General features: G+C 67.5%; 56 protein-coding genes, 1 tRNA gene and 1 pseudogene (2 of these 58 cut by a window edge). 13 read left to right on the top strand and 45 right to left on the bottom strand.

What is annotated here, in order from left to right:
* Both glgB and N4G63_RS03305 read right to left on the bottom strand, forming a co-directional pair.
* Positions 1 to 1,430 carry the 5' portion of a 1,4-alpha-glucan branching protein GlgB gene (gene glgB, locus N4G63_RS03310; RefSeq protein WP_314599338.1) on the bottom strand. It extends 832 nt beyond the left edge of the window, so only the first 1,430 of its 2,262 coding nucleotides appear in the window; the start codon lies at positions 1,428 to 1,430; the stop codon falls past the left edge of the window.
* Positions 1,431 to 1,557: 127 nt separating this feature from the next.
* Positions 1,558 to 4,023, bottom strand: a complete 2,466-nt coding sequence (locus N4G63_RS03305; protein ID WP_260788791.1) for a glycogen/starch/alpha-glucan phosphorylase — start codon at positions 4,021 to 4,023, stop codon at positions 1,558 to 1,560.
* A 283-nt stretch (positions 4,024 to 4,306) separates the two neighbouring features.
* Between N4G63_RS03305 and N4G63_RS03300 the strand changes: the two genes are divergently transcribed.
* The 6 genes from N4G63_RS03300 to N4G63_RS03275 all read left to right on the top strand — a co-directional run bounded on the left by N4G63_RS03300 (position 4,307) and on the right by N4G63_RS03275 (position 13,585).
* Entirely contained in the window at positions 4,307 to 5,452 is a 1,146-nt protein-coding gene (locus N4G63_RS03300) for an ABC transporter ATP-binding protein (protein ID WP_260788792.1), read from the top strand.
* A gap of 128 nt (positions 5,453 to 5,580) precedes the next feature.
* Positions 5,581 to 6,732 (top strand): maltose/maltodextrin ABC transporter substrate-binding protein MalE, encoded by a 1,152-nt coding sequence (malE, locus tag N4G63_RS03295; RefSeq protein ID WP_260788793.1) that lies wholly within the window; start codon positions 5,581 to 5,583, stop codon positions 6,730 to 6,732.
* 73 nt (positions 6,733 to 6,805) lie between these two features.
* Positions 6,806 to 8,356, top strand: a complete 1,551-nt coding sequence (malF, locus tag N4G63_RS03290) for a maltose ABC transporter permease MalF (RefSeq protein ID WP_260788794.1) — start codon at positions 6,806 to 6,808, stop codon at positions 8,354 to 8,356.
* Positions 8,357 to 8,361: 5 nt separating this feature from the next.
* Positions 8,362 to 9,252: a maltose ABC transporter permease MalG gene (malG, locus tag N4G63_RS03285; protein WP_260788795.1), complete on the top strand. Its 891-nt coding sequence runs from the start codon at positions 8,362 to 8,364 to the stop codon at positions 9,250 to 9,252.
* An 8-nt stretch (positions 9,253 to 9,260) separates the two neighbouring features.
* The gene (locus tag N4G63_RS03280) at positions 9,261 to 10,883 is read left to right on the top strand and encodes an alpha-amylase family glycosyl hydrolase (RefSeq protein WP_260788796.1); all 1,623 of its coding nucleotides are present in this window, start codon (positions 9,261 to 9,263) and stop codon (positions 10,881 to 10,883) included.
* Positions 10,880 to 13,585, top strand: coding sequence for a glycoside hydrolase family 13 protein (locus N4G63_RS03275; RefSeq protein WP_260788797.1), 2,706 nt, complete (start codon positions 10,880 to 10,882; stop codon positions 13,583 to 13,585). The genes N4G63_RS03280 and N4G63_RS03275 overlap by 4 nt, the downstream gene beginning before the upstream one ends.
* A 22-nt stretch (positions 13,586 to 13,607) precedes the next feature.
* On the opposite strand, the gene N4G63_RS03270 is transcribed toward N4G63_RS03275, so the two are convergent.
* The 4 genes from N4G63_RS03270 to glk all read right to left on the bottom strand — a co-directional run bounded on the left by N4G63_RS03270 (position 13,608) and on the right by glk (position 20,511).
* A complete protein-coding gene (locus tag N4G63_RS03270) occupies positions 13,608 to 14,474 on the bottom strand; it encodes a DUF6675 family protein (protein WP_260788798.1) in 867 nt (288 codons plus the stop codon).
* Between the two features lie 55 nt (positions 14,475 to 14,529).
* Complete coding sequence (locus tag N4G63_RS03265) at positions 14,530 to 16,035, bottom strand: tryptophan halogenase family protein (protein WP_314599337.1); 1,506 nt, start codon at positions 16,033 to 16,035, stop codon at positions 14,530 to 14,532.
* 106 nt (positions 16,036 to 16,141) lie between these two features.
* Entirely contained in the window at positions 16,142 to 18,880 is a 2,739-nt protein-coding gene (locus N4G63_RS03260; protein WP_260788800.1) for a TonB-dependent receptor, read from the bottom strand.
* 572 nt (positions 18,881 to 19,452) lie between these two features.
* Positions 19,453 to 20,511 carry a glucokinase gene (glk, locus tag N4G63_RS03255; protein ID WP_260788801.1) on the bottom strand — a complete coding sequence of 353 codons (1,059 nt, stop codon included), beginning with the start codon at positions 20,509 to 20,511 and terminating at the stop codon, positions 19,453 to 19,455.
* 460 nt (positions 20,512 to 20,971) lie between these two features.
* Between glk and N4G63_RS03250 the strand changes: the two genes are divergently transcribed.
* Positions 20,972 to 22,882, top strand: a complete 1,911-nt coding sequence (locus tag N4G63_RS03250) for a glucokinase (protein ID WP_260788802.1) — start codon at positions 20,972 to 20,974, stop codon at positions 22,880 to 22,882.
* A gap of 64 nt (positions 22,883 to 22,946) precedes the next feature.
* On the opposite strand, the gene N4G63_RS03245 is transcribed toward N4G63_RS03250, so the two are convergent.
* Genes N4G63_RS03245 through cspE form a run of 3 tightly spaced genes read right to left on the bottom strand, consistent with a single transcriptional unit; the run spans position 22,947 to position 24,993 of the window.
* Complete coding sequence (locus tag N4G63_RS03245) at positions 22,947 to 23,696, bottom strand: haloacid dehalogenase type II (protein ID WP_443111996.1); 750 nt, start codon at positions 23,694 to 23,696, stop codon at positions 22,947 to 22,949.
* 47 nt (positions 23,697 to 23,743) lie between these two features.
* The gene (locus tag N4G63_RS03240; protein WP_260788804.1) at positions 23,744 to 24,724 is read right to left on the bottom strand and encodes a trypsin-like peptidase domain-containing protein; all 981 of its coding nucleotides are present in this window, start codon (positions 24,722 to 24,724) and stop codon (positions 23,744 to 23,746) included.
* Between the two features lie 59 nt (positions 24,725 to 24,783).
* Positions 24,784 to 24,993, bottom strand: coding sequence for a transcription antiterminator/RNA stability regulator CspE (gene cspE / locus N4G63_RS03235; RefSeq protein WP_260788805.1), 210 nt, complete (start codon positions 24,991 to 24,993; stop codon positions 24,784 to 24,786).
* 338 nt (positions 24,994 to 25,331) lie between these two features.
* On the opposite strand from cspE, the gene tnpA reads away from it, so the two are divergent.
* The 5 genes and pseudogenes from tnpA to N4G63_RS03205 all read left to right on the top strand — a co-directional run bounded on the left by tnpA (position 25,332) and on the right by N4G63_RS03205 (position 28,263).
* Positions 25,332 to 25,697, top strand: a complete 366-nt coding sequence (tnpA, locus tag N4G63_RS03230) for an IS66-like element accessory protein TnpA (RefSeq protein ID WP_260787983.1) — start codon at positions 25,332 to 25,334, stop codon at positions 25,695 to 25,697.
* Positions 25,694 to 26,038 carry an IS66 family insertion sequence element accessory protein TnpB gene (gene tnpB / locus N4G63_RS03225; protein ID WP_260787984.1) on the top strand — a complete coding sequence of 115 codons (345 nt, stop codon included), beginning with the start codon at positions 25,694 to 25,696 and terminating at the stop codon, positions 26,036 to 26,038. The genes tnpA and tnpB overlap by 4 nt, the downstream gene beginning before the upstream one ends.
* Positions 26,039 to 26,110: 72 nt before the next feature.
* A pseudogene (gene tnpC / locus N4G63_RS28270) lies at positions 26,111 to 27,624 on the top strand (IS66 family transposase); the annotation flags it as partial.
* Complete coding sequence (locus N4G63_RS03210) at positions 27,610 to 27,744, top strand: transposase domain-containing protein (RefSeq protein ID WP_314599725.1); 135 nt, start codon at positions 27,610 to 27,612, stop codon at positions 27,742 to 27,744. The pseudogene tnpC and the gene N4G63_RS03210, both read left to right, overlap by 15 nt.
* 15 nt (positions 27,745 to 27,759) lie before the next feature.
* Positions 27,760 to 28,263, top strand: a complete 504-nt coding sequence (locus tag N4G63_RS03205) for a hypothetical protein (protein ID WP_260787986.1) — start codon at positions 27,760 to 27,762, stop codon at positions 28,261 to 28,263.
* A gap of 285 nt (positions 28,264 to 28,548) precedes the next feature.
* Here the strand turns inward: N4G63_RS03205 and N4G63_RS03200 are convergent.
* The 35 genes from N4G63_RS03200 to rpsL all read right to left on the bottom strand — a co-directional run bounded on the left by N4G63_RS03200 (position 28,549) and on the right by rpsL (position 50,535).
* Positions 28,549 to 28,625, bottom strand: a tRNA-Met gene (locus N4G63_RS03200).
* Between the two features lie 54 nt (positions 28,626 to 28,679).
* Positions 28,680 to 30,470, bottom strand: a complete 1,791-nt coding sequence (dsbD, locus tag N4G63_RS03195) for a protein-disulfide reductase DsbD (protein WP_314599724.1) — start codon at positions 30,468 to 30,470, stop codon at positions 28,680 to 28,682.
* 254 nt (positions 30,471 to 30,724) lie between these two features.
* Complete coding sequence (gene rplQ / locus N4G63_RS03190) at positions 30,725 to 31,123, bottom strand: 50S ribosomal protein L17 (protein WP_260788807.1); 399 nt, start codon at positions 31,121 to 31,123, stop codon at positions 30,725 to 30,727.
* Between the two features lie 98 nt (positions 31,124 to 31,221).
* Positions 31,222 to 32,223: a DNA-directed RNA polymerase subunit alpha gene (locus tag N4G63_RS03185; protein WP_260788808.1), complete on the bottom strand. Its 1,002-nt coding sequence runs from the start codon at positions 32,221 to 32,223 to the stop codon at positions 31,222 to 31,224.
* Between the two features lie 152 nt (positions 32,224 to 32,375).
* Positions 32,376 to 32,996, bottom strand: coding sequence for a 30S ribosomal protein S4 (rpsD, locus tag N4G63_RS03180; protein ID WP_260788809.1), 621 nt, complete (start codon positions 32,994 to 32,996; stop codon positions 32,376 to 32,378).
* A gap of 202 nt (positions 32,997 to 33,198) precedes the next feature.
* Positions 33,199 to 33,603, bottom strand: a complete 405-nt coding sequence (rpsK, locus tag N4G63_RS03175; RefSeq protein WP_260788810.1) for a 30S ribosomal protein S11 — start codon at positions 33,601 to 33,603, stop codon at positions 33,199 to 33,201.
* A 36-nt stretch (positions 33,604 to 33,639) separates the two neighbouring features.
* Positions 33,640 to 34,005, bottom strand: coding sequence for a 30S ribosomal protein S13 (gene rpsM / locus N4G63_RS03170; protein ID WP_314599335.1), 366 nt, complete (start codon positions 34,003 to 34,005; stop codon positions 33,640 to 33,642).
* Between the two features lie 53 nt (positions 34,006 to 34,058).
* Positions 34,059 to 34,172, bottom strand: a complete 114-nt coding sequence (rpmJ, locus tag N4G63_RS03165; RefSeq protein ID WP_035036301.1) for a 50S ribosomal protein L36 — start codon at positions 34,170 to 34,172, stop codon at positions 34,059 to 34,061.
* A 93-nt stretch (positions 34,173 to 34,265) separates the two neighbouring features.
* Complete coding sequence (secY, locus tag N4G63_RS03160; RefSeq protein WP_260788811.1) at positions 34,266 to 35,576, bottom strand: preprotein translocase subunit SecY; 1,311 nt, start codon at positions 35,574 to 35,576, stop codon at positions 34,266 to 34,268.
* 26 nt (positions 35,577 to 35,602) lie between these two features.
* Positions 35,603 to 36,034 carry a 50S ribosomal protein L15 gene (rplO, locus tag N4G63_RS03155; RefSeq protein ID WP_260788812.1) on the bottom strand — a complete coding sequence of 144 codons (432 nt, stop codon included), beginning with the start codon at positions 36,032 to 36,034 and terminating at the stop codon, positions 35,603 to 35,605.
* A 27-nt stretch (positions 36,035 to 36,061) separates the two neighbouring features.
* A complete protein-coding gene (gene rpmD / locus N4G63_RS03150) occupies positions 36,062 to 36,244 on the bottom strand; it encodes a 50S ribosomal protein L30 (RefSeq protein ID WP_260788813.1) in 183 nt (60 codons plus the stop codon).
* A 22-nt stretch (positions 36,245 to 36,266) separates the two neighbouring features.
* Positions 36,267 to 36,785 carry a 30S ribosomal protein S5 gene (gene rpsE / locus N4G63_RS03145; protein ID WP_260788814.1) on the bottom strand — a complete coding sequence of 173 codons (519 nt, stop codon included), beginning with the start codon at positions 36,783 to 36,785 and terminating at the stop codon, positions 36,267 to 36,269.
* 22 nt (positions 36,786 to 36,807) lie between these two features.
* Complete coding sequence (rplR, locus tag N4G63_RS03140; protein ID WP_260788815.1) at positions 36,808 to 37,170, bottom strand: 50S ribosomal protein L18; 363 nt, start codon at positions 37,168 to 37,170, stop codon at positions 36,808 to 36,810.
* A 10-nt stretch (positions 37,171 to 37,180) separates the two neighbouring features.
* A complete protein-coding gene (gene rplF / locus N4G63_RS03135) occupies positions 37,181 to 37,714 on the bottom strand; it encodes a 50S ribosomal protein L6 (protein ID WP_260788816.1) in 534 nt (177 codons plus the stop codon).
* Between the two features lie 20 nt (positions 37,715 to 37,734).
* Complete coding sequence (gene rpsH / locus N4G63_RS03130) at positions 37,735 to 38,130, bottom strand: 30S ribosomal protein S8 (protein WP_260788817.1); 396 nt, start codon at positions 38,128 to 38,130, stop codon at positions 37,735 to 37,737.
* Positions 38,131 to 38,157: 27 nt separating this feature from the next.
* Positions 38,158 to 38,463: a 30S ribosomal protein S14 gene (gene rpsN / locus N4G63_RS03125; RefSeq protein WP_260788818.1), complete on the bottom strand. Its 306-nt coding sequence runs from the start codon at positions 38,461 to 38,463 to the stop codon at positions 38,158 to 38,160.
* An 8-nt stretch (positions 38,464 to 38,471) separates the two neighbouring features.
* Positions 38,472 to 39,011, bottom strand: coding sequence for a 50S ribosomal protein L5 (rplE, locus tag N4G63_RS03120; RefSeq protein WP_260788819.1), 540 nt, complete (start codon positions 39,009 to 39,011; stop codon positions 38,472 to 38,474).
* Positions 39,012 to 39,022: 11 nt separating this feature from the next.
* Positions 39,023 to 39,340, bottom strand: coding sequence for a 50S ribosomal protein L24 (gene rplX / locus N4G63_RS03115; protein ID WP_260788820.1), 318 nt, complete (start codon positions 39,338 to 39,340; stop codon positions 39,023 to 39,025).
* A 26-nt stretch (positions 39,341 to 39,366) separates the two neighbouring features.
* On the bottom strand, positions 39,367 to 39,735 hold the full coding sequence (gene rplN, locus N4G63_RS03110; protein ID WP_260788821.1) for a 50S ribosomal protein L14: 369 nt from the start codon (positions 39,733 to 39,735) through the stop codon (positions 39,367 to 39,369).
* Positions 39,736 to 39,949: 214 nt separating this feature from the next.
* The gene (locus N4G63_RS03105) at positions 39,950 to 40,465 is read right to left on the bottom strand and encodes a peroxiredoxin (RefSeq protein WP_314599334.1); all 516 of its coding nucleotides are present in this window, start codon (positions 40,463 to 40,465) and stop codon (positions 39,950 to 39,952) included.
* Between the two features lie 120 nt (positions 40,466 to 40,585).
* Positions 40,586 to 40,864, bottom strand: coding sequence for a 30S ribosomal protein S17 (gene rpsQ, locus N4G63_RS03100; RefSeq protein WP_260788823.1), 279 nt, complete (start codon positions 40,862 to 40,864; stop codon positions 40,586 to 40,588).
* Positions 40,861 to 41,064 (bottom strand): 50S ribosomal protein L29, encoded by a 204-nt coding sequence (gene rpmC / locus N4G63_RS03095; RefSeq protein WP_260788824.1) that lies wholly within the window; start codon positions 41,062 to 41,064, stop codon positions 40,861 to 40,863. Before rpmC ends, rpsQ begins: the two co-directional genes overlap by 4 nt.
* A 14-nt stretch (positions 41,065 to 41,078) precedes the next feature.
* Positions 41,079 to 41,495 carry a 50S ribosomal protein L16 gene (rplP, locus tag N4G63_RS03090; RefSeq protein ID WP_260788825.1) on the bottom strand — a complete coding sequence of 139 codons (417 nt, stop codon included), beginning with the start codon at positions 41,493 to 41,495 and terminating at the stop codon, positions 41,079 to 41,081.
* A gap of 12 nt (positions 41,496 to 41,507) precedes the next feature.
* Complete coding sequence (gene rpsC, locus N4G63_RS03085) at positions 41,508 to 42,350, bottom strand: 30S ribosomal protein S3 (RefSeq protein ID WP_260788826.1); 843 nt, start codon at positions 42,348 to 42,350, stop codon at positions 41,508 to 41,510.
* Positions 42,351 to 42,367: 17 nt separating this feature from the next.
* Positions 42,368 to 42,697 (bottom strand): 50S ribosomal protein L22, encoded by a 330-nt coding sequence (rplV, locus tag N4G63_RS03080; RefSeq protein WP_314599333.1) that lies wholly within the window; start codon positions 42,695 to 42,697, stop codon positions 42,368 to 42,370.
* Between the two features lie 12 nt (positions 42,698 to 42,709).
* The gene (gene rpsS, locus N4G63_RS03075) at positions 42,710 to 42,985 is read right to left on the bottom strand and encodes a 30S ribosomal protein S19 (RefSeq protein WP_314599332.1); all 276 of its coding nucleotides are present in this window, start codon (positions 42,983 to 42,985) and stop codon (positions 42,710 to 42,712) included.
* A gap of 12 nt (positions 42,986 to 42,997) precedes the next feature.
* Positions 42,998 to 43,822: a 50S ribosomal protein L2 gene (rplB, locus tag N4G63_RS03070; protein ID WP_260788829.1), complete on the bottom strand. Its 825-nt coding sequence runs from the start codon at positions 43,820 to 43,822 to the stop codon at positions 42,998 to 43,000.
* 3 nt (positions 43,823 to 43,825) lie between these two features.
* Positions 43,826 to 44,140, bottom strand: a complete 315-nt coding sequence (gene rplW / locus N4G63_RS03065; protein WP_260788830.1) for a 50S ribosomal protein L23 — start codon at positions 44,138 to 44,140, stop codon at positions 43,826 to 43,828.
* Positions 44,137 to 44,757 (bottom strand): 50S ribosomal protein L4, encoded by a 621-nt coding sequence (rplD, locus tag N4G63_RS03060; RefSeq protein ID WP_260788831.1) that lies wholly within the window; start codon positions 44,755 to 44,757, stop codon positions 44,137 to 44,139. Before rplD ends, rplW begins: the two co-directional genes overlap by 4 nt.
* Entirely contained in the window at positions 44,757 to 45,434 is a 678-nt protein-coding gene (gene rplC / locus N4G63_RS03055) for a 50S ribosomal protein L3 (protein WP_260788832.1), read from the bottom strand. The genes rplD and rplC overlap by 1 nt, the downstream gene beginning before the upstream one ends.
* Positions 45,435 to 45,678: 244 nt before the next feature.
* The gene (gene rpsJ / locus N4G63_RS03050) at positions 45,679 to 45,990 is read right to left on the bottom strand and encodes a 30S ribosomal protein S10 (protein ID WP_260788833.1); all 312 of its coding nucleotides are present in this window, start codon (positions 45,988 to 45,990) and stop codon (positions 45,679 to 45,681) included.
* Between the two features lie 9 nt (positions 45,991 to 45,999).
* The gene (gene tuf / locus N4G63_RS03045; protein ID WP_260788834.1) at positions 46,000 to 47,190 is read right to left on the bottom strand and encodes an elongation factor Tu; all 1,191 of its coding nucleotides are present in this window, start codon (positions 47,188 to 47,190) and stop codon (positions 46,000 to 46,002) included.
* Between the two features lie 120 nt (positions 47,191 to 47,310).
* The gene (gene fusA, locus N4G63_RS03040; protein ID WP_260788835.1) at positions 47,311 to 49,413 is read right to left on the bottom strand and encodes an elongation factor G; all 2,103 of its coding nucleotides are present in this window, start codon (positions 49,411 to 49,413) and stop codon (positions 47,311 to 47,313) included.
* Positions 49,414 to 49,489: 76 nt separating this feature from the next.
* Positions 49,490 to 49,960 (bottom strand): 30S ribosomal protein S7, encoded by a 471-nt coding sequence (gene rpsG, locus N4G63_RS03035; protein ID WP_260788836.1) that lies wholly within the window; start codon positions 49,958 to 49,960, stop codon positions 49,490 to 49,492.
* Positions 49,961 to 50,160: 200 nt separating this feature from the next.
* Positions 50,161 to 50,535, bottom strand: coding sequence for a 30S ribosomal protein S12 (rpsL, locus tag N4G63_RS03030; protein ID WP_089416226.1), 375 nt, complete (start codon positions 50,533 to 50,535; stop codon positions 50,161 to 50,163).
* 315 nt (positions 50,536 to 50,850) lie between these two features.
* On the opposite strand from rpsL, the gene N4G63_RS03025 reads away from it, so the two are divergent.
* Positions 50,851 to 51,306, top strand: coding sequence for a PIN domain-containing protein (locus N4G63_RS03025; protein ID WP_260788837.1), 456 nt, complete (start codon positions 50,851 to 50,853; stop codon positions 51,304 to 51,306).
* A 91-nt stretch (positions 51,307 to 51,397) separates the two neighbouring features.
* Here the strand turns inward: N4G63_RS03025 and rpoC are convergent, their stop codons facing one another.
* Positions 51,398 to 55,384, bottom strand: partial view of a DNA-directed RNA polymerase subunit beta' gene (rpoC, locus tag N4G63_RS03020; RefSeq protein WP_314599331.1) — the 3' portion only. Its footprint extends 249 nt past the window's final position; 3,987 of the gene's 4,236 nt are visible here — the last part of the coding sequence; its start codon lies beyond the right edge, outside the window — the gene reads right to left on this strand; its stop codon occupies positions 51,398 to 51,400.

Raw genomic sequence — 55,384 nt, 5'->3', positions numbered from 1 at the left:
GTGATGGCGCCGGGGCATTCGGCGCCGATGACCTCGTTGGTGCGCTTCAGGAAGGCGATGGCCTCGAGGTTCTCGCGCCCGCCCTGGGCATTGGGAATCCACTGCCCTGCGGGGCGCGAGTAGTCGCGGTAGAGCATCGAGGCCACGGCGTCGACGCGCAGGCCATCCACGCCGCAGCGCTCGATCCAGTACAGCGCCGAGCCGACCAGGAAGTTGCGCACCTCGTGGCGGCCGAAGTTGTAGATCAGCGTGTTCCAGTCGCGGTGGAAACCTTCGCGCGGGTCGGCGTACTCGTACAGCGCGCTGCCGTCGAACTGGGCCAGGCCATGGGCATCGGACGGAAAGTGCGCCGGCACCCAGTCCAGCAGCACGCCCACGCCCTGCGCATGGCAGGCGGCGACAAAGCGCATGAAGCCCTCGGGGTCGCCGCTGCGGGCGCCGTCATCGGTGGGCGCGGTAAAGCGGGCGCTGGTGGCATACAGGCCCAGGGTCTGGTAACCCCAGCTGCCGTCGAACGGGTGCTCGCTGATCGGCAGCAGCTCGATGTGGGTGAAGCCCAGGCCGGCGGCATAGGCCGGCAGCGCGGCGGCCAGGTCGTCCCAGCTGTGAAAGCGGCCATCGGGATGGCGCCGCCACGAGCCCAGGTGCACCTCGTACACCGCCATCGGCGCATCGCGCCGGTTGGCCTCGGCGCGGCCGGCCGGCAGCGCGCGGCGCGGCGGCAGCGGCGCGGCCACCACGCTGGCGGTGGCCGGGCGCAGCTGGCTGGCGCGGGCGTAGGGGTCGGCCTTGAGCGGCAGCACGGCGCCACCATCGCCCATGTCGCGCGTGCGGATCTCGAACTTGTACAGGTCGCCCGGCGCCACGCCGGGAATGAACAGCTCCCACACGCCCGACGGGCCGCGCCCGCGCATCGGGTGGCGGCGGCCGTCCCAGCCATTGAAGCTGCCCACCACGCTGACCCGCGCCGCATTGGGCGCCCACACCGCGAACTGCGTGCCGGCGATGGCCTGCACGCCCTCGCCCAGGGTTTGCGGATGCGCGCCCAGCACCTCGAACGGCCGCAGGTGCGAGCCCTCGCCCAGGTAGTGCAGATCCTGCTCGCCGATCAGCGGGCCGCAGCGGTAGGCATCGCCCAGCAGGCTGCTGCTGCCATCGGCCCAGGTGATGTCGAGCCGGTAGTCGAAGGCATTGACGCGGCGCGGCACCGGGGCCTCGAACAGGCCGCTGGCCTGGCCTTGGGCATCCAGCCGCGGCGGCAGATCCACCACGGCGCGGCCGGTGGCCGTGTCGCGCAGGGTCACGGCCCGCGCACCGGGCAGGAAGGCGCGCGCCCACAGCGCCTTGCCCACCGCGTGCAGGCCCAGCACGGCAAAGGGGTCGGGGTGCCGCGCCTCGCGCAGCGCGGCCAGATCGTCGTCGCTCAGCATGGGGGTTGAGTGTGCGCCAGCCGGATGACATGCGGCGATCTAACCCAGCGGCCGCCGCGGAACCGGCTTTGCCGGGCCGCTGGCGGCGCCCCCCGGGGGGAGGCGCCGCAGGCGCTTCGGGGGGGACTCAAATGACCGCCCAGACGCGGTCGCGGTACTCGCCGATGGTGCGGTCGACGCTGAAGAAACCCATGCCGGCGATGTTGCGCAGCGCGCGCTCGGCCCAGGCGGCGGGCTGGGCGTACAGCGCATCCACCTCGAGCTGCGTGGCCAGGTAGCTGCCAAAGTCGGCCAGCAGCAGGTACGGATCACGCGTCAGCAGGGTGTGCACCAGGCCCTTGTAGCGGTCGTGGTCGTGGTGCGAGAAGGCGCCGCCGGCAATCGCGTCGAGCACGCCCTTGAGCTGCCGGTTTTCTTCGTAGTGCAGGCGCGGGTCGTAGCCGGCGGCCTTGACCTGTGCCACCTGCTCGGTGCGCAGGCCGAACACGAACATGTTGTCTTCGCCCATGCCTTGCGCCATCTCGATGTTGGCGCCGTCCCAGGTGCCGATGGTGCAGGCGCCGTTGAGCGCGAACTTCATGTTGCCGGTGCCGCTGGCCTCGGTGCCGGCGGTGCTGATCTGCTCGCTCAGGTCGGCCGCCGGGATGATGATCTCGGCCAGGCTGACGCCGTAGTTGGGCAGGAACACGAGCTTCAAGCGGTCGCCCACGCGCGGATCGCTGTTGACCACCCGCGCCACGTCGTGGATCAGCTGGATGATCTGCTTGGCCGCCACGTAGGCCGAGGCGGCCTTGCCGGCAAAGATCACCGTGCGCGGCTGCCAGCCCTGGCCATCGGGGCCCTCGGGATGGGCCACGATGGCCTGGTAGCGCGCCACCACATGCAGCAGGTTCAGCAGCTGGCGCTTGTACTCGTGGATGCGCTTGATCTGCACATCGAACAGGCTGTCGGGGTTTACCGCCAGGCCCAGCTCGCGGCGGATGTACTCGGTCAGGCGCAGCTTGTTGGCGCGCTTGGTCTTGAGGAAGTCCTGGCCCAGCTTCTTGCCGGCGGCCTTGGCGGCCAGCTTGCCCAGCTGGCCCAGATCGGCGCGCCAGCCCTCGCCCACGGTCTTGTCGAGCAGGGCCGTGAGGCCGGGGTTGGCCTGGGCCAGCCACCGCCGCGGCGTGACGCCGTTGGTGACATTGGTGAAGCGCTCGGGCCACAGCGCGGCAAAGTCGGCAAACAGGGTCTGCACCATCAGCTCGGAATGCAGCGCCGACACGCCGTTGACGGTGTGCGAGGCCACCACCGCCAGCGTGGCCATGCGCACACGGCGCTCGCCCTGCTCGTCGATCAGCGACATGCGCGAGACACGCGCCTCGTCGTGCGGGAAGCGCGCGCGCACCTCGGCCAGGAAGCGGGCGTTGATCTCGTAGACGATTTCCAGGTGCCGCGGCAGCAGGCGCTCGAACAGCGGCATGGCCCAGGTTTCCAGCGCCTCGGGCATCAGCGTGTGGTTGGTGTAGCTGGTGGCCTGGCGGGTGATGGCCCAGGCTTCGTCCCAGCCCAGGCCGTGTTCATCGAGCAGCAGGCGCATCAACTCGGCCGGGGCCAGGGCCGGGTGGGTGTCGTTCAGGTGCACCGCGTTGCAGCGGCCGAAGCTGTGGATGTCGTCGCGGGCCTCGCGCAGGTGGCGCGCCAGCATGTCCTGCACCGAGGCGCTGACCAGAAAGAACTCCTGGCGCAGCCGCAGCTCGCGGCCGGCCGGCGTGCTGTCGTCGGGGTACAGCACCCAGTTCAGGCGTTCGCTCTCCAGCAGATGGGCGGCGGCGGCCAGGTGCTCGCCGCGGCAGAAGGCGGCAAAGTCGATGGAATGCGAGGGCTGGGCGTTCCACTGGCGCAGCGTGCTCACGCGCTCGGTGGCGTGGCCGGGCACGATGAAGTCGTAGGCCTGGGCCAGGATGATCTCGGCCGGCACCCAGCGGCGCAGGCCGCCCTCGGCCACCACCATGCCGCCAAAGCCCACCGGGTAGCGCAGCTCGGGGCGCAGCAGCTCCCACGGGTTGCCGTTGCGCAGCCACTCGTCGGGCAGCTCGATCTGGCGGCCGTCCTGGATCAGCTGCGCGAACATGCCGTGCTCGTAGCGCAGGCCGTAGCCAAAGCTGGGCAGGCCCAGCGAGGCAAAGGCATCGAGAAAACACGCCGCCAGCCGGCCCAGGCCGCCGTTGCCCAACGCGGCATCGGGCTCGTGCTCGATCAGCGCCTGCAGCGAGGGCGCAGCCTTGCCGAGGGTGGCGCTCAACTGGCCGTCCAGCCCCAGCGCGGCCAGCGCGTTGTGCATGGCGCGGCCCATCAGAAATTCCATCGACAGGTAGTGCACCCGCTTGGCCTTGGCGCCGCGCTGGGCATCGGCCGCCTGGGTGGCGGCCCAGCGCTCGGCCAGCAGCGTGCGGGCGGCTTCGGCCGCGGCGGCCGAGGTGGCGCTGTCGCGCTCGGCATCGCTGCGCTGGGCCAGCGCACGGCGGTACAGGCGCTGGAACTCGGCCGCCAGGCCGGCGGCCTGGGAGGCAGCCGCATCGGCAGACGCAGCAGAGGACAGGGTCTTGGGCATGGGCACCACTCCTTGGGGACGGAAAGTATCGCCACTGGCGGCCTGTTTGTGTAGTTATCCTACATCGGGATTCCCCGAGGTTGGTCTTGAAAATCGCTAAGTGCTTGTTTTTTCAAGTGTTCGGCATTTGGCGATGCGGGCAAGCACCGTTGTCACCGCACCAAACGATCTGTATATTCTCTACAACAGGCCACCCACACCCCATGCATGGGCCGTGCCGGCCTGGCCACAGCAACAACAAGGCAGCCCGCCCCAGCGCGGTGCAGCCCGAGGTGACAAACCCATGGCCGATGTGCGACTGGTGAATGTGCAAAAGAGCTACGGCGACACGCATGTGCTGCGTGACGTGAACCTCGAGGTGCGCGATGGCGAGTTCATGGTCTTCGTCGGCCCCTCGGGCTGCGGCAAGAGCACGCTGCTGCGCACCATTGCCGGGCTGGAAGACATCAGCGGCGGCGAACTGAGCATCGGCGGCCGCCTGGTCAACGAGGTGCCGCCGGCCGAGCGCGGCATCGCGATGGTGTTCCAGAGTTATGCGCTGTATCCGCACATGGACCTCTACGAGAACATGGCCTTCGGCCTGCAGCTGGCCAAGGTGCCCAAGGCCGAGATCGACACCGCGGTGCACAACGCCGCCAAGATCCTGCACATCGAGCACCTGCTCAAGCGCAAGCCCAAGGATTTGTCGGGCGGCCAGCGCCAGCGCGTGGCCATCGGCCGCGCCATCGTGCGCAAGCCCGAGGTGTTTTTGTTCGACGAGCCGCTGAGCAACCTGGACGCCGCGCTGCGCGTGAAGATGCGCTACGAGTTTGCCAAGCTGCACGACGAGCTCAAGACCACGATGATCTACGTCACCCACGACCAGGTCGAGGCCATGACCCTGGCCGACCGCATCGTGGTGCTGAGCGCCGGCCGCATCGAGCAGGTGGGTTCGCCGCTGGCGCTGTACGAGCACCCCGACAACCTGTTCGTGGCCGGCTTCATCGGCAGCCCCAAGATGAACCTGATCGGCGCCGAGCTGGTGGCCGTGGTGGCGGGCGAGGCCACCGTGAAGCTGCCCGACGGCAGCCTGATCCGCGCCCGGGTGGATGCCACCCGCGCCAAGGCCGGCGACAAGGTGACGCTGGGCATCCGCCCCGAGCACCTGGGCGCCGCCGAAGGGGGCAGCGACGGCAACACCATCGACGCCCGCATCACCTTTGTGGAATCGCTGGGCTCCAGCACCCAGGCCTACAGCCACTTTGCCGGCGCCGAGGACGACACCCTCACCTGCCAGCTCGACGGCCGCCTGCGCCCGCGCCAGGGCGATGCCATGCCGCTGTGGCTGCCGCCCGAGGCCTGCTACCTGTTCGACGCCCAGGGCCTGGCCTTCCGGCGCCTGGTGCAGGCCACGCCGGCGGCGGGCCTGCGGCCGGCGGTGGCGGCTTGAGCGGTCGCACAGGCCCACGGCCGCCGCTGACCGTGCGGGCCGCGCACCGGGCCGCACCCCAGCCGGCCGATCGCGCCCATGCGGCCCGCGGGCGATCGGCCGGCCGGCTCGCCAGGCGCGGGGCCTGCATGCTGGCGCTGCTGGGCGCTGCACTGCAGGCCGCGGCCGCGCCGCCGCGCCTGCTGGTGTGGATCAACGGCGACAAGGGCTACAACGGCCTGCAGCAGGTGGGCGACGCCTTCACCCGCGCCTCGGGCGTGACGGTGGTGGTGCAGCACCCCGAGGCCGCGCCCGACAAGTTCCAGGCCGCGGCCGCCGCCGGCAAGGGCCCCGACATCTTCTGCTGGCCGCATGACCGCACCGGCGAGTGGGCCCGCGCCGGCCTGATCGTGCCGGTGCACACCGGCCGCGCGGTGCGCGACGCCATCGATCCCGCCGCCTGGCGTGCCTGGACCTGGCGCGGCAAGGTCTGGGGCTATCCCGTGAGCTTCGAGGCCATCGGCCTGATCCACAACAAGGCCCTGGTGCCGGTGGCGCCCACGCGCTTCGAGGACGTGCCGGCACTCGATGCCCAGCTCAAGGCCGGCGGCGCCCGCGCACTGCTGTGGGACTACAACAAGGCCTTCTTCACCTGGCCGATGCTGGCCGCGGCTGGTGGCCAGATCTTCGGCGCCGATGCCCGCGGCGAGCCCGACACGCGGCAGGTGGGCATCAACAACCCCGGCGCGCTGGCCGGCGCGCAGATGCTGTCGCGCCTGATCGAGGGCGGCACGCTGCCGCGTGGCGCGCGCTACAGCGACATGGAGTCGCAGTTCGCCGCCGGCAAGGTGGCCATGATGATCAGCGGCCCCTGGGCCTGGGACAACGCGCGCAAGGCCGGCATCGATTTCGGCGTGGCGGCGATCCCCTCGGTGGCCGGGCAGGCGGCCAAGCCCTTCGTGGGCGTGCTGGGCTGCATGATCACCGCGCCCAGCCCGCACAAGGACATCGCGCGCGAGTTCCTCGAGCACCATGTGCTGTCGCTGAGCGGCCTGAAGACCATCTCGGCCGACGTGCCGCTGGGCACGCCGGCCAACAAGGCCTATTACGCCGAGCTGTCGGCCGATCCGCTGATCCGCGCCACCATGGCCAATGTCCGCGCCGGCGCGCCGATTCCAAACATCCCCGAGGTCGGCCGCTTCTGGCCGGCGATGGACGCGGCGCTGGAGGCCATCACCCAGGGCCGACAGCCGCCCAAAGAGGCGCTGGATGGCGCGGCGGCGCGGATGCTTGTGAAATGAGCGTCACAGGCGCCTGGCCCTTGCGGGCCGCGGCTTGCGGCAACCGCGACGACAAGCACAAGAAACAAGCAACGTGAGCGCACCAAGAGCCTCCTCGCTGACGCGACATGCCGTCGCAGCGGCCACGGCACTCATCCTGCTGTGGGCCGTTTTCCGCACCTACGCCGCCGGCCAGCCGATGTGGGCGCTGGGCCTGCTCGCCGCCGGCGCCACCGCACTCACCCTCTACGCCAGCGCCGGCAAGAACGTCGCCTGGAAGTACCTGTTCCCGGGCGTGGCCGGCATGCTGCTGTTTGCCGCGTTTCCGCTGCTGTACACGGTGCAGATCGGCTTCACCAACTACGCCTCGGCGCACCTGCTCAGCCAGGAGCGTGCCCGCGCCTACCTGCTGGACCAGCGCGAGTTCGACGAGGCCGGCGCCTACGACTTCGCGCTGCTGCGCGAGGCCTCGGGCCACCGCCTGACGCTGACCCCGGCCGATGGCCGCGACGGCCCGGTGCTGAGCACGGCGGTGCTCGACCTCGACCGCCCGCCCGCTGCCGATGCCGCGCCCATCACCGCCACACTCAATGCCGGCACGGCCACCGGCACGCCCGCCGACCTGCGCCAGCGCATCGCGCTGCGCCCGGCGCTGCAGGCCCTGCGCATCCAGGTCCCCGGCGGCGCGGTGCTGGGCTATGCCGGCCTGCGCGAGTTCGCCCCGGTCAAGCCGCTGTGGCTGGGGCAGGCCGATGGCAGCCTCAGGAGCACGGCCGATGGCACGCTGGCCAGGCCCAACCTCGACACCGGCTATTTCGAGACCGCGCCGGGCCAGGTGCTGACGCCCGGCTTCAAGGTGGGCATCGGCTTCGCGCACTACCAGCGCATGCTCGCCGATGCCGATTTCCGCGGCCCCTTCGTCGCCATCTTCGGCTGGACGGTCACCTTCTCGGCGCTCACCGTGATCTTCTCAACCGCGCTGGGCCTGGGCCTGGCCGTGGCGCTGAACTGGGAGGGGCTGAAGCACCGCACGCTGTACCGCACGCTGCTGTTCCTGCCCTATGCCGTGCCGGGCTTCATCTCGATCCTGGTGTTCAAGGGCCTGTTCAACCAGAACTTCGGCGAGATCAACGCCATCCTCGATGGCCTGTTCGGCATCCGCCCGGCCTGGTTTGCCGATCCGCTGCTGGCCAAGGCCATGCTGCTGATCGTCAACACCTGGCTGGGCTACCCGTACATCATGGTGCTGGCCACCGGGCTGCTGAAGGCCATTCCGGCCGATCTGTACGAGGCCTCGGCGATTGCCGGCGCCGGCCCCTGGACCAACTTCCGCCGCATCACCGCGCCGCTGATCGTGCGGCCGCTGATGCCGCTGCTGATCAGCGCCTTCGCGTTCAACTTCAACAACTTCGTGCTGATCAGCCTGCTCACCGACGGCCGGCCCGACGTCCTGAACACCAAGCTGCCGGCCGGCACCACCGACATCCTGGTCAGCTACACCTACCGCATCGCCTTCACCGACGCCGGCCAGAACTTCGGCCTGGCCGCGGCCATCTCCACCCTGATCTTCGGCATGGTGGCGCTGATGGCGCTGCTGCAGCTGCGCTTCATGCGCAGCGCCGATGCGCCACCCGCCAAGAGGTAAGCACCATGGCCCTGGTCACCGGCAAGAGCCACCGCTGGCGCGTGCGCGCGCTGCATGTCGGGCTGTGGGTGCTGATCGCGCTGACGCTGTTTCCGCTGCTGGCGGTGGTGTCGATCAGCCTGCGGCCGGGCAACTTTGCCACCGGCTCGCTGATCCCCAGCACCATCAGCTGGGAGCACTGGCAGCTGGCGCTGGGCATGGCCGTGACGCGGCCCGACGGCACGCTGGTGCAGCCGCCCTTTCCAGTGCTGCTGTGGCTGTGGAACAGCATCAAGATCGCCACCGTCTCGGCGCTGCTGATCGTGGCCATCTCCACCACCGCGGCCTATGCCTTTGCGCGGCTGCGCTTTGCGCACAAGACGCTCATCCTCAACAGCATGCTGCTGCTGCAGATGTTTCCGGTGGCGGTGGCGCTGGTGGCCATCTACGCCATCTTCGAAGGCATCGGCCAGAGCCTGCCCTGGCTGGGCGTTGAAACGCATGCCGGCCTGGTGGTGGCCTATTGCGGCGGCGTGGCCACGCACATCTGGACGATCAAGGGCTACTTCGAGACCATCCCGGTCGAGATCGAGGAAAACGCCAAGATCGACGGCGCCACGCACTGGCAGGCCTTTCGCCGCGTGCTGCTGCCGATGGCCGTGCCGATCCTGATGGTGGTGTTCGTGCTGGCCTTCATCGGCACCATCATCGAGTACCCGGTGGCCAGCGTGCTGCTGCGCGAAGAGCCCAACCTCACGCTGGCCGTGGGCAGCAAGTTCTACCTGTACGAGCAGAAGTACCTGTGGGGCGACTTCGCCGCCGCCGCGGTGCTGAGCGGCCTGCCGATCACGCTGGTGTTCCTGGCGGCGCAGCGCTGGATCGTCTCGGGCCTCACCGCCGGTGGCGTGAAAGGATGACCCGCCTCATGAAGCCCCTTCTTGTTGCCGCCACGCTGGCGGCCCAGCTCGGAGCCGGCGCGCTGGCCCAGACCCCCACCCCGATGACCTACGCCAACAGTTTTGACGCGCCGCTGGCCGGCCGCTACACCCAGCGCGAGGCCGACTGGCGCAACGGCGCCATCGTCTACCAGGTGCTGGTCGACCGCTTTGCGCCCAGCGCCAACCTGGCGGCCAAGCGCGCGCTGTACCCGGCGCCCAAGACCCTGCGCGGCTGGACCGAGGAGCCGCGCCGCGGCCGCTACCTCGAGGCCGAAAAGCTCTGGAGCCACGAGATCGACTTCTGGGGCGGCGACCTGGCCAGCACCACCGCGCGCCTCGACCATGTGCAGCAGCTCGGCGCCGAGGTGCTGTACCTCAACCCGATCGTGCTGGCCTACACCAACCACAAGTACGACGCGCTCGACTACCAGCAGATCTCGCCCGAGTACGGCACGCGCGACGACCTGCGCCGCCTGGCCGCCGAGGCCCGCGCCCGCGGCCTGAAGCTGGTGCTCGACGGCGTGTTCAACCACATGGGCCGCAACGCGCCACGCTACCGCGCCGCCGAGGCCGAGCGCGAAGGCCGCGTGCCCGCCGCCGGCGAGGCCGGCAGCAAGGACTGGTTCGTGTTCGGCCCGCAGTACCAGGGCGGCACCCGCACCTGGTGGAACGCACAGAACCTGCCCGAGCTGAACCTCGAGCTGCCGGCCGTGCGCCAGCACCTGTGGGGCGCACCCGATTCGGTGGTGCGCAGCTACCTGCGCGACGGCGCCGACGGCTGGCGCCTGGACGTGGCCTTCGACATCGGCTTTCGCTACCTCGACGAGCTGACCCGCGCCGCGCATGCCGAGAAGCCCGGCTCGCTGGTGCTGGGCGAGATTCCGAACTACCCGCGCGAGTGGTTCCCGTCGGTCGACGGCGTGATGCACTTCGGCCTGCGCAAGCTGCTGATCGCGCTGGCCAACGGCACGCTGGACGCGCCCGCCTTCCAGCGCATGACGGCCCGCATGCTGCGCGACGCCGACTACGAGCACCTGCTCAAGAGCTGGCTCTACCTCGACAACCACGACACCTTCCGCGTGGCCACCACCATCCCCGACGCCAAGGCCCGCCGTCTGGCCCAGGTGCTGATGTTCACGCTGCCCGGCGCGGTGAACCTGTACTACGGCAGCGAGGTGGGCATGGAAGGTGGCGACGACCCCGAGATGCGCGGCCCGATGCGCTGGGACCGCGTGGCCGCCCAGCACCCCGACCTGGCCTGGACACGCCAGCTCACCGCGCTGCGCAAGGCCCACCGCGCGCTGCGCGTGGGCGACTTCCGCAGCGCCGAGGCCAGCGGCAACGTGCTGGCCTTCGAGCGCCACACCGACCGCGCCACCGACACCGTGCTGGTGATCGCCAACCCGGGCAAGACCGCCATCGACACCACGGTGATGGTGGCCAACTCCAAGCTGATGGACGGCGACAACCTGGTCGACCAGCTCAGCGGCCAGGTGGTCAATCTGCAGGCCGGCATGGTGATGGCCAGCCTGCCGCCGCAGACCGTGTGGGTGCTCAAGCCGCAACCCAGCACGGCCGGCGGCTACAGCAACTACAAGCGCGTGCAATGAGCGCCGCGCTGCGCCGCGCGCTGACGCCGGCAAGCTGGCGTCCCCTGCTGTTGCCGCTGCTGCTGGCCGCCGCGGGCAGCGCCACGGCGGCCGAGCCCGCACCCGCGCCCTCGACCGCCAATATCGCCAGCACCGCAGCGAACGCAGCCAACGCACCCAACGCAGCCACCACGCCCGCCGCCCCCGGCAGCCCGCCGGCCGGCTGCCAGCCCGACCCGCTGGCCGGCCGCACGCTGTACCTGCGCGGCAGCCTCAACGGCTGGACGGCCGACGAGCGCCAGCGCCTGCCCTGGGCCTGCGATCGCCACGAGCTGGTGCTGCCGCTGGAGGGCGAGCAGCGCTTCAAGCTCGGCGACGAGGCCTGGAGCGCCGATGCCGATTTCGGCCAGCCCGCCGGGCCCGGCGGCGCGGCCATGCCGCCCGCCAGCGGCCCGCTCACGCTGGCCGCCCGCGGCCGCGAGCTGCAGCGCCACTTTGCCGGCGGCCTGCACCGCCTGGTGCTGCGCTGGCCGGTGGCCGGCGGCCCGCCGCAACTGCAGATCGACGACTGCCAGGCGCTGATGCCCGGCCAGCCGCGCTGCCAGCTCACCGAGCTGCGCGCAGCCGAGGTCAGCGACCCGGTGGCCCGCAGCCTGCGCTACGACTCGCGCGCGCTGGCGCACAAGCAGCCCTTTGGCGCCGTGCCGGCCGGGCAGCGCGTGCGCTTCGCGGTGGCGGCGGCCGCGGGCGTGGACAGCCTCACGCTGGTGCTCGAGCAGCGCACACTCGAAGGCGACCAGAGCGTGCTGCGCTACACCGCGCTGGCACGGGTGCCGATGCAGCGCACACGCCTGGGCGCGGGCCGCGAGCAGTTCAGCGCGACCTGGCAGTTCAACGCCGTGGGCGTGCAGGGCTACTGGTTCGAGGCCCGCATCGGCGGCCAGACCTGGGTGCTGCACAACAACGCCGAACCCCTGGCCTGGACGCGCGAGAAGGGTGTGGGCGGCCTGGCCACGGTGGCGGCCATGCCGGCCGCCGGCCCGGCCTCGCCCACCGCCATCCGGCGCTACCGGCTCAGCGTCTACCAGCCGGGCTTCCGGGTGCCGGCCTGGGCACAGCAGGCGGTGTACTACTACGTCTTTCCCGAGCGCTTTCGCAACGGCGACCGGCGCAACGACCCGCAGCCCGGCACGCGCCGCTACCACCAGCACCACCAGATCGAGGCCCAGGCGCGCTGGATCGGCACGCCCTACCGGCCCGGCAGCGGCGATGGCTCGGACTCGTTCTATAACAACGACTTCTTCGGCGGCGACATCGCCGGCCTGATCGACAAGCTGCCGCACCTGCAGCGCCTGGGCATCACCGCGATCTACAGCACGCCGCTGTTCCTGGCCGCCAGCAACCACAAGTACGACACGGCCGACTACCACCGCATCGATCCCGGCTTTGGCAGCAATGCCGATTTCGAGCGCCTCACCGCCAGCGCCGCGCGCCTGGGCCTGCGCTTCATCCCCGATGCCTCGCTCAACCACACCGGCAGCGACTCGGTGTACTTCGACCGCTTTGGCAACCACGCGGGCAGCGGGCCGTCGGCCGGCGCTCCTGTCGGTGCTTTTGCCGGCGGCCGGCCCAACCCGGCCTCGCCCTATGCCAGCTGGTACCGCTTCGACACCAGCCAGAGCGAGCCCGACAAGCAGTACCAGGGCTGGGTTGGCGTGACCGACCTGCCCGAGCTCGACAAGAACGCCCCCGCGTGGCGCCACTTTGCCTACCGCGCGCCCGACTCGGTCACGCGCCACTGGCTGCAGCGCGGCGCCGCCGGCTGGCGCATGGATGTGGCGCCCTGGGTGCCCGACGACTTCTGGCGCGAATGGCGCGGCGTGGTCAAGGCCACCCGGCCCGACGCGCTGACCATCGCCGAGACCTGGTTCGACCCCGCCAAGCACCTGCTGGGCGACATGTTCGACTCGACGATGAACTACATCTTCCGCAACGCGGTGCTCGACTGGGCCGCGGGCGGCAGTGCCCAGGCCATGGCGGCCCAGCTGGAGCACCTGCGCGAGCAGGTGCCGCCACCGGCCTTTCATGCGCTGATGAACCTGCTCTCCAGCCACGACCAGCCCCGGGCCAGCTGGGTGCTGGGCGACAAGGGCGCCACCACGCCCGCGCCGCAGCGCGCCCTGGCACGCCAGCGCCTGCGCCTGGCCATGCTGCTGCAGCTGAGCTACCCCGGCGCGCCGGCCATCTACTACGGCGACGAGGTCGGCCTGGGCGGCGGCGAAGACCCGTACAACCGCGCGCCCTACCCCTGGGCCGACGAAGGCGGCCAGCCCGACACCGTGCTCGAAGACGAGGTGCGCCGCCTGATCGCGCTGCGCAAGGCCCACCCGGTGCTCAGCCGCGGCACGCTGCTGGCGCCGCTGCATGTGGACGAGCAGGCGCTGGTGCTGGCGCGCCGCCTGGCGCCCGGCCCGGGCACGGGTGGCGGCACCGGCCAGGCCGCCGCGCCGGCCCGCTGGGCCATCACCGGCTACAGCAATGCCGATGGGCCGCGCAGCCTGCGCGTGGCCCTGCCGGCCGGCCTGCCGGCCGACACGCGCTTTGCCGATCTGCTGGGCGGCCCGGCGCTGCAGGCGCGCCAGGGCTGGCTGCAGCTGCAGCTGCCGGCACGCCACGGCGTGCTGCTGGTGCCGGCGCCGACGCCGAGGGCGCCGCGCCAGTAGGCCGCGGCCGGAGCCCGGCCGCTCAGCGGTACGACTCGATCTCGGTCAACCGGCCGCTGAGCAGATCGAACATCGCCACCACGCGCGCCAGGTTCGACAGCCGGTGCTTGTCGGCCGAGCCCATGCGCAGCTTGCGCAGGCCCAGCATGCTGCGGTAGCCGAAGCGGTTGCCGCCCAGGTGCTCGAGGCTCACGCCCCACTGGATCTCGCCGGGCGCCAGCACCGTGAAGCCCATGAAGCGCACATCGCCCAGGTTCTCCACACGCAGCGCAAAGCTGCCCGGGCCCTGCTGGGTCAGGCGCATGGCAAAGGGCACCAGGGCCGACGAGCGGTTGTCGCTGTGCACGAAGAACACGTCCTGCCCGCGGCGCAGCTCGGCCGGCGCAAAGTCGGGCCGCGGCTTCGTGCTGCCGGGCGACTCGATGGCATAGGCCTCGCGGATCAGCGGCTGGCGCTGGCGGTCGGTGAACGACCAGTAGGGCATGCCCTTCAGGTTGGACACCGCGCCGATGCGGCCCAGCTGCTCCTCGATGCCACCGGCGGCCACATAGCTGGCGCTCAGGCGGATCAGCAGCACATGGTCTTGCTGGCGCAGCGGGCTGCAGTCGGGCAGCGGGCCGTCCTGGCGCAGGCCGTCCACCCAGCACTGCAGCAGCGGCGGCTTGTCCACCGGCGGATAGGCCGGCGGTGCGCCCTTGCCGCACTGCGGCACCGGGTCGGCCCCCCAGGCGCGCAGCGGCAGCGGCAGCGTGCCGGCGCACAGCCCGGCCAGGGCCTGCAGCAGCGCGCGGCGCCCGGCCGCGCCGGCACGGCCGGTGGGCACATCCGCGCCGGCACGGACGGTGGACACATCGGCGCCGGAGGTCGGGTTGGCGGCGGGCAGGGGCATGTGGCCATCCTAGCCGAGCATGACCGGGCGATGACGCAGCGGTGACCGTGTGGCGTCAGGCGGCGCGGCAGTGCGCGGCCAGGTAGTCGGCATGCAGCGGCATGGCGGCCGCATGCCGCGCCACGCCCTGCTCGATGTTGCCCAGGAAGAAGGCCACCTCGTCGTGGCTCAGCACGTCGGCCAGCGGCTGGTGCGCCTGCGGCACCAGGCCCTGGCCCACCGCCACCTGCAGCCAGCTGGGCTCGCTGAAGATGTCCTGCGGCGCGCGAAACAGCCGCCCGGTGGCGCCAAACAGCGCCAGCTTCTCGCGCAGGCTGTCGGGCACCTCCATCGTGCGCACATGGTTCCAGAACGGCGTGTCGTCGCGCCGGGTGAGGTGGTAGTGCAGGATGATGAAGTCGCGCACGCGTTCGAACTCGGCATCGGCCTGGCGGTTGTGCTCGGCGGTGTTGAGCGGCTCGAAGTCGCGCGTGGGAAAAAACTGCAGCAGCCGCGAGATGCTGGCCTGCACCAGGTACAGGCTGGTGGATTCCAGCGGCTCGAGAAAGCCGCTGGCCAGGCCCACCGCCACCACGTTGCGGTGCCACAGCTTGCGCCGCTTGCCGGTGACGAAGCGCAGCGCCCGCGGCTCGGCCAGCGCCGGGCCGTCCAGCGTGGCCAGCAGTTGCGCGGTGGCCTCGTCCTCGCTGAGGTGGCGGCTGCTGAACACCTGGCCGTTGCCGATGCGGTGCTGCAGCGGAATGCGCCACTGCCAGCCCGCGCCGCGCGCACTGGCGCGGGTGTAGGGCTGGGGCGCCGCGCGGTGCTCGCAGGGCACGGCCACGGCGCGGTCGCACGGCAGCCAGTGGCTCCAGTCGTCGTAGCCGGTGTGCAGCGCGCGCTCGATCAGCAGGCCGGCAAAGCCCGAGCAATCGATGAACAGCTCGCCCTCGATGCGCCGGCCGTCGGCCAGCTGCAGTGCCTGCACATGGCCGTCGCCCGCACGCAGCTGCACATCGGCAATGCGGCCTTCGGTGCGCAGCACGCCCCGGGCCTCGCTGTAGTGGCGCAGATAGCGCGCGTACAGCCCGGCGTCGAAGTGGTAGGCGTAGGCGGTGTCCAGCGTCGGCAGGCCGGGCGCCCGGGCCTGCGGCGCAAAGCGCGCGGCCAGCGCCGCCACGGTGTTCAGGCAGTAGTGGCCCAGCGGCCGCGCGCCGCCCTGGCGCTGCATCTTCAGCCAGTAGTGGTGAAAGGGCACCAGGCCCAGGTCCTGCCCCACGCTGCCAAAGCTGTGCAGGTAGCGCTCGCCGCGCTGGCCCCAGTCGACGAACTCGATGCCCAGCTTGTAGGTGCCCTGGGTGGCGCGCAGGAACTCGTGCTCGTCGATGCCCAGCGCGCCGTTGAACAGGCGCATCTGCGGAATGGTGGCCTCGCCCACGCCCACGGTGCCGATCTCGTCGGACTCCACCAGCTGGATGCGCACGCGCCCCTCCAGCACCTGGGCCAGCGCGGCGGCCACCATCCAGCCGGCGCTGCCGCCGCCCACGACCACCACCTCGCGCACTGCACGTTCGTCCTGCATGCCAGCCTCGCCTGCGTTCAATGCACAAGGCCCTGGCTGCAGCGGCAGCGCAGGGCCCGGGGTACCCGACGCGGCGCCGTGGCGGCAGGCCGCGGCGCCGGCGGCATCACATCTTGTAGTTGATGCCGAAGAGCATGGTGCGGCCGTACTTGGTGTTCTGGCGCACCTGGGTCGGGTCGTTGTTGTAGTACTCCTCGTAGGGCTCGTTGGTGGCGTTGTTCACCTGCACCAGCAGCGACAGGCCCTTGGCCGGCCCGCTGCTGAACTCGTAGCCCAGCTGCAGGTCGACGATGCTCTCGGCCTTGGCGTACTCGAACGCGCGGTCGGCGCCGAAGCCGGTGACCTCGGCCACGTACGGGCCGCGGTAGCGGTAGCTGGCACGTGCCGAGAAGCCGTACTTCTCGTAGTAGCCGGTCAGGTTCCAGACCTTCTTCGACAGGCCCGGCAGCGGCCGCGTGTCACCCGGCCCGAAGGGCTGGATCTGGCTCTCGGTGACCGACGCGGTGTAGACCACGCCAAAGCCGTCGAGCGACTTGCTCAGCATCGACAGCGGCACCGACAGCGAGAACTCGGCACCGCTGATCGACCCGCCGCTGCCATTGGCCGGCTGCTCGAACAGGCCGATGTCGGAGGTGGGCGCGGTCTTGCCGGTGGGCACCGTGACGCCGGCAAAGCTGCGCGGCACCTTCTGCTTGTAGATGTAGCTCTTCAGGTCCTTGTAGTAGCCGGCCAGGGCCACGTAGCCCTTGTTGCCGAAGTACTGCTCGAACGACAGGTCCAGCGCGTCGGCGCGCCAGGGCTTGAGCTCGGGGTTGCCGCCGTCGCCGGTCCACACCGTCGGCACGCGGCTGGTGTCCACGTCGAACTTGCGCGTGGCGCGCATGTCGTCCATGCGTGGCCGGGCCATCTGCTTGGCCATGCCCAGGCGCACCACCTGCGACTCGTTCAGCGACAGCGCCAGGTTCAGGCTGGGCAGCACATCGGTGTAGGTGGTGCCGGCGGTCTGCTGGCGCTGCTTGGAGCGGTCGGACAGATCCACGTCGTAGGCGGTCGAGCTCTGGTTGGTGTGCACCACCTGCACGCCGGCATTGCCGCGCAGGCCCTTGCCCATCACCTCGGTGTCGATGTCGGCCTTCAGGTAGCCGGTGCTGATCTTCTCGCGCACCGTCCACTGCTTGTTGATGATGTCGGCGTTGTTGACGTTGGCGCGCAGCGTGTACAGCTGGGCCAGGGCCTGGGCCGGGTCGTAGCTGAGCATCGACGGAATGCCGACGAAGGCCAGCGAGGTGCTGCCGCGCAGCATGCTGGCCGGCACCGTGGTGGGCGCGGCCTTCAGGTCGGTGAAGAACTCGGGCACGTCGCGCGACTTCTCGCGCTCGGTGTAGTTGGCGCCCAGGTCGATGCGGCTGACGAAGCCCGCCGAGACATCGCGTTGCAGCCCCATGCGCACCGACTTGAGCTCGTCGCTCACCTTGGGCTGCTTCAGGTAGCCGGCCTGGCCCCAGCCGCCCGAATCGACCAGGCGGATGATCGACGGATCGGCGTAGTTCAGCCCGGCGCGGATGCTGGGCACGCCGCCGCCATCGGGCAGGTTGACGGTGAAGGTGTCGGTGGCGCCGGTGCTGCCGGGCACGGTGCCCGAGTACAGCTCGAGGATCGACTCCGAGCGCGTGGCCTTCGACCAGCTCAGGTCGGTGGTGGCGGTCCAGCCGGCGAGCTTGAGCTTGTTGTTCCAGCCAATGGCCTTGATCTCGTCCTCGCGGGTGTTCAGGTCATGCCGGAACACCGGCTTGACGCCCACGTAGTCTGCCGAGGTGAGCACGCCGCCGCTGTAGGTGTTGGGCGCGGTCTGCGTGGCGCCGCTCACCTTGGGGTTGGTGAGCGTGGCACCCGACCAGGCCAGGCCGCTCTCGAAGCCGCGCTGCAGCGCGGTTTTCTCGAACTTCGAGTAGTACAGGTCGACCAGGCTCTCGAAGTCCTTGTTCGGCTTGTACTGCAGCACCGCCATCAGGCCGTCGCGCACCTGCTCGGCCGACTCGGCCCGCACCTGGATGCCGCCCGGCAGGCGCACATCGTTGTAGGTGGTGGCGCCGATCGTGCCGCTGCCGCTGGGGTAGCCCCAGCTGCGGTAGTACTGGTTCTGGTTGGGCGAATCCAGGCGCGCATAGCCCAGCGCCACGCCGATGGTGCGGTTGGCGAACTGGTCGATGTACGAGGCGCTGAAGCGGCTGCCATTGGCCCCGGAACCGCCGTCATTGAGGCTGCCCATCGAGTTGCGCTCGCCGCGCAGGTTCACCGCGATCGAGCGGCTGGCAAAGTTGAGCGGCCGCACCGTCTGCAGGTCGATGGTGCCCGACAGGCCCTGACCCACCAGGTTGGCGTAGGGCGTCTTGTAGATCGACACGCCGCCCAGCAGCTCGGACGGGTACTGGTCGAACTCGGCCGCCCGGTTGTCGCCGGTGCTGACCTGCTCGCGCCCGTTGAGCAGCGTGCTCGCAAACTGCCCGGCCAGACCGCGCACCTGGATCTCCTGGGCACGGCCGTTCACGCGTTGCGCCGTCAGGCCCGGCAGGCGTGCCAGCGCTTCGGCGATGCTGCTGTCGGGCAGCTTGCCGATGTCTTCGGCCGACACCGCCTCGACGATGCCGTCGGCGTTTTTCTTCACCGAGATCGCGCTCTCGATGCCGCGGCGGATGCCGGTCACCACCACTTCCTGGCTGGCCTGCTGCGCCATGGCCAGCTCGCTGGCGCCCAGCAACAGCATGGCGCAGCCCACGGCCACCGGCCGCACCTGGAACCCCGCTTGGCCGCGACCGCTGCGCGCGCGCCGGATGGATGTCGTCATGTTGATCTCCTCGTGCCCTTGATCGCCCCGCCCCCTGGCGGCCGTGCGGCCAGGGCATTCCGACAGGGATTGCAAAATCTGCAACGACACAAGTTTGTACTAAAACTAGATTGACGGGCAAGCGCAGGCGCGGTGCCAACCTCTCGGATCGAGGCCTGAATGGCCCCATTTGATCGGTGTAATCCCTTGGAAATACGGGAAAATCCGGGGGCAATGTGGCCAATCAACCACAGCCCATCGTGGTGTGACTTGTAGCTGAACTACAAATCTCGCCGGCCAGGTTTGTAGGCACCAATGCGGACGGAGCGCGGGTGGCCAACGGGCTGCGGCACCGCCACGCCGCCACGCTGCCCGAGGCCGAGCCTGCACCTGTGCGGCGCCACGCGGGTACAGCCGGCCGCCGCGAGCGCGGCGCCACCCACCCCGCGGGTGAGCGCAGGCGGGGCGATGAGCCCAAGGCAAATGGAGGAAAGCTGGGGCGGCGCACCGCCCCTTTCACTGCACGGCGCGGCACGGCACCCAACGGCCGCGCGCGACCCGCACGGTGGCGGGCGCCGCTCAACCGTTGCGGATCAACCCAGCGCCACCTGCTGCTCGATGGCCAGCGCGCCGCCGGTCAGCGCCGCCAGCGTGTCGGTGATCAGCGCGGTGGGAATGGCCGCCAGATAGGCCTGGAAGCGGCCCTTGGCCTCGAAGCGCTCGCGGAAGGCCGACGCAAAGAAACGGTCGGCAAACCGCGGCACGATGCCGCCGCCGATGTACACGCCACCGCGTGCACCCAGCGTGAGCGCCACATTGCCGGCAAAGCTGCCCAGCAAGGCACAGAACAGGTCGACGGTGTCGCCGCACAGCGCCTGATCGCCGGCCAGCGCGCCGTTGACGATGGCCTCGGCGCTCCAGGGTGCGGCCACGGGCTGGCCGTGCACCTCGCCCAAGGCCTGGTGCAGCAGCGGCAGGCCAATGCCCGACAGCAGGCGCTCGGCCGACACATGCGCAAACTGCCGCCGCACCACACCGATCACCTCGGCCTCGAGGGCATGGCCGGCAGCCAGCGTGGCATGCCCCCCTTCGCCAGGCAGGGCCACCCAGCCCTGGCGGGTGTGCACCACCGCCCCCACGCCCAGGCCGGTGCCCGGCCCCACCACGGCCAGAGGCGCCGGTGTGCCGGGCGCGGCGTGGCCCGGCGCCCGCGGCAGCCGCCCATCCGGGCAGCGCAGTTGCGCTGCGCCCAGACAGGGCAGCGACAGCGCCAGCGCCTCGAAGTCGTTGAGCATCAGCAGTTGCTCGACGCCCAGCGCCTGGCGCACCGCCTCGCGCGAAAAATCCCAGTGGCTGTTGGTGAACGCCACCCGGTCACCGGCCACCGCGGTGGCCACGGCAAAGGCCGCGTGGCGTGGTGCGCGCCACGCGCCACCCTGCTGGGTGGCCAGGTCATCCAGGTAGCTGCGCGCTGCCTCGCCCGGCCCGGCAAAGGCCGGCACCGAAAGCGTGCGCACCAGCGACACCGGTGCACCGGGCGCCTCGATCCAGCCAAAACGGGCGTTGGTGCCGCCAATGTCGGCCACCAGTCGGGGGAAATCGCGCGCCTGCGCCGCTGCCTCGTCGCGCGAGGCGGCAGTGGTGGCAGGCATGAGAACTGCTGGGGTCTCGGTCGTCGGCGTCAAGGCCACAGTGCGGAGGCTCGGGTTGTCGGGGACGGGCACCGTGATCGAACAGGCCCTTGCTGCGCTGCGTTCAACCCGGCCACCCAACCCGAGCAATCACCGGGCCAGGCCGCGCAAACACTGCACGCCGCGGGCCGAAGGTAGCAAAACTACAGCACCACAGCAAGCGGCAACATCCCCAAGGCAACTCAGAATTTGGCCGCTCTCTTAGAGGGAAATGCCTTGGTAAACCACTAGCACGCCGAACGCGGCGTCAGATGTAGTCAGGCTACAGGCTATGACATACTCTTCGCACCAGGCGTTTCGGGCACCTGCAACGCTGCCTGACGCAGCGTCCCGGCCGGTGCGCACCGGCGGCGTGCCCGATCCGACCGCAGCGATTATCGGCAAAACCACCGCGGCGGGCGGCTCCCCCGCCATCCGCACCATGGCGACTTTCGACAGCCCACGGCTCATCGCCGACATCGGCGGCACCTTTGCCCGCTTTGCGCTCGAGACCGCGCCGGGCGAGTTCACGCGCCCGGCGTCACTGCGCTGCGCCGAGCATGCCGATTTCCATGCCGCGGTGCGCGCCTACCTCGACACCCTGCCGCCCGATCTGCACGTGGGCCATGCGGCCGTGGCCCTGGCCAACCCGGTCGAGGGCGACCAGGTGCGCATGACCAACTACCACTGGGAGTTCTCGATCGAGGCCATGCGCCAGCGCCTGGGCTTCGACACGCTGCTGGTGGTCAACGACTTCACCGCGCTGGCCATGTCGCTGCCGCGCCTGCCCGCCGGCGGCGTGCGCCAGGTGGGCGGCGGCCAGGCACGGCCGCGCAGCGTGATCGGCCTGCTGGGCTCGGGCAGCGGCCTGGGCGTGTCGGCGCTGATTCCGGCCGGCGACGGCTGGGTGTCGCTGGGCTCCGAAGGCGGCCACACCAGCTTCTCGCCGCGCGACGAGCGCGAGATCGCGGTGCTGCGCCACGCCTGGCGGCAGTTCGAGCATGTCTCGTTCGAGCGCCTGCTGTCGGGCCCGGGCCTCGAGCTGATGTACCGCGCGCTGGCCGAGCATGCCGGCGCGCCGATCGACCCCGCCACCGCCACCCCGGCCGCACCCGAGATCACCCGCCGCGCGCTCGACGGCGGCGACCCGCTGGCCGAGCAGACGCTGGACGTCTTCTGCAGCATGCTGGGCACCACGGCCGCCAACCTGGCCGTGACCCTGGGCGCCACCGGCGGCATCTACATCGGCGGCAGCATCGTGCCGCGGCTGGCCGAGTACTTCGACCGCTCGAGCTTTCGCCAGCGCTTCGAGGACAAGGGCCGCTTCAGCCGCTACGTGGCGGCCATCCCCACCTACGTGATCACGGCCGCCGAGGCCACCTTCATCGGCGTCTCGGCCATTCTGGAATCACAGCTCAAGGTGATGCAGATGGCGCCCGGCGCCACCATCCTGGCGCAGATCCGGCGCGCCTGCAGCGAGCTCTCGCCGGCCGAGCTGCGCGTGGCCGAGCATGTGCTGGCCCAGCCACGCACCGTGCTCAACCAGCCGATCGCCGACATCGCCAAGGCCGCACAGGTGAGCCAGCCCACGGTGATCCGCTTTTGCCGCTCGCTGGGCTGCGAGGGCCTGTCCGATTTCAAGCTGCGCCTGGCCTCGGGCCTGACCGGCACACTGCCCATCACCCATGTGCAGGTCACCAACGACGACTCGACGGTCGAGCTGGGCGCCAAGGTGCTGGGCAACACGGCCAGCGCCATCCTGCAGGTGCGCAGCCAGCTCAACCGCGAAATGATCGACCGCACCATCGATCTGCTGGTGGCCGCCAACCGGGTGGAGTTCTGCACCGTGGGCCAGTACGGCGCGGTGGCGCACGATGCGCAGTTCAAGTTCCTGCGCTTCGGCATCCCCGCTGGCGCCTACACCGATCCGCGCATGCAGCTGCTGGCGGTGGGCGTGCTCAAGCGCGGCGATGTGGCGGTGATCATCAGCGCCAACGGCCGCCTGCCCGAGCTGCTGGAGGTGGCCGACCGCGCCCATGAGCGCGGCGCCGCCGTGGTGGCCATCACCGCCAGCCAGAGCCCGCTGGCCCGCAAGGCCGACACCGTGCTGGCGGTTGACCACGTCGAGGATTCAGCCACCCAGGTGCCCATGGTCAGCCGCATCCTGCAGTTGCTGGTCATCGACATCCTGACCGTGGGGGTGGCGATGCGCCGCGCCCCGGACGGCGCCGCGCCGATCGAGCTGCCACCCGCCGCCACCGGCCATGCCGCCAGCAGCCGCAGCCTGAGCGCCGAAAGCGCCAGCGCCTCGGGCACGCCCACGCTGTCGCACATGACCATGCACAGCCGCTGAGCCAGGTCGCCCGAGGCCGCACCCGCAACACGGCACAACGCAGGCCAAGCGCCTCACCGCCGCATCAGCAACCCAGTTGGGCCGCCAGCGCCAGCAGGCTGTCGGCGCTGGCGTCCACCGCGCAACTGGCGCGTTGCTCGCCACGGCCCGGGCCGCTCTCGTCGGGCCGCGGGATGAAGGCCGTGCGCAGGCCCGCCGCACGGGCCGCCGCCAGATCCGACGAATGCGCCGCCACCATCAGCAGCTGCGCCGGCGGCAGATCAAAGGCCGCGGCCGCTGCCTGGTAGACCACGGCCTGGGGCTTGTAGTCACGCGCCAGTTCGGCGCCGCAGACGGCATCCCACACCATGCCATTGCGGCGCGCCAGCGCCACCATCAACGCGATGTGCCCGTTGGAGCAGGGGGCCAGCAGGAAACGACGACGCAGGCGGGCCAGGGCCGGCACCACATCGGGCCAGGCATCCAGCCGATGCCAGGCGCGGTTGAGCGACTGCCGGGTGGCGTCGTCCACCTGCGCGGCCCACCCACGCTGCTGCAGTACCAGGTCAAGGTTGCGGCGGTGCAGGGCGTCCAGCCGGGCGTACGGCAGGCGGCCGCTGCGCACCTCTTCCATCGCCGGCTGATACTGCGCGCGCCAGTCGTCGGCCAGCTCGGCCCAGTCGGCCTGCAGGCCCAGCGGCGCCAGCGCCAGCTCGGCCTCACGCGCAACGCCGCCGCGCCAATCCACCAGGGTGCCGAACACGTCGAACACCAGCGCCTTCACATCGGCCAGGGAATCGTTCACGTCGAGACCTCCTGGCCGGCAGCATGCCATGGCCTGGCGGCCGCCTGCAGCCGCAAACCGGCTCCCCGGCGCAGGCTTCAGGCGGCCGTGAGGGCCATCAGCACTTCGGCATACCAGGCGCGGCCCAGGCCGGCGTCATCGCCGCCATCACCAGCGCCCAGACGCGCCGAGAGCACGCCCAGCAGCAGCCACGGTAGGCCGTCGGCCCGCTGGCCGGCATGCGGGGCACTGCCCAGCACCGGCGACCCGCTCAAACCGGCTTGCCCGCGGGTATCCAGCAGAAAGCAGCCGCGGCCCTGGTAGGGCACACCGTACGACGAGGCGATGCTGGCCTGCCGCACCAGCGGCAGGTGATGCACGGCATCCTGAAGCCCCGGCGCAAAGCCCACGATGGCCACCGGACACGCCGCCTCCACCGTGGCTTGCGGGCCGGGCAGATGGGCCGGCGTGAAGGCACGCAGCAGCGCCGACGGCGGCAGCGCCGCGCGATCGATTTCCAGCGCGGCCACATCGATCACGCCGCTGCCGTCGCGGCTTTCGCGCCAGCCAGCCTGGCCTTGCCGGTAGAGCGGCACGGCGCAGTCGCTGCAGCGGGTCAGGTCGCTCTCGTCACAGTGCAGTCGCAGCGCGATGTGGTCGGGCCGGTGCCCGCTGGCTTCATCAAGCAGCACATGCCGGCTGGTCACGAGAAACAGCCGCGCATCGCGCTCAAAGAAAAAGCCCGTCGCGGCAGTGAGCACGCGCGGGCCTTCGAATGTGTGGATGCGCACCGTGGTGCGCATCATCGGCTCAACCGATCGCCGCGGAGCGGCGGCGTCGCCAATCAGCCCGAGGCTGCGTGCAACGCTGTGCTCGAAAGCACCGATGGTGAGCTCGGAAATGGGCGCATGGATCAAGACTGATCGCGCCACTTCCGCATGCCGTTCGAGTACCTGGCGCAGCCGCTGCCGCTGCTCGTCAGAGATGACATGCAGCATGGCCGCAGCCAGCGTTTCCAGGGCCACCAGGCTGCCCTTGAGTTCGCAGATGCGCTCGGTGGCTTCCTGGAGGTTTCTCACGGCGGCTGGCGGCTGGTCCGGTGCCTAGAACCGGAGCCGTCCGCCTGCCCGTCCGGCGATCAGACCGGGCGGATGTTCGAGGCTTGGGGGCCCTTCTTGCCGTCGGTCACTTCGAACTCGACGCGCTGGTTCTCGGCCAGGGTCTTGAAGCCCGTGCCCTTGATCTCGCTGAAGTGAGCGAAGAGATCCTTGCTGCCGTCATCAGGGGCGATGAAGCCGAAGCCCTTGCCCTCGTTGAACCACTTCACGGTGCCGGTTTGAGTCGTCATGTCGATTTCCTTTGAAAATGCTGCGCAGCACACTGCCACGCAGTGCCAGTAGCACAGAAGTTCAACGGGGGGATTCGACCGGGACCCGGTGGCGACACCAGCGGGGAACAGAGGAGACCTCGAGAGACGGTCTATAGCAAGCCTGACTTTCCCGATGGTACACCGTTGCAGCCCGATCCGTTCGGACTATTTCTAGGCAGAAGCGTCAAACAACGGCCAAAGTGCCGCGCAGGCGAAACGCCAAGAAGCCGCAGCCCCGCCTGACGGTGAGCGGCTAGCCATCCCATCTTGAACGACAGCGATCGTCGCGCCAGTCTCGTGTCCACGACAACTCTGTCATGGACACGATGGAACACTCGACACGCAAGAAGGTGCGCCAGCATCCCCCCGCGCTGAGGCAACAGGTGCTGGCGGAATGCGAGCAGCCCGGCGCATCGGTGGCCAGTGTGGCGCAGTCGCACGGTCTGAACGCGAACATGGTGCATGCCTGGCGCCGGCAGGAACGGGTTGCAGCGGCCGCACAGGACGCGAATGCTGCGACTCCAGCCCCGCAGTTCATCGCGCTGCCGCTGCCGCCGAGCACGGCCGGCGCGCTGCCGGACATCCGCATCGAGCTGCGCCGTGGCGCGACCACCGTGAGCATCATCTGGCCCGGCCAGGCCGCCAGCGAGTGCGGGGCTTGGCTGCGGGAGTGGCTGCGTTGATCCGTATCGACACGCTGTGGTTGTGCACCCAGCCGCAGGACATGCGTGCCGGTGCCGACCGGCTGCTGACAGTGGTGGTCAACACGCTGGGCGAGGCGCGCGCGCACCACGGCTACCTCTTCGCCAATGCGCGCGCAAGCCGGCTCAAGCTGCTCGTGCACGACGGCTTCGGCGTGTGGTGCGCCACGCGCCGGCTGCATGCTGGCCGCTTCGTCAGGCACACGGCCGAGGCGGGCTCGGCAGCTTGCGCGTTGCAGCTCAGCACGCAGCAGTTCGAGGCGCTGACGCTGGGCCTGCCCTGGCAGCGCCTGGGCGAACTGGCCACCATACGCCGCTGCTGATCGAGCAATACGACGGCCGGGGGCCGTTGACAGCACAAGTGCCAATGGTGCCGTGGCGGCAGGCGCGGCACCATGCTGCGCATGCCGGGTGAATCTGCCGACGCCATCGATGTGACGAGCCTGCCGGCCGAGGTGGCCGCACTGATTGAGCGATTGAAGCAGCAGGCCCAGGCCGATGCGCATGAGCTGGCCCGGCGCGAGCGCGAGATTGCGCTGGCCCGAGTCAAGATCGACAAGCTCAACTTCGAGCTCGCGCGGCTCAAGCGCTGGAAGTTCGACGCCAAGACCGAGTCGATGACGGCCGCACAGCGGCTGCTGTTCGCTGAAGTCATGGCCGAGGACGAGGCCAGCCTGAGGGCGAAGCTGGCCGAGTTGCAGCGCGGCTTGCCCGAGACACCCAAGGCCCCGAAGGCGCCACCCCGCAAGCCCCGTCGCCGGGCACTGCCCGAGCACCTGGAGCGCGTCGAGCACCGCCACGAGCCCGAGGACACCACCTGCCCAAACACCGACTGCGGCCGGCCGATGCAGCGCATCGGCGAGGACGTCAGCGAGAAGCTGGACATCATCCCGGCGAAGTTCTTCGTGCACCGGCACATCTACGGCAAGTGGGCCTGCAAGTGCTGCCAGCAACTGCACCAGGAGCCGGCCGAGCCGGACGTGGTCGACGGTGGCATCCCGGCTGCGGGCTTGGTGGCGCACACGCTGATCAGCCGCTTCGTCGACCACCTGCCGTACTACCGGCAGGCGCCGATCAACGCACGTTCGGGCGTGCACACGCCGCGCTCGACGCTGGCATCCTGGGGCGGCGCCGGTGGCGTATCGCTGGAGCCGCTGTTCGAGTTGCAGCGGCGCTTCATCCTCAGCTGCACGGTGCTGCACGCCGACGAGACGCCGCTGCCGCTGCTGACCCGGGCGCAGGCAAGACGAAGAAGGTCTACGTCTGGGCCTGGGCGCGCAGCCACCACGATCCGCACCCGGGCGTGATCTACGAGTTCTGCCTGGGACGCGGGGCGCAATACCCGGTGGCCTTCCTGGGCGGCAAGGGGCCGCCATCGCCTGAGCCAGTGTGGAACGGCACCCTGATCACCGATCAGTACGCCGGCTACAACGGCGTACTCGATGCCAAGGTCTACCCGCAGCGCAAGGCAGCGGCCTGCGCCGCGCATGCCCGGCGCCGCTTCGAGGAACTCAGCCGCGGCGGCCACAGTGCCAGCGTGGTGGCCACCGAGGCGATGCTGCGCTGGAGCCGAATCTACCGGGCCGAGGCCGCCTTCGCCGAGATGGGCTGCGAGGAGCGTCGGCACGCACGTCAGGGCTTCAGCCGGCCGCTGTGGGAGGAGTTCGAGGTGTGGCTGAAGCTGCAGCGCACGCAGGTGCCGGACGGCACCAAGATCGCCGAGGCCATCGACTACAGCCTGAACGCCTGGAAGGCGCTCACGCTGCACCTGGACGACGGGGCGGTGGCCATCGACAACAACCTCATCGAGCGGCAGATCAAGCCGTGGAAGCTGGGCGCCAAGAACTGGCTGTTCGCCGGCAGCGCGCTGGCCGGGCAGCGCGCGGCGGTGGTGATGAGCCTGGTTCAGTCGGCCAAGCTCAATGGCCTGGATCCGTGGGCCTACCTGCGCGACGTGCTGGCGCGCATCCACCTGCACCCCAGCCACCGGCTGGACGAACTGCTGCCGCATCGCTGGCGGCCGGCCTGACTGAAGTTGAAGTTGATGGGACGGCTCGCGCAGTGGGTGGTGATCGAGGCCGACGTCGCCGTGCGCCGCATGAGCCACGACCAGAAGGTGCGCCTGGCCGACGAGATCTACGCCCAGCAGCCCAACATGCTCGCCTCGATCCTGGCGCTGCCGGGCATGGGGGCGGACATGTCGCAGCTGGAGGTGGCGCTGCACGTCCTGTTGGTCACCTTCCAGGCGATGAAGCTCAGCGGGCACCAGTGGCCGCTGATCACCGAGGACATCCAGGACGGCTGCCTGCAGCGCCTGACGGCCCGTGCGCGCTTCAACGAAGGCTTGCCGCAGGAACTGGCGACCAAGGTCGTCGAACAGTTCCACACTGAACATGCCGAGCGCTACCTGCTGGCCTTCGTATACGGCTGGCTCGACGAACACGACCTGATGGGCGTTCGCACCGAGGCGGAGAAGTACCTCATGCTGGGCGCGCTCAACCTGGTGGAGTGTGTTGCCTTCGTCGGGGCGGTCAAGCCCAGGCCATAGCAACGGGGCCAGTCCACTCGTCAAGATGGGACGGCCAGACGCTCACGCCTGACGCGCTTGCCGCGCGCTGCACAGACCCAAGCTGAACCAATGCCAATGCCAATGCCAATGCCAATGCCAATGCCAATGCCAATGCCAATGCCAATGCCAATGCCAATGCCAATGCCAATGCCAATGCCAATGCCAATGCCAATGCCAATGCATGGGCGCGGCACAAAGCAAAAAGCCACCCGCTTGGGTGGCTTTCGCTTCGCAGCTGACTCGTTGATTCAACTGCTGATTTCTTGGTTGCGGGGGCAAGATTTGAACTTGCGACCTTTGGGTTATGAGCCCAACGAGCTACCAGGCTGCTCCACCCCGCGACTGAAGCTAGCACTATAGCATGCTTTCAAGCGTCTGCAAGAACTTTCGTTGAGTCACAGGCCAACGGCGTCGAGCGTGCGCTTGAAGCGGGCTGCGTCCTGGTAGCCGATCACCCGGCTGGCCAGCAGCTCACGCCCTTGTCCATCAAAGAACAAGGTGCCCGGCGGACCGAACAGACCGAAGCGCTTGAGCATCGCGCGTTGATCCTCTGTATTGGCCGTGACGTCGGCCTTGATCAGCACGGCGGCCTGCATGCGCTGCGCAACGTTGGCGTCGCGGAACGTGAAGCGCTCCATCTCCTTGCACGAGACACACCAGTCGGCATAGAAATCAAGGATCAGGCGCTGACCACCGGCATCGCGCAGCGCGGCATCGAACTCGGCCTGCGTATGGATGACACGAAAGGCCGGCGCGGCGGGCTCGGCCGCACGGGCCCCGGCCACCAGATGCGCCAGCGGTTGCAGAGGATCGCGGCCTCCGGATGCCGCGCCGACCAATTGCGCCAGGCCCCAGGCCAGTGCCGCCAGACCCATGGCACGCCCGAGGCTGTCGCGCACCGGGTGCTGGTGCGCCGCATGCGGCGCAAAAGGTTTGAGCAAGAAGCCGAGCAACATCAGCAGCAGGCCCCAAATCGCCAACGCCACAGAGACCTGCAGCAGCGGCTGGGCCACCCACAAGGCCACCGCCAGCATCAGCACGCCGAACAGGCGCTTGATCATCTGCATCCAAGGGCCCGCCTTGGGCAACCAGCGTCCCGCCGACGCGCCCAGCAACAGCAAGGGCACGCTCATGCCCATGGCCAGCGCAAACAAGGCCCCGCCGCCCAGCACCACATCGCGACTCTGGCTGATGAACATCAGCGCGCCGGCCAGCGGGGCGCTGACACAGGGGCTGACGATCAGCGCCGACACGCCACCCATCGCAAACACACCCATCAGCTGGCCCGCGCGCAGCCGGTTGCAATGCACCGTCAACTGCGTGGTCATCGCGGCAGGCAGACGCAACTCGTAGACATCGAACATCGACAAGGCCAGCACGACCAGCAGCGCCGAGAAGACCCCGAGGGCCCAGGGCGTTTGCAGCGCAGCAGCAAAACCCTCCCCAGCCAGGCCAGCCGCGATGCCGAGCGCGGTGTACACCAGCGCCATGCCCAGCGAGTAGGCCGTGGCCAGCGCCAGACCGCGCCCGCGTGACGCGCAGGGCTGCTGCCCGACGATCAGCGACGACAGGATGGGCAGCATGGGCAGCACGCAGGGCGTCAGGCTGAGCATCAGGCCGAGGCCGAAGAACACCAGCAGCGCAGGCCAGAGCCGGCCGCTGCGCAGCACCTCGCCTACCGCGGCATCGTCCAGCCAGCCGCGCGCATTGCCCTGGCTTGCGGTGGCGCTGTTCGGCACGATCGGCGCTGGGCTGGTGGTCGCACTGCCGGCCGTCGGACGGCTGGCATCCAGCGCGATCTTCAGGGCCTGCGGTGGATAGCACAGGCCGGCATCCGCACAGCCCTGCACCACGACCTCCAGCGTGACCGGGGCGCTGCCCGCCGGCTGCAGCGGCACGCCCACCTGCAGCTCGCCACGGTAGGTCTCGACCTCCTTGCCGAAGTTCTCGTCGAACTTGACTTTGCCGGCAGGCACCTCGAGTGGGCCCAAGGCTGCACCCTCCGCCGTGATCTTCAGTGGCTCACGGTAGAGGTAGTAGCCCTCGGCGATGCGCACCAGCACCTCGGCACGCTGCGCCGACACCAGGGCAGCCGAAACCTGGAACGCCTGCTCCGGCGCGAGAAACTGCTCTGCGGCCTTGGCAGGAGCAACCCCGCCCAAACCCAGCAGCCAGACCAGAAACACCCCCAGCAAGGCCCACAGCCGCGGCGCGGTGCCAGGTCGGGGTCGCGGCCACGGACGGCAAAGCGGGAGATACATCAAGGCCCTCATGATGAAGACAGATTCTCGCTGCGGCACCGGGTTCCAATGGCGGTGCACATCACCATCCACGCGCACGAACGGGGCATGAAAAAAGCCAGCACTCGGCTGGCTTCTTCTGGGGCATTCAACAGGCACCGTCCTGCGGGTGTGCAGACGCCGCGGCTGTGTCTGCAGTCTTACTCGGCTGCGGCGTCGGCACCTTCGGCAGCGGCGGGCTCGGCGCGATCGACCAGCTCAACGAACGCCATCGGCGCGTTGTCACCCACACGGAACCCCATCTTGAGGATGCGGGTGTAGCCGCCCGGACGGGTTGCGAAACGCGGGCCCAGATCAGCGAACAGCTTGACCACGGCGTCACGGTCGCGCAGGCGCGAGAACGCCAGGCGCTTGTTGGCCAGGGTGGGCTCCTTGCCCAGGGTGATCAGCGGCTCGACCACACGGCGCAGTTCCTTGGCCTTGGGGACCGTGGTCTTGATCGCTTCGTGCGTGATCAGCGAGACGCACATGTTGCGAAGCATGGCTTGGCGATGCTCGCTGGTGCGGTTGAGTTTGCGAAGGCCGTGACGATGGCGCATGGTGCTTTCCTTTCGTTATCGAACCCCGGCCGTTCCAGGTACCGGGGCGTGCACTCAGGCCAGGCCGAAGCCTGACCGGTGGTTGGACGCGCTGGTGATCAGCGCTTGTCCAGGTTCTGCGGGGGCCAGTTCTCGAGACGGGCGCCCAGGGTGAGGCCGCGGGAGGCCAGCACTTCCTTGATTTCGTTGAGCGACTTGCGGCCCAGGTTGGGCGTCTTGAGCAGCTCGGTCTCGGTGCGCTGGATCAGATCGCCGATGTAGTAGATGTTTTCGGCCTTCAGGCAGTTGGCCGAACGCACGGTGAGCTCGAGCTCGTCCACCGGACGCAGCAGGATAGGATCGTGCGTGGGCGTCGAAGCGCCCAGACCTGCCACCGAGCCCAGACCCTCACCACCCGGTTCGACACCGACCAGGCCGGTGAAGATAACCAGCTGATCCACCAGGATCTTGGCCGATGCACGGATGGCCTCTTCAGGCGTCACGGCACCGTTGGTCTCGATCTCCATGACCAGCTTGTCGAGATCGGTGCGCTGCTCGACGCGCGCATTCTCGACCGCGTAGCTCACACGCTTGACCGGCGAGAACGACGCATCCAGCACGATGCGGCCGATGCTCTTGGTGGGCTCGTCACCGTAACGGCGCACGTTGCCCGGCACGTAACCACGGCCCTTCTCGACCTTGATCTGCATGTCGAGCTTGCCGCCTTGCGCCAGATGGGCGATGACATGCTCGGGGTTGATCACCTCGACGTCATGCGGCACCTGGATGTCGGCGGCCGTGACCGGACCCTCGCCTTCCTTGCGCACCACCAGCGTCACTTCGTCGCGGTTGTGCAGGCGGAAGACCACGCCCTTCAGGTTCAGCAGAATGTGCACGACGTCTTCAGCGACGCCATCCACCGTGGAGTACTCGTGCAGCACGCCCGCGATGGTGACTTCTGTGGGTGCGTAACCCACCATCGACGACAGCAGCACGCGGCGCAGGGCGTTGCCCAGCGTGTGACCATAGCCGCGCTCGAACGGTTCCAAGGTGACCTTGGCGCGGTGGTTGCCGAGCGGCTCGACGTGGATGGCTTTGGGTTTCAGCAGATTGGTTTGCATCGAGTCCTGTTCCTCTCAATACCCTCGGCTCGTTACACCGATAAGGCTGGCGGACCATGCCGGGCTGGATTTGTGGCCGCTCCGTGCCCGACACGCGAAGCGGCAGCCAGGGCCGAGGCTGCGCAAACGCGCAGCAGCTCAGCCCCAAACGATTACCGCGAGTACAACTCGACGATCAGCGATTCATTGATCTCGGCACCGAACTCGTCGCGGTCGGGAACCTTCTTGAACACGCCTTCGAGCTTGGCGCCGTCGACCTGCACCCAGGCAGGCATGCCGATCGAATCGGCCAGCTTCACCGCGTCGGTGATGCGCAGCTGCTTCTTGGCCTTCTCGCGCACCGACACCACGTCACCCACCTTCACCAGGTAGGACGGGATGTTCACGCTCTTGCCGTTGACCAGGATGGCCTGGTGCGACACCAGCTGGCGAGCCTCGGCGCGGGTCGAGCCGAAGCCCATGCGATACACCACGTTGTCCAGGCGCGATTCCAGCAGGAACAGCAGGTTGGCACCGGTGTTGCCCTTGCGGCGCTCGGCCTCGGCGAAGTAACGGCGGAACTGACGCTCCAGCACGCCATACATGCGCTTGACCTTCTGCTTCTCGCGCAGCTGGATGCCGAAGTCAGAGGTGCGCTGACCCGAGGTGCGGCCATGCTGGCCAGGCTTGCTTTCCTTCGACTTGTCGCTGATGGCGCGGCGGGCGCTCTTCAGGAAAAGATCGGTGCCTTCACGGCGAGACAGTTTGGCCTTGGGGCCGAGGTAACGTGCCACGGATGTTCCTTCTGGATGGATCTGACGCGAGGCTGGGTCGCGCGAGTCTGGCGAGTGTTGTTCTGGCGCTCAGACGGTGGGCTTGTGTGGGCGCCGACGGCGCCCAACAAAATTGCCGGCCGGTGCTAAGCACCCGCCGGCTGTCGGAAAACTCTACATTATAGCGGCACTGCCCGAAGGCAGCCGACCCGCTGGCCGGCGCTCAGATGCGGCGACGCTTCTGCGGACGGCAGCCGTTGTGCGGCACGGGCGTCACGTCGCTGATCGAGTTGATGCGGATGCCCAGCGCAGCCAGGGCACGCACCGACGACTCGCGACCCGGGCCGGGGCCCTTAATGCGCACGTCGAGGTTCTTGATGCCTTGTTCTTGCGCGGCGCGGCCGGCCACTTCGGCAGCCACCTGGGCAGCGAAGGGCGTCGACTTGCGCGAACCCTTGAAGCCCTGGCCACCCGACGAGGCCCAGGACAGTGCACCGCCTTGACGGTCGGTGATCGTGATGATGGTGTTATTGAACGAGGCATGCACGTGAGCGATGCCGTCCGCGACGTTCTTGCGGACCTTCTTGCTCACGCGGCGAGCCGCGTTATTGGCAGGTGCTTTGGCCATGTCGAATCTCGGTCAGGGGCTGTTCTGTGCGGCGGCTTACTTCTTGAGCGCGGCCGCACCCTTGCGCGGACCCTTGCGGGTGCGGGCGTTGGTGCGGGTGCGCTGGCCGCGCATCGGCAGGCCACGGCGATGACGGAAGCCGCGATAGCAGCCCAGGTCCATCAGCCGCTTGATGTTCATCGTGGTTTCGCGACGCAGGTCGCCCTCGATGGTCATCTTGTTGATCTCGTCACGGATCTTCTCGAGTTCCGCGTCGTTGAGATCCTTGATCTTCTTCGAGTACGGCACGCCGACGGCGTCGCAGATCTTCTGCGCGGTCGGACGGCCAATGCCGAAAATGGAAGTCAGGCCGATTTCGGCGTGCTTGTGCGGCGGGATGTTGATGCCGGCAATACGAGCCATGGTTCTAGGTCCTTGGTATCAGTTCGTCGCGATGCGTTCAGCGGCGCGGGGCATCAGCCCTGGCGCTGCTTGTGACGCGGATCGGTGCAGATCACGCGGACCACACCCTTGCGGCGAATGATCTTGCAATTGCGGCACATCTTCTTGACCGATGCAGAGACTTTCATCGTCTTCTCCTGTAGCGCCTGTACCGCATTCGGCATCGCAGGCGCGGATTCAATCGCTGGCTTCGCCCGGGCGGTCAAACCCCGGCGGGCCGCTCAACTTGCCTTGAAGTTGGCCTTCTTCAGCAAGGATTCGTACTGCTGGCTCATCACGTAGCTCTGGACCTGAGCCCAGAAATCCATCGTGACCACCACGATGATCAGCAGCGAGGTGCCACCAAAGTAGAACGGGACGTTGTACTTCAGCACCAGGAACTCGGGCAGCAGACAGACCAGCGTGATGTACACCGCGCCGGCCAGCGTCAAGCGGCCCAGGATCTTGTCAATGTGGCGGGCCGTCTGCTCACCTGGGCGAATGCCCGGGATGAACGCACCGCTCTTCTTGAGGTTGTCTGCCGTCTCTCGGCTGTTGAACACCAGCGCCGTGTAGAAGAAGCAGAAAAACACGATCATCGCGGCATAGAGCATCACGTAGATCGGTTGCCCCGGCGACAAGGCCGACGAGATGTCTTTCAGCCAGCGCAGGCCGTCTCCGGTGGCGAACCAGCCCACCACCGTGGCCGGCAGCAGGATGATCGACGACGCAAAGATCGGCGGGATCACCCCCGACATGTTCAGCTTGAGCGGCAGGTGCGACGACTGGCCGCCGTACACCTTGTTGCCCACCTGGCGCTTGGCATAGTTCACCAGGATCTTGCGCTGACCGCGCTCGACGAACACCACGGCAAACGTCACACCCACCACCAGCGCAACGATGAAGATCGATGCGAAGGGGCTCATGGCGCCGGTGCGCACCAGCTCGAACAAGCCGCCGATGGCGCTTGGCAGACCTGCCGCAATGCCGCCGAAGATCAGGATCGAGATGCCGTTGCCCAGACCACGCTCGGTGATCTGCTCACCCAGCCACATCAGGAACATCGTGCCGGCCGTCAGGCTGACCACGGTCGACAGACGGAAGCCGAAACCCGGATCGAGCACCAGGCCCGCCGAGCCCTCGAGCGCCAGCGCGATGCCCAGCGACTGGAAGATCGCCAGTCCCAGCGTGCCGTAGCGCGTGTACTGCGTGATCCTGCGGCGACCGGCTTCGCCTTCCTTCTTCAGCGCCTCGAGCGAGGGCACCACGTAGGTCATCAACTGCATGATGATCGACGCCGAGATGTACGGCGTGATCCCCAGTGCGAACACGGCGAAGCGCGCCATCGCGCCACCCGAGAACATGTTGAACAGTCCCAGGATGCCGCCCTGCTGGCTCTTGAAGAGCTGCTGCAGCTGTGCGGGATCGATGCCGGGCACCGGGATGTGCGCCCCGATGCGATAGACCACCAGCGCCAACAAGAGAAAGACAAGTCGGCGACGAAGGTCGCCGAACTTGCCGCTCTTGGCCAGCTGGTTTGCCGAGGTTGCCAAAGCGCGAGTCCTTACAGCCGATCAGATCAGCTCAGCGAGCCGCCAGCCGCCTCGATGGCAGCCTTGGCGCCAGCGGTGGCGCCGATGCCCTTGAGCACGACCTTGCGGCTGATCTCGCCGCTCTTGATGACCTTGACGTGCTTGATCAGCTCGCCCACCAGGCCGGCGGCCTTGAGCATCAGCAGATCGACTTCGTCCTGGCCCAGCAGCTCAAGCGCCGTGAGGCTGATCTCGCCGTTGTACTTGAGCGTCTGCGACTTGAAGCCACGCTTGGGCAGGCGACGCTGCAGCGGCATCTGGCCGCCTTCGAAGCCCACCTTGTGGTAGCCACCGGCGCGCGACTTCTGGCCCTTGTGGCCACGACCTGCGGTCTTGCCCAGACCCGAGCCGATGCCGCGACCCACGCGACGGCGCGGCTTCTTGGAGCCGGCGCTGGGCTTGATGGTGTTCAGTTCCATGATTGTCCTCGTGATGCGGCGGGTGCCTTACAGCACCTGCACCAGGTAGGCGATCTTGTTGATCATGCCGCGCACCGCGGGCGTGTCCTCAAGCTCGCTGACGCTGTTCATGCGGCGCAGGCCGAGGCCGCGCACGGTGTCACGATGCGACTGCTTGCAGCCGATCGGGCTCTTCACGAGCTTGACCTTGAGGGTTTTCTTGTCGGACATGGTGTTCTCCGTCAGCGCTGCTTCAGTTGAACAGCTCTTCGACCGTCTTGCCACGCTTGGCGGCCACTGCGGACGGCGTGGAAGAGCGACGCAGGGCGTCCAACGTGGCGCGAACCATGTTGTAAGGATTGGTCGAACCGAGGCTCTTGGCCACGATGTCGGTCACGCCCATCACCTCGAACACGGCACGCATCGGGCCGCCGGCGATGATGCCGGTACCGGCCGGCGCGGGCGCCAGCAGCACCTTGGCAGCGCCGTGCTCGCCGCGCACGTTATGGAACACGGTGCCGTTCTTCAACGCCACCTTGAACATGTTGCGGCGGGCCGATTCCATGGCCTTCTGCACCGAGACCGGCACTTCCTTGGCCTTGCCCTTGCCCATGCCGATGCGACCGTCGCCATCGCCAACCACGGTCAGCGCCGCGAAGCTGAGCGTGCGACCGCCCTTGACGACCTTGGTGACGCGGTTGACCGCGATCATCTTTTCCTTCAGACCGTCGTCGTTGCCTTCGGTCTGCGCGCGGGGAGTGAACTTTGCCATTTGCTTGATTCCTTAAGCCGCGTCAGAACTGCAGGCCGGCTTCACGCGCCGCCTCGGCCAGCGCCTTCACGCGGCCGTGGTAAGCGAAACCAGCACGGTCGAAAGCCACCTTCTCGACACCGGCTGCCTTGGCCTTCTCGGCGATGCGCTTGCCCACCAGCACGGCAGCAGCGGTGTTGCCGCCCTTGTCCTTGCCGATCTGCTCGCGCACTTCCTTCTCGACCGTCGAGGCCGAGGCCAGCACGGTCGCGCCGTCGCCGGAGGTGACGCTGGCGTAGATGTGCAGATTGGTGCGGAAGACGGTCAGGCGCACCGCGCCTTGATCGGCGATGCGGACGCGGGTCTGACGTGCGCGACGAAGGCGCTGTTCCTTCTTGTTCAGCATGATCAGCCCCTTACTTCTTCTTGGTTTCCTTGATCACCACGCGCTCGTCGGCGTAGCGGATGCCCTTGCCCTTGTAAGGCTCGGGGGGACGGATGGCGCGCACTTCGGCGGCGATCTGGCCCACAACCTGGCGGTCGGCACCCTTGATCAGGATTTCAGTTTGGCTCGGGGTCTCGACCTTGATGCCGGCGGGCATGTCTTTGACCACCGGGTGCGAGAAACCGATCTGCAGGTTCAGCTTGGCACCCTGGGCCTGGGCACGAAAGCCCACGCCAACCAGGTTGAGCTTCTTCTCGAAGCCCTTGCTGACACCCGTGACCATGTTGTTGAGCAGTGCACGCATGGTGCCGCTCATGGCATTGGCTTCGGTGCTGTCATTGGCCGGAGCCAGCTTGAGCACCGCACCATCCTTCTCGATGGTGACCAGCGAATTGGCCGCACGGCTGAGGGTGCCGTTGGCGCCCTTGACCGTGATCTGTTCGGCCGAGATCTGCACATCCACACCTTGCGGGACGGCGATCGGCATCTTTCCAACGCGGGACATTGTTGCCTCTCCTTCGCCCGTCAGGCCACGTAGCACAGCACTTCGCCGCCCACGCCCGTCTGGCGCGCCTTGCGGTCGGTCATCACACCCTTGGGCGTGGTGACAATGGCGACGCCCAGGCCGTTCATGACCTGCGGAATCTCGTCACGGCCCTTGTAGATGCGCAGGCCAGGACGGCTCACGCGCTCGATGCGCTCGATGACCGGGCGGCCGGCATAGTACTTCAGCGCCACTTCCAGCTCGCTCTTGGCGCCATCGGCCTTGATCTGGAAGCCGTCGATGTAACCCTCGTCCTTCAGGACTTGGGCGATCGCGACCTTCAGCTTCGACGAGGGCATCACGACCACAGCCTTTTGCACCATCTGCGCGTTGCGGATGCGCGTCAGCATGTCGGCAATCGGATCACTCATGCTCATTGCGTTATCTCCTGCTCGTGCCCGCGCTTACCAGCTGGCCTTGGTCACGCCCGGGATGTCGCCCTTGAAGGCGAGCTCACGGATCTTCATGCGGCCCAGACCGAAGGTGCGGAACACGCCATTCGGACGACCGGTCAGTTCGCAGCGGTTGCGCAAACGGGTCGGGTTGGCGTTGCGCGGCAGCTTCTGCAGCTCCAGACGCGCCAGGTAACGCTCTTCGTCCGAACGCTTGCTGTCGCCAATGACGGCCTTCAGCTCGGCGTACTTCTTCGCGTACTTGGCAACCAGCTTCTCGCGCTTCTCTTCACGCTGCTTGAGGGAAAGTTTGGCCACAAAGCACCTCAGTTCTTGAACGGGAAGCGGAAGGCAGCCAGCAGCGCCTTGCACTCGTCGTCGGTCTTGGCCGTGGTGGTGAAGCTGATGTTCAGGCCACGCAGCGCGTCGATCTTGTCGTACTCGATCTCGGGAAAGATGATCTGTTCTTTGACGCCAACGTTGTAGTTGCCGCGACCATCGAACGAGCGACCCGAGATGCCGCGGAAGTCACGCACGCGCGGCAGCGCGATGGTGACGAAGCGGTCGAGGAATTCGAACATGCGCACACCGCGCAGCGTGACCATGCAGCCGATGGGCAGGTTCTCGCGGATCTTGAAGCCTGCGATGGCCTTGCGGCTCTTGGTCACCACCGGCTTCTGGCCGGAGATCTTGGTCAGATCACCCACAGCGTGATCCATGACCTTCTTGTCGGCGACCGCCTCGCTCACACCCATGTTGAGCGTGATCTTGGTCAGGCGCGGCACTTCCATCACCGACGTGTAGCCGAACTTCGCCATCAGGTCGGGAACGACCTTCTCGCGGTAAAACTGTTGCAGACGAGCCATGAGGAACCTCGTTACGCCTTGATCTCTTCGCCGCTGGACTTGAAGACGCGAACCTTCTTGCCATCGGCCAGCAACTTCACGCCAACCCGGTCACCCTTGCCGGTGGCCGGATTGAAGATCGCGACGTTGGATTGGTGGATCGGCATGGTCTTGTCGATCACGCCACCCGTGGTGCCCTTCATGGGGTTGGGCTTGACGTGCTTCTTCACCACGTTGATGCCCTCAACGAGGATCTTTTCCTCGTCGACGCGCAGCGTCACCGTGCCGCGCTTGCCCTTGTCGCGACCGGTGGTCACGATGACCTGGTCGCCCTTGCGAATCTTGTTCATGGCTACAGTCCTTTGACCTGCGCTCGTTACAGCACTTCAGGCGCCAGCGACACGATCTTCATGAAGCGCTCGCTGCGCAGTTCACGCGTGACCGGGCCGAAGATGCGGGTGCCGATCGGCTCGAGCTTGGCGTTGAGCAGCACGGCGGCATTGCCGTCGAACTTCACCAGCGAGCCGTCCTGGCGGCGCACGCCCTTGGCAGTGCGAACCACCACAGCGCTGTAGACCTCGCCCTTTTTGACGCGGCCACGCGGAGCGGCTTCTTTGATCGACACCTTGATGATGTCGCCGATTCCGGCATAACGGCGCTTGGAACCACCGAGCACCTTGATGCACATGACGGACTTCGCGCCCGTGTTGTCAGCGACGTCGAGTCGCGATTGCATTTGGATCATGTGTGTCCCCAACTTGATCCGCATGCGCAAGGGCAACAACGCCCCTGGCAGCAAATCAGTCTTGGGCCCGTCATCGCCTGCAGAGGATCTGCAGGCTTTGTTTGGGCGGATCCGCTGAAGCCACACTGCGCGAACGCGCATATGCCTTCAGCGGCGAAGCTGCGGATTATGGCTGCATTCGACGCGACGCGTCAAGCAGCCCCTCCGATATTTTTCAGGCGGCGCGTTGTTGCGCCTGACCCAGCAGGGTGGCTGCGTCGGACACCTCGAACTTGCCCGGTCCTTCGACGTTGAGCGCCACAACCACGCCATCGACCACCAGCATCGAGTAGCGATTGCTGCGCAGGCCCATGCCGCGAGCGGCCAGGTCCAGCGTCAGGCCGGTGGCACGGGCGAAGTCGCCACTGCCGTCGGCCATCATTCGCAGCTTGCCGGTGCTGCCTTGCGCGCGGCCCCAGGCGCCCATCACGAAGGCATCGTTGACGCTGACGCACCAGATCTCGTCGACGCCGGCGGCGCGCAGCGCCTCGGCCTGTTCCACATAACCCGGCACATGCTTGGCCGAGCAGGTGGGCGTGAAGGCACCCGGCAGTGCGAACAGCGCAATCGTCTTGCCCGCCGTGGCCTTCTCGATGTCGAACGGATTCGGCCCGATGGCGCAACCCTCGCCCTCGACCTCGATGAATTCGTACAGGGTGCCGCCAGGCAGGCGGTCGCCGATTTGGATCATGGCTTTGTCTCCTGAAGTGGAAAGGCCGTCGCAGAAATGGCGACGGCCGGGGCACCAGTATCCCAGTGTCCCGGCCGTCGTGGCCTGTGGCAGCGGCCGTGGCCCCTGCCAGCGTCCGGTTTAGATCAGACCGGCCTTTTGCACCAGACGGGTCACCGTCCAGTTCTTGGTCTTGCTGAGCGGACGGCTCTCGGCGATCTCGACGGTGTCACCCATCTTGTATTCGCCGTTTTCGTCGTGCGCGTGGTACTTGCGCGACTGGCCGACGATCTTGCCGTACAGCTCGTGCTTGACACGGCTTTCGACCAGAACGGTAACCGTCTTGGCGCGCTTGTCGCTGACAACGCGACCCACCAGCGTACGCGTGTTCTTCTCGCGTTGGACTTGGGCTTCGCTCACTTGGCGGCTCCCTTCTTCTTCTCGGCCAGGATGGTCTTGGCACGAGCGATGTCACGGCGGGTCTTGCCCAGCTGCGACGTGTTGTTCAGCTGCTGCGTGCCTTTTTGCATGCGCAGGCCGAAGTGGGCCCTCAGGAGATCGGTGACCTCCTTTTCGAGGCCCGCGATGTCCTTGGCGCGGAGATCGGATGCTTTGGTCATGTTGGTCTCCGTGATCACGTGCCGACGTGGCGCGCGACGAAGGTGCAGCGCAGCGGCAGCTTGGCAGCGGCCAGCGTGAACGCCTCGCGGGCCAGCGCCTCGGGCACGCCGTTGAGCTCGTAGAGCACCTTGCCCGGAACGATCTCGGCCACGTAGTACTCGGGGTTGCCCTTGCCGTTGCCCATACGAACTTCGGCCGGCTTTTGCGAGATCGGCTTGTCGGGGAAGATGCGGATGAAGATCCGACCGCCGCGCTTGATGTGACGCGAGATCGCGCGGCGAGCCGCCTCGATCTGACGCGCCGTCAAGCGGCCGCGCTCGGTGGCCTTCAGGCCGAACTCGCCGAACGACACATTGGCGCCGCGGGTGGCGACACCCGTGTTGCGGCCCTTCTGTTCCTTGCGGAATTTGCGACGTGCTGGTTGCAGCATGTTGTGAACTCCTTAGGCTGCGCCGGTGCCGGGCGTGACCTTGCGGACACGCTTGGCAGCGGGTTGGCCTGCGCCGCCGGCGTCGGCCGGACGGGCGTCGGCGGTCGGCGCACGGTCGGTGCGCGGGCCACGGCGGTCGGCACCCGGCGCACCAGGGCGCGGGCCACGGCGCGGGCGACGATCTTCTTCAGGCGTCTGCGGCTGGTTGGCGCCCGGCGCGTCACCGCGGCCGAGGTTGTCACCGCGGTACACCCACACCTTGACGCCGATGACGCCATAGGTGGTCTTGGCCTCGGAGAAGCCGTAGTCGATGTCGGCGCGCAGCGTGTGCAGCGGCACGCGACCTTCGCGGTACCACTCGGTGCGGGCGATCTCGATGCCGTTCAGACGACCGGCGCTCATGATCTTGATGCCCTGCGCACCCAGGCGCATCGCGTTCTGCATCGCACGCTTCATGGCGCGGCGGAACATGATGCGCTTCTCGAGCTGCTGGGTGATCGAGTCGGCGATCAGCTGCGCATCGATTTCCGGCTTGCGGATTTCTTCGATGTTCACGGCCACCGGCACGCCCAGACGCTTGGTCAGTTCGGCCTTCAGGTTCTCGATGTCCTCGCCCTTCTTGCCGATCACCACACCCGGACGCGCCGAGAAGATGGTGATGCGCGCGTTCTTGGCGGGGCGCTCGATGAGGATGCGCGAGACGGCGGCGTTCTTCAGCTTCTTCTTGAGGAACTCACGCACGTCGAGGTCTTCGGCCAGCATGCCCGCAAAGTTGCGGTTCGATGCGTACCAGCGCGAAGCCCAGGCACGGGTCACCGCCAGGCGGAAGCCGGTCGGATGGATCTTCTGTCCCATGTTTTTCCCTCAGCCTTTCAGTTGCCGACCGTCACAAAGATGTGACAGGTGGGCTTGCTGATGCGGTTGCCGCGGCCTTTGGCCCGGGCCGCAAAACGCTTGAGCGTGGCGCCTTGCTCGACGTAGATCGACTTGACGGTCAGTTCGTCGATGTCGGCCCCGTCGTTGTGCTCGGCGTTGGCGATGGCCGACTCGAGCGCCTTGCGCACGATGCCGGCGGCCTTCTTCTGCGTGAAGGTCAGGATGTTGAGAGCCTGGTCCACCTTCTTGCCACGAATCAGGTCAGCCACGAGGCGGCCCTTGTCCACCGAAAGGCGGACGCCGCGGACGATTGCTTTCGTTTCCATCGTCGTGCCCCTTTACTTCTTGGCTTTCTTGTCCGCCGGGTGACCCTTGAACGTGCGGGTCAGGGCGAACTCGCCGAGCTTGTGGCCAACCATCTGGTCGGTCACATACACGGGCACGTGCTGCTTGCCGTTGTGGACGGCGATCGTCAGGCCGATGAAATCGGGCAGGATCGTCGAGCGGCGCGACCAGGTCTTGATCGGCTTCTTGTCCTTGTTGGCGGCGGCCTTTTCGGCCTTGGCCATCAAGTGGTGGTCCACGAACGGACCCTTCTTGAGCGAACGAGTCATGTTCTGTGCCCCTTACTTCTTGCGACGCGAGACGATCATGCCTTGCGTGCGCTTGTTGTTACGGGTGCGATAGCCCTTGGTCAGCGTGTTCCACGGCGACACCTGGGCACGACCCTCGCCGGTACGGCCTTCGCCACCACCGTGCGGGTGATCCACCGGGTTCATCGCGACGCCGCGCACGGTCGGGCGAATGCCCTTCCAGCGGATGGCACCGGCCTTGCCGTACTGGCGCAGGTTGTGTTCCTCGTTCGACACTTCGCCGATCGTGGCGCGGCAATCGATGTGGATCTTGCGCACTTCACCCGAACGCAGGCGAACCTGCGCGTAGATGCCTTCGCGGGCCATCAGCGTGACCGAGGTGCCGGCCGAGCGCGCGATCTGCGCACCCTTGCCAGGCAGCATCTCCACGCAGTGGATCGTGGAACCCACCGGGATGTTGCGGATCGGCAGCGTGTTGCCCGCCTTGATCGGGGCCTCGGCACCGCTCAGCAGCGTGGCGCCCACTTCGAGACCGCGCGGGGCGATCACGTAGCGGCGCTCGCCGTCGGCGTAGCACACCAGCGCGATGTGCGCCGTGCGGTTCGGGTCGTACTCGATGCGCTCAACCTTGGCCGGAATACCGTCCTTGTTGCGCTTGAAGTCGACCACACGGTAGTGGTGCTTGTGGCCACCACCCTTGTGACGCACCGTGATGTGACCGTTGTTGTTGCGGCCAGAGTTCTGCTTCTGCGGCTCGAGCAGCGAAGCCTCGGGCGCGCCCTTGTGCAGGTGCTTGTGCACCACCTTGACCACGGCACGGCGGCCGGGCGAAGTGGGCTTGACTTTGACGACGGCCATGACTTACGCAGCCTCCCCGGAGAAGTTGAGCTCCTGGCCCTGCTTCAGCGACACATACGCCTTCTTGGCGTGGTCGCGGCGGCCGATGCGGCCCCCGAAGCGCTTGACCTTGCCCTTCTGATTGGCAACGCGGACAGCCTCGACCTCGACCTTGAACAGCAGCTCGACGGCGGCCTTGATCTCGGGCTTGGTGGCGTCACGCATCACCTTGAAGAGCACCTGGTTGTGCTTCTCGGCAACGTTCGTGGCCTTCTCGGACACGATCGGTGCAATCAGCACCTGGGCCAGACGGCCCTCGGTGTACTTGGGAGCGGTCATGCGAACATCTCCTTGAGCTGCTCGATCGCGGCCTTGGTCACCAGCACCTTCTTGTAGAAGACCAGCGACAGCGGATCGGCGTAGCGCGGCTCAACCACCAGCACATTGGCCAGGTTGCGCGAGGCCAGCGCGAGGTTGTCGTCGATGGTGTCGGCAATGACCAGCACCGAGTCCAGACCCATGGCCTTGAACTTGGCGGCCAGCAGCTTGGTCTTGGGCGCCTCGATCGAGATCGAGTCCACCACCGCCAGGCGACCGTCACGGGCCAGCTGCGACAGGATCGACGCCATGCCGGCGCGATACATCTTCTTGTTCAGCTTCTGCGAGAAGTTCTCGTCAGGCTTGTTCGGGAAGATGCGACCGCCCCCGCGCCACAGCGGCGACGAGGTCATACCGGCGCGAGCGCGGCCGGTGCCCTTCTGGCGGAAAGGCTTCTTGGTCGAGTGATGAACCTCGGCGCGCGTGAGTTGCGAGCGCGTGCCTTGGCGGGCATTGGCCTGATAGGCCACGACCACCTGGTGCACCAGCGCTTCGTTGTAGTCACGGGCGAACACGGTATCGGGAGCGTCCACCTTGGCGGTGGCCTGGCCCTGTTCGTTCAGGAGCTCGAGTTGCATCACTGGGCTCCCTTCTGCTTGGCCTTGATCGCGGGACGCACGGTGACGAAACCGGTCTTCGCACCCGGAACAGCGCCACGCACCAGCAGCAGCTGGCGGGCCTCATCGACACGCACGATGTCGAGGTTCTGGGTGGTGACAGTCACGTCGCCGCGGTGGCCGGACATCTTCTTGCCCGGGAACACGCGGCCCGGATCCTGCGCCATCGAGATCGAACCCGGCACGTTGTGCGAACGGCTGTTGCCGTGCGACGCGCGCTGCGAGCCGAAGTTGTGGCGCTTGATGGTGCCCGTGAAGCCCTTGCCGATCGACGTGCCCTGCACGTCGACCTTCTGGCCCACGGCAAACAGCGTCACCGGCACCGTGGCACCAGCGGCGTACTGGCCGACCACGTCGGCCGGCACACGGAATTCTTGGAGGATCTCACCGGCTTCCACACCCGCCTTGGCGAGGTGGCCGGCTTGCGGCTTGGTCACGCGCGATGCCTTGCGCGAACCAAACGTCACCTGGACGGCGTTGTAGCCGTCCGTGGCTTCGGTCTTGACCTGGGCGATGCGGTTGTTCGACACGTCGAGCACCGTCACGGGGATGGTGTCGCCATCGTCCGTGAAGATGCGCATCATGCCGACCTTGCGGCCCAGCAAACCGAGGCGATAGCCTGCTGCGGCTGTCGTCATGGCTCTTCTCCAGCCTCCAACGATTGGGAGGCCTTTGTTACGTACACCCGACATCGATTGGCCGGGGCGGTGTTTGCGTGGCCTTCTTGAGGCGCACACCAGGCAGAAGGTTCTGCCCGACATTCACCCCAGGAAGCACGCATGCGCCAAGCCCACGAAAGGCCTGGCGCGAAAAGTCTGCGATTCTAGCCTGCTTGCGGAGAAACCCGCAAGCAGGCGGCCGTTCGCACGGCCTGGCGCTCGATTACTGCAGCTTGATCTCGACGTCCACGCCGGCCGGCAGGTCGAGCTTCATCAGCGCGTCCACGGTCTTGTCGGTGGGGTCGACGATATCCATCAGGCGCTGATGGGTGCGGATCTCGAACTGGTCGCGGCTGGTCTTGTTGACGTGCGGCGAACGCAGGATGTCGAAACGCTGCATGCGCGTGGGCAGGGGCACGGGGCCCTTGACGATGGCACCGGTGCGCTTGGCGGTCTCGACGATCTCGAGGGCCGACTGGTCGATCAGCTTGTAATCGAAGGCCTTCAGGCGGATGCGGATCTTTTGCTTGGACATGTCCGCTCCTTACTCGATGATCTTGGCGACGACGCCGGCGCCGACGGTGCGGCCGCCTTCACGGATGGCGAAGCGCAGGCCTTCTTCCATCGCGATCGGGGCGATCAGCTTGACCGTGATGCTCACGTTGTCGCCGGGCATCACCATTTCCTTGTCCTTCGGCAGCTCCACCGCGCCGGTCACGTCCGTCGTGCGGAAGTAGAACTGGGGACGGTAGTTGTTGAAGAACGGGGTGTGGCGGCCGCCCTCTTCCTTGCTGAGCACGTAGATCTCGGCGGTGAAGTGGGTGTGCGGCTTGACCGAACCCGGCTTGCACAGCACCTGGCCGCGCTCGACGTCTTCACGCTTGGTGCCGCGCAGCAGGATGCCCACGTTGTCGCCAGCCTGGCCCTGATCGAGCAGCTTGCGGAACATTTCCACGCCGGTGCAGGTGGTCTTGACCGTGGCACGGATGCCCACGATCTCGATTTCTTCGCCGACCTTGACGATGCCGCGCTCGACGCGACCGGTCACCACCGTGCCGCGGCCCGAGATCGAGAACACGTCTTCCACCGGCATCAGGAAGGCACCGTCCACGGCGCGCTCGGGCGTCGGGATGTAGCTGTCGAGTGCGTCGGCCAGACGGAAGATCGCCTGCTCGCCCAGATCACCGGTGTCGCCTTCGATGGCCAGCTTGGCCGAGCCCTTGACGATCGGGGTGTCGTCGCCCGGGAAGTCGTACTTGCTGAGCAGCTCGCGCACTTCCATTTCGACCAGCTCGAGCAGCTCGGCGTCGTCGACCATGTCGCACTTGTTCAGGAAGACGATGATGTAGGGCACGCCCACCTGACGCGCCAGCAGGATGTGCTCGCGGGTCTGGGGCATCGGGCCGTCAGCGGCCGAGCACACCAGGATCGCGCCGTCCATCTGCGCCGCACCCGTGATCATGTTCTTCACGTAGTCGGCGTGGCCCGGGCAGTCCACGTGCGCGTAGTGGCGGTTGGCCGTCTCGTACTCGACGTGCGCGGTGTTGATCGTGATGCCGCGCGCCTTCTCTTCGGGCGCTGCGTCGATCTGGTCGTAGGCCTTGGCCTCGCCGCCGAACTTCTTGGCCAGAATCGTCGTGATCGCCGCCGTCAGCGTCGTCTTGCCGTGGTCAACGTGACCAATCGTGCCCACGTTCACGTGCGGCTTGGTACGTTCGAACTTGCCTTTTGCCATTTCAATCTCCGTCTCGAAAGAGCGTTTCCCGTGGAGGTTTTAGGTCTCCAGCGATGGGGCTGCCACGGGCAGCAGCCCCGGCCCGGGCTGCTGCCCGGGTGCCAAAGACCGAAGAGGTGTTTACTTGGCGCGCGCGGTGATGATCGCGTCGGCCACGTTCTTGGGCGCTTCGGAGTAGTGCTTGAACTCCATCGTGTACGTGGCACGACCTTGCGTGGCCGAACGCAGCGAGGTCGAGTAGCCGAACATTTCCGACAGCGGCACTTCGGCCTTGATGACCTTGCCACCGCCGACCATGTCGTCCATGCCCTGCACCATGCCGCGGCGGCTGGACAGGTCGCCCATCACCGTGCCGGCGTAGTCTTCGGGCGTCTCAACTTCCACGGCCATCATCGGCTCGAGGATCACCGGGCTGGCCTTGCGGCAGCCGTCCTTGAAGCCGATCGACGCGGCCATCTTGAACGCGTTTTCGTTCGAGTCCACATCGTGGTACGAACCGAAGGTCAGCGTGACCTTCACGTCCACCACCGGGAAGCCGGCCAGCACGCCGTTCGGCAGCGTGTCGATCAGGCCCTTCTCGACCGCGGGGATGAACTCGCGCGGCACCACGCCGCCCTTGATGGCGTCGACGAAGAGGAAGCCCTTGCCCGGCTCTTGCGGCTCGACGGTCAGCACGACGTGGCCGTACTGGCCCTTGCCGCCCGACTGGCGCACGAACTTGCCTTCGACGTCGGTGACCGCCTTGCGGATGGTTTCGCGGTAGGCCACCTGCGGCTTGCCGACGTTGGCCTCGACACCGAACTCGCGCTTCATGCGGTCGACGATGATTTCCAGGTGCAGCTCGCCCATGCCGGAAATGATGGTCTGACCCGACTCTTCGTCGGTGCGCACGCGGAACGAGGGGTCTTCTGCAGCCAGACGACCCAGCGCGATGCCCATCTTCTCCTGGTCGGCCTTGGTCTTGGGCTCGACAGCCTGCGAGATCACCGGCTCGGGGAAGATCATCTTTTCCAGCGTGATCACGTGGTCGGGATCGCACAGGGTTTCGCCCGTGGTCACTTCCTTCAGGCCCACGCAGGCGGCGATGTCGCCGGCCAGAATTTCCTTGATTTCTTCACGCTGGTTGGCGTGCATCTGCAGAATCCGGCCGATGCGCTCCTTCTTGCCCTTGATCGGGTTGAAGACGGTCGAGCCCGACTGCAGCACGCCCGAGTACACGCGCACGAAGGTCAGCTGGCCGACGAACGGGTCGGTCATCAGCTTGAACGCCAGCGCGGCGAACTTCTCGTCGTCCGCCGCACGGCGGGTGACGGGCTGCTCGTCCTCGTCGGTGCCGGGCACCGGGGGGATGTCGATCGGCGAGGGCATGAAGTCGATCACGCCGTCCAGCATGCGCTGCACGCCCTTGTTCTTGAACGCGGTGCCGCAGAACATCGGCTGGATCTCGGCCGCGATGGTGCGGGTGCGGATCGCCGTCTTGATCTCGTCCTCGGTCAGGTCGCCCGACTCGAGGTACTTGTTCATCAGCTCTTCGTTGGCCTCGGCCGCAGCCTCGACCATCTTCTCGCGCCATTCCTGGGCCAGCTCGACCAGATCCGCCGGGATCTCTTCGTAGGTGAACTTCATGCCCTGCGAGGCCTCATCCCAGAAGATGGCCTTCATCTTGAGCAGGTCGACCACGCCCTTGAAGTTTTCTTCGGCGCCGATCGGAATCACGATGGGCACGGGGTTGGCCTTCAGGCGCGTCTTCATCTGGTCAACGACCTTGAAGAAGTTGGCGCCGGTGCGGTCCATCTTGTTGACGAAGGCCAGACGCGGCACGTGGTACTTGTTGGCCTGGCGCCAGACGGTTTCCGACTGGGGCTGCACACCACCCACTGCGCAATAGACCATGCAGGCGCCGTCGAGCACGCGCATCGAACGCTCCACCTCGATGGTGAAGTCGACGTGCCCGGGGGTGTCGATGATGTTGATGCGGTGCTCGGGCAGCGACAGATCCATGCCCTTCCAGAAACAGGTGGTGGCAGCCGAGGTGATCGTGATGCCGCGTTCCTGCTCCTGCTCCATCCAGTCCATCGTGGCCGCACCGTCGTGCACTTCACCGATCTTGTGGTTCACACCGGTGTAGTACAGGATGCGTTCGGTGGTGGTGGTTTTGCCAGCATCGATGTGCGCACTGATACCGATGTTGCGGTAGCGCTCGATGGGGGTCTTGCGGGCCATGATGGATCTCCAAATGCAGGGGCCGCCCTCGGGTCAGTGATAACCCGCAGGGGCGGCCGAAGGGCTGGTACGGGGCTTAGAAGCGGAAGTGCGAGAACGCCTTGTTGGCTTCGGCCATGCGGTGAACTTCGTCGCGCTTCTTCATCGCGCCGCCACGGCCTTCGCTGGCTTCCAGCAGCTCGTTGGCAAGGCGTGCAGCCATCGACTTCTCGCCGCGCTTGCGGGCCGATTCCTTGAGCCAGCGCATGGCCAGGGCCATCCGGCGGACAGGACGAACTTCCACGGGAACTTGGTAGTTCGCACCACCCACACGGCGGGACTTCACCTCGACCATGGGCTTCACGTTGTTCAGCGCAACCATGAACACCTCGAGCGGGTCTTTGGCGGCCTTCTTCTCGACCTGGTCGAGGGCGCCATAGATGATGCGCTCAGCCACGGCCTTCTTGCCGGACTCCATGATGACGTTCATGAACTTGGACAGGTCCACCGAACCGAATTTCGGGTCAGGGAGGATCTCGCGCTTCGGTACTTCGCGACGACGTGGCATTTCACTCTTCCTTTGTCAGCTTCAGCTGGCAGGGCCATCAAGGCTCACCGCCTGGGAGGTCACGCAACGAACCCCCTCGCTTACTCGGCCATCCGCACGTTGGCGAATGCGCCGCAAAAACCATGAGCCGGCAGCATGGCAGCCGGTCATGACCACCGCTTGACGAACCCGGCGTCAGCGCCAGGGCCCGCAGCGGCCATTTACTTCTTCGGACGCTTCGCGCCGTACTTCGAGCGCGACTGCTTGCGATCCTTGACGCCCTGCAGGTCGAGCGAGCCGCGCACGATGTGGTAGCGCACGCCCGGCAGGTCCTTCACACGGCCGCCGCGCACGAGCACAACACTGTGCTCTTGCAGGTTGTGGCCTTCACCGCCGATGTAGCTGATGACCTCGAAGCCGTTGGTCAGACGCACCTTGGCGACCTTCCGCAGCGCCGAGTTCGGCTTCTTGGGGGTGGTGGTGTACACGCGGGTGCACACGCCGCGGCGCTGCGGGCAGTTCTGCATCGCAGGCGACTTGCTCTTGGTGACCTCGACCTCACGGCCGTGGCGCACGAGCTGGTTGATGGTTGGCATAGGTAACTTGTTCCCGTTTGAAGTCACGCACATTTCGGCCACCGGAAAGCCACAGCGGCTTCCGAAAATCCGAGCGAAAAGCGCGAACGGCGCCGAACCCCGCCAGACTGCCGAATGACCGACATCTGGTTGCGGAGTTCGACGCCTGTCTTGACGTCTGCCCGGAGTCACCCGTCGATGCGGATGACGTAACTGCCGAAAAGCCCGCGATTATATTCAGCGCCTGGTTTTTCCACAAGGTCACTGATGTCTCGGCCCACCCACGCCATGGATGCACCGGCCCACAGGGCCCCCCAGCCGACCGCGGACCACGCCGTGGCGGCGCCGGCAGAGTGCGCCGTGATCGACACCAACGTGGTGCTGGACTGGCTGGTGTTCGGTGATGTCGGCGTGCAGCCGCTGGTGCGCGCGCTGGCTGCCGGGCAGCTGCGCTGGGTGGCCACCCAGGCCATGGTCGACGAACTGGCGCACGTGCTGGGCCGACCGTTTGACGCGCGCTGGACGCTTGACCCTGACCGCGTCCTGGCCACGGTGCACCAGCATGTGAGCCTGGTGCCCGCGGCCGCTGTCCCCGGGCCGCCATTGATCTGCCGCGACCCTGACGACCAGAAGTTCATCGATCTGGCCCTGGCCTGGCCGGCCCGCTGGCTGTTCAGCCGCGACCGCGCGCTGCTGCACCTGGCGCGGCGCGCGCTGCCGCGCGGCGTGACCGTGCTGGCCCCCGCTCGCTGGCAGGCGAGCGGCGGCGCAACACCCTCGGCCGCGGCCTGAAACGACAAAGGGGCGACCTCGCGGCCGCCCCTTGGGGGGTGTGGTCGACATCGGTGCGGGCCAGCCGTCGCCGGCCGCGCACCGCGGACGATCAGTCGCCCGCGCGGTCCTCGCCGCCAGCGGCCGGTGCCGCGGCATCCACCGCCGCCATCTGCACGGCGGCCAGTTCTTCGGCCTCCTGCATGGCGATGGCGCGACGCTCGGTGTCGTCGAGCTCTTCCTTGACCTTGCGGGCCTGGTGGTAGGCCATGCCGGTGCCTGCAGGGATCAGGCGGCCGACGATGACGTTTTCCTTCAGACCGCGCAGCTCGTCGCGCTTGCCCATGATGGCCGCCTCGGTGAGCACCCGGGTGGTTTCCTGGAACGAAGCGGCCGAGATGAACGAGTCGGTCGACAGCGAGGCCTTGGTGATACCCAGCAGCACGTCGGCGTAGGTGGCGGGCATCTTCTCCTCGCCACGCAGCCGGTCGTTGGTGTCGAACAGCTCCGAGCGCTCGACCTGCTCGCCGACGATGTAGTGGCTGTCGCCGCTGTTGGTGATCTGCACGCGACGCAGCATCTGGCGAACGATCACCTCGATGTGCTTGTCGTTGATCTTCACACCCTGCAGTCGGTACACGTCCTGCACTTCGTCGACGATGTAGCGCGCCAGTTCCTCGACGCCCAGCAGACGCAGGATGTCCTGCGGATCGGCTGCGCCGTCGACGATCAGTTCGCCCTTGTTCACCACCTGGCCTTCGTGCACCAGGATGTTCTTTTCCTTGGGCACCAGGATCTCTTCGACCTTGCCGTCCGGATCGGTGATCTGCAGGCGAACCTTGCCCTTGGTCTCCTTGCCGAACGACACGGTGCCGGTGATCTCGGCCAGGGTGCCGGCGTCCTTGGGCGAACGGGCCTCGAACAGCTCGGCCACCCGCGGCAGACCGCCGGTGATGTCGCGCGTCTTCTGGCCTTCGACCGGAATACGTGCCAGCACCTCGCCCGGCGCCAGGTCCTGGCCGTCGCGGATCTGGACCAGCGAGCCGACCGGGAAGCCGATGGTCACCGAGTGGTCGGTGCCGGGGATCTTGACCTCGTGGCCTTGAGTGTCGAGCAGCTTGACCTGCGGACGGATGACCTTGGCCGCGCCGCGGCGCTTGGGGTCGATCACCACCAGGGTCGACAGGCCGGTGACCTCGTCGACCTGCTTGGCGACGGTGACACCTTCCTCGACGTTCTCGAAGCGCGCCTTGCCGGCGAACTCGGTGATGATCGGGCGGGTCAGCGGATCCCAGTTGGCGAGCACCAGGCCGGCCTTGATGGTCTGGTCGGCCTTGATGTTCAGCGTGGCGCCGTACGGCACCTTGTGGCGCTCGCGCTCGCGGCCGTGCTGGTCGGAGATGATGATCTCGCCCGAACGCGAAATGACCACCAGCTCGCCCTTGCCGTTGGTGACGTAGCGCATCGTCGGGTTGAACCCGATGATGCCGTCGCTCTTGGCTTCGACACTCGAGGCGATGGCTGCACGCGACGCCGCACCACCGATGTGGAACGTGCGCATGGTCAGCTGCGTGCCGGGTTCGCCGATCGACTGCGCGGCGATCACGCCCACGGCCTCACCGATGTTCACCAGGCCGCCGCGGCCCAGGTCGCGGCCATAGCAGCGAGCGCAGATGCCGAAACGGGTGGCGCAGGTCAGCGGCGTGCGGACCTTGACTTCGTCGACACCGGCGGCCTCGAGGATGTCGAGCGCGTCTTCGTCCAGCATGGTGCCGGCGGTCATCAGCAGCTCTTGGGTCTCGGGGTGCAGCACCTCGACCGCGGCGACGCGGCCCAGGATGCGGTCACGCAGCGATTCGATGACTTCACCGCCCTCGACCAGCGCGCGCGTCGCAAAGCCGTTCTCGGTGCCGCAATCGCTCTCGGTGACCACCAGATCCTGGGTCACGTCGACCAGACGGCGGGTCAGGTAGCCCGAGTTCGCGGTCTTCAGCGCCGTGTCCGCCAGGCCCTTTCGGGCGCCGTGGGTGGAGATGAAGTACTGCAGAACGTTCAGGCCTTCGCGGAAGTTGGCCGTGATGGGCGTCTCGATGATCGAGCCGTCCGGCTTGGCCATCAGGCCCCGCATGCCCGCCAGCTGGCGGATCTGCGCGGCGCTGCCGCGGGCACCGGAGTCGGCCATCATGTAGATGGAGTTGAACGACTCCTGGTCCACTTCCTTGCCGTGGCGGTCGATGACCTTCTGCTTGGACAGCTGGGTCATCATGACCTTGCCGACCTCGTCACCGGTCTTGCCCCAGATGTCGACCACCTTGTTGTAGCGCTCGCCGGCCGTGACCAGGCCCGAGACGTACTGCTGCTCGATCTCCTTGACTTCCTTCTCGGCGCGGGCGATCAGGTCGTGCTTCTGCGGCGGCACCAGCATGTCGTCGATGGCGATCGAGATGCCGGCGCGCGTGGCCAGACGGAAACCGCTTTGCAGCAGCTTGTCGGCCAGCACCACGGTTTCCTTCAGGCCGCACTTGCGGAAGCTGGTGTTGATCAGGCGCGAGATTTCCTTCTTCTTGAGCGCCTTGTTGATGTTGGCGAAGGGCAGGCCCTTGGGCAGGATCTCGCTGAGCAGCGCACGACCGACGGTGGTGTCGACCAGCTTGGTCTCGGGCTGGAACTCGCCGTTTTCGTCGCGGCTCCACTCGACCATGCGCACGCTGATCTTGGCGGTGATCTCGACCACGCCGACGTCGAGCGCGCGCTGCAGCTCCTTCATGTCGGAGAAGATCATGCCTTCGCCGCGGCCGTTGGTGCGCTCGCGGGTGGCGTAGTACAGACCCAGCACCACGTCCTGCGAGGGCACGATCGACGGCTCGCCCGAGGCCGGGAACAGCACGTTGTTGGTCGCCAGCATCAGCACGCGGGCTTCCATCTGCGCCTCGATGGACAGCGGCACGTGAACGGCCATCTGGTCACCGTCGAAGTCGGCGTTGAAGGCCGAGCACACCAGCGGGTGCAGCTGGATGGCCTTGCCTTCGATCAGCACCGGCTCGAAAGCCTGGATGCCCAGGCGGTGCAGGGTGGGAGCGCGGTTCAGCAGAACCGGGTGCTCCTTGATGACTTCTTCAAGGATGTCCCACACCACCGGCGTGCCGGACTCGACTTCCTTCTTGGCCGCCTTGATCGTCGTCGCGATGCCCATGGCTTCGAGGCGCGAGAAGATGAAGGGCTTGAACAGCTCCAGCGCCATCAGCTTGGGCAGACCGCACTGATGCAGCTTGAGCGTCGGGCCCACGGTGATCACCGAACGGCCCGAGTAGTCGACGCGCTTGCCCAGCAAGTTCTGGCGGAAGCGGCCGCCCTTGCCCTTGATCATGTCGGCCAGCGACTTGAGCGCGCGCTTGTTGGCGCCGGTCATGGCCTTGCCGCGGCGGCCGTTGTCGAGCAGCGAGTCCACCGCCTCCTGCAGCATGCGCTTTTCGTTGCGCACGATGATCTCGGGCGCCTTCAGCTCCAGCAGCCGCGCCAGGCGGTTGTTGCGGTTGATGACGCGGCGGTACAGGTCGTTCAGATCGCTCGTGGCGAAGCGGCCACCGTCCAGCGGCACCAGCGGGCGCAGGTCGGGCGGCAGCACCGGCAGGACGTTCATCACCATCCACTCGGGCTTCATGCCGCTCTTCTTGAAGGCCTCCATCACCTTCAGGCGCTTGGAGTTCTTCTTGACCTTGAGCTCAGAGCCGGTCATGTCGTTGCGCAGGCGATCGATCTCGACGTCGAGATCCATGTCGGCCAGCAGCTTCTGCACGCCCTCGGCACCCATCAGGGCGACGAACTCCTCACCGAACTCGGCACGCTTCGCGTCGTAGTCCTCCTCGGTCATGATGGAGAACTTCTTCAGCGGGGTCATGCCGGGGTCGACCACGACATAAGCTTCGAAGTACAGCACGCGCTCGATGTCGCGCAGCGTCATGTCGAGCACCAGGCCCAGACGCGACGGCAGCGACTTCAAGAACCAGATGTGCGCGCAGGGCGCGGCCAGGTCGATGTGGCCCATGCGCTCGCGGCGCACCTTGGTCTGGGTGACCTCGACGCCGCACTTCTCGCAGAT

The organism is Aquabacterium sp. OR-4 (assembly GCF_025290835.2).
In the GTDB taxonomy this organism is placed as follows: Bacteria; Pseudomonadota; Gammaproteobacteria; order Burkholderiales; family Burkholderiaceae_C; genus Pseudaquabacterium.
This window is presented reverse-complemented; position numbering and strand designations above follow the sequence as displayed.

Excerpts from the sequence above, each read along its gene's own strand:
- N4G63_RS03305 (WP_260788791.1), bottom strand. The coding sequence starts at position 4,023 with ATGCCCAAGACCCTGTCCTCTGCTGCGTCTGCCGATGCGGCTGCCTCC.
- N4G63_RS03300 (WP_260788792.1), top strand. The coding sequence starts at position 4,307 with ATGGCCGATGTGCGACTGGTGAATGTGCAAAAGAGCTACGGCGACACG.
- malE (WP_260788793.1), top strand. The coding sequence starts at position 5,581 with ATGCTGGCGCTGCTGGGCGCTGCACTGCAGGCCGCGGCCGCGCCGCCG.
- malG (WP_260788795.1), top strand. The coding sequence starts at position 8,362 with ATGGCCCTGGTCACCGGCAAGAGCCACCGCTGGCGCGTGCGCGCGCTG.
- N4G63_RS03280 (WP_260788796.1), top strand. The coding sequence starts at position 9,261 with ATGAAGCCCCTTCTTGTTGCCGCCACGCTGGCGGCCCAGCTCGGAGCC.
- N4G63_RS03275 (WP_260788797.1), top strand. The coding sequence starts at position 10,880 with ATGAGCGCCGCGCTGCGCCGCGCGCTGACGCCGGCAAGCTGGCGTCCC.
- N4G63_RS03270 (WP_260788798.1), bottom strand. The coding sequence starts at position 14,474 with ATGCCCCTGCCCGCCGCCAACCCGACCTCCGGCGCCGATGTGTCCACC.
- N4G63_RS03265 (WP_314599337.1), bottom strand. The coding sequence starts at position 16,035 with ATGCAGGACGAACGTGCAGTGCGCGAGGTGGTGGTCGTGGGCGGCGGC.
- N4G63_RS03260 (WP_260788800.1), bottom strand. The coding sequence starts at position 18,880 with ATGACGACATCCATCCGGCGCGCGCGCAGCGGTCGCGGCCAAGCGGGG.
- glk (WP_260788801.1), bottom strand. The coding sequence starts at position 20,511 with ATGCCTGCCACCACTGCCGCCTCGCGCGACGAGGCAGCGGCGCAGGCG.
- N4G63_RS03250 (WP_260788802.1), top strand. The coding sequence starts at position 20,972 with ATGGCGACTTTCGACAGCCCACGGCTCATCGCCGACATCGGCGGCACC.
- N4G63_RS03245 (WP_443111996.1), bottom strand. The coding sequence starts at position 23,696 with ATGGCATGCTGCCGGCCAGGAGGTCTCGACGTGAACGATTCCCTGGCC.
- cspE (WP_260788805.1), bottom strand. The coding sequence starts at position 24,993 with ATGACGACTCAAACCGGCACCGTGAAGTGGTTCAACGAGGGCAAGGGC.
- tnpA (WP_260787983.1), top strand. The coding sequence starts at position 25,332 with ATGGACACGATGGAACACTCGACACGCAAGAAGGTGCGCCAGCATCCC.
- N4G63_RS03210 (WP_314599725.1), top strand. The coding sequence starts at position 27,610 with ATGAGCCTGGTTCAGTCGGCCAAGCTCAATGGCCTGGATCCGTGGGCC.
- N4G63_RS03205 (WP_260787986.1), top strand. The coding sequence starts at position 27,760 with ATGGGACGGCTCGCGCAGTGGGTGGTGATCGAGGCCGACGTCGCCGTG.
- rplQ (WP_260788807.1), bottom strand. The coding sequence starts at position 31,123 with ATGCGCCATCGTCACGGCCTTCGCAAACTCAACCGCACCAGCGAGCAT.
- N4G63_RS03185 (WP_260788808.1), bottom strand. The coding sequence starts at position 32,223 with ATGCAAACCAATCTGCTGAAACCCAAAGCCATCCACGTCGAGCCGCTC.
- rpsK (WP_260788810.1), bottom strand. The coding sequence starts at position 33,603 with ATGGCCAAAGCACCTGCCAATAACGCGGCTCGCCGCGTGAGCAAGAAG.
- rpsM (WP_314599335.1), bottom strand. The coding sequence starts at position 34,005 with ATGGCTCGTATTGCCGGCATCAACATCCCGCCGCACAAGCACGCCGAA.
- rpmJ (WP_035036301.1), bottom strand. The coding sequence starts at position 34,172 with ATGAAAGTCTCTGCATCGGTCAAGAAGATGTGCCGCAATTGCAAGATC.
- rplO (WP_260788812.1), bottom strand. The coding sequence starts at position 36,034 with ATGGAACTGAACACCATCAAGCCCAGCGCCGGCTCCAAGAAGCCGCGC.
- rpmD (WP_260788813.1), bottom strand. The coding sequence starts at position 36,244 with ATGTCCGACAAGAAAACCCTCAAGGTCAAGCTCGTGAAGAGCCCGATC.
- rpsE (WP_260788814.1), bottom strand. The coding sequence starts at position 36,785 with ATGGCAAAGTTCACTCCCCGCGCGCAGACCGAAGGCAACGACGACGGT.
- rplR (WP_260788815.1), bottom strand. The coding sequence starts at position 37,170 with ATGCTGAACAAGAAGGAACAGCGCCTTCGTCGCGCACGTCAGACCCGC.
- rplF (WP_260788816.1), bottom strand. The coding sequence starts at position 37,714 with ATGTCCCGCGTTGGAAAGATGCCGATCGCCGTCCCGCAAGGTGTGGAT.
- rpsH (WP_260788817.1), bottom strand. The coding sequence starts at position 38,130 with ATGAGCATGAGTGATCCGATTGCCGACATGCTGACGCGCATCCGCAAC.
- rplE (WP_260788819.1), bottom strand. The coding sequence starts at position 39,011 with ATGGCTCGTCTGCAACAGTTTTACCGCGAGAAGGTCGTTCCCGACCTG.
- rplX (WP_260788820.1), bottom strand. The coding sequence starts at position 39,340 with ATGAACAAGATTCGCAAGGGCGACCAGGTCATCGTGACCACCGGTCGC.
- rplN (WP_260788821.1), bottom strand. The coding sequence starts at position 39,735 with ATGATCCAAATGCAATCGCGACTCGACGTCGCTGACAACACGGGCGCG.
- N4G63_RS03105 (WP_314599334.1), bottom strand. The coding sequence starts at position 40,465 with ATGATCCAAATCGGCGACCGCCTGCCTGGCGGCACCCTGTACGAATTC.
- rpmC (WP_260788824.1), bottom strand. The coding sequence starts at position 41,064 with ATGACCAAAGCATCCGATCTCCGCGCCAAGGACATCGCGGGCCTCGAA.
- rplP (WP_260788825.1), bottom strand. The coding sequence starts at position 41,495 with ATGCTGCAACCAGCACGTCGCAAATTCCGCAAGGAACAGAAGGGCCGC.
- rpsC (WP_260788826.1), bottom strand. The coding sequence starts at position 42,350 with ATGGGACAGAAGATCCATCCGACCGGCTTCCGCCTGGCGGTGACCCGT.
- rplV (WP_314599333.1), bottom strand. The coding sequence starts at position 42,697 with ATGGAAACGAAAGCAATCGTCCGCGGCGTCCGCCTTTCGGTGGACAAG.
- rpsS (WP_314599332.1), bottom strand. The coding sequence starts at position 42,985 with ATGACTCGTTCGCTCAAGAAGGGTCCGTTCGTGGACCACCACTTGATG.
- rplB (WP_260788829.1), bottom strand. The coding sequence starts at position 43,822 with ATGGCCGTCGTCAAAGTCAAGCCCACTTCGCCCGGCCGCCGTGCCGTG.
- rplW (WP_260788830.1), bottom strand. The coding sequence starts at position 44,140 with ATGACCGCTCCCAAGTACACCGAGGGCCGTCTGGCCCAGGTGCTGATT.
- rplD (WP_260788831.1), bottom strand. The coding sequence starts at position 44,757 with ATGCAACTCGAGCTCCTGAACGAACAGGGCCAGGCCACCGCCAAGGTG.
- rplC (WP_260788832.1), bottom strand. The coding sequence starts at position 45,434 with ATGACGACAGCCGCAGCAGGCTATCGCCTCGGTTTGCTGGGCCGCAAG.
- rpsJ (WP_260788833.1), bottom strand. The coding sequence starts at position 45,990 with ATGTCCAAGCAAAAGATCCGCATCCGCCTGAAGGCCTTCGATTACAAG.
- tuf (WP_260788834.1), bottom strand. The coding sequence starts at position 47,190 with ATGGCAAAAGGCAAGTTCGAACGTACCAAGCCGCACGTGAACGTGGGC.
- fusA (WP_260788835.1), bottom strand. The coding sequence starts at position 49,413 with ATGGCCCGCAAGACCCCCATCGAGCGCTACCGCAACATCGGTATCAGT.
- rpsG (WP_260788836.1), bottom strand. The coding sequence starts at position 49,960 with ATGCCACGTCGTCGCGAAGTACCGAAGCGCGAGATCCTCCCTGACCCG.
- rpsL (WP_089416226.1), bottom strand. The coding sequence starts at position 50,535 with ATGCCAACCATCAACCAGCTCGTGCGCCACGGCCGTGAGGTCGAGGTC.